At 74.0% G+C, this 55,502-nt stretch carries 53 protein-coding genes (1 of these 53 running past the window's edge); 22 read left to right on the top strand and 31 right to left on the bottom strand.

Translation table 11 applies throughout. The features are described from left to right. Positions 1-424, top strand: the 3' portion of a protein-coding gene (locus DT057_RS07345) for a HesA/MoeB/ThiF family protein (protein WP_128561424.1). 362 nt of this gene lie to the left of the window's left edge; only the last 424 of its 786 coding nucleotides appear in the window; its start codon lies beyond the left edge, outside the window; its stop codon occupies positions 422-424. 52 nt (positions 425-476) lie between these two features. Here DT057_RS07345 and DT057_RS36060 read toward each other — a convergent pair whose 3' ends face one another. The 5 genes from DT057_RS36060 to rpmI form a co-directional block, all read right to left on the bottom strand. Beyond that, positions 477-1,391 (bottom strand): YecA family protein, encoded by a 915-nt coding sequence (locus tag DT057_RS36060; RefSeq protein ID WP_203236212.1) that lies wholly within the window; start codon positions 1,389-1,391, stop codon positions 477-479. Positions 1,392-1,413: 22 nt separating this feature from the next. Continuing rightward, on the bottom strand, positions 1,414-3,840 hold the full coding sequence (gene pheT / locus DT057_RS07335) for a phenylalanine--tRNA ligase subunit beta (protein ID WP_128561423.1): 2,427 nt from the start codon (positions 3,838-3,840) through the stop codon (positions 1,414-1,416). 85 nt (positions 3,841-3,925) lie between these two features. Then, entirely contained in the window at positions 3,926-5,008 is a 1,083-nt protein-coding gene (gene pheS / locus DT057_RS07330; protein WP_128561422.1) for a phenylalanine--tRNA ligase subunit alpha, read from the bottom strand. Between the two features lie 171 nt (positions 5,009-5,179). Continuing rightward, complete coding sequence (gene rplT / locus DT057_RS07325; protein ID WP_128561421.1) at positions 5,180-5,557, bottom strand: 50S ribosomal protein L20; 378 nt, start codon at positions 5,555-5,557, stop codon at positions 5,180-5,182. Between the two features lie 51 nt (positions 5,558-5,608). Then, positions 5,609-5,809: a 50S ribosomal protein L35 gene (gene rpmI / locus DT057_RS07320; RefSeq protein WP_055879647.1), complete on the bottom strand. Its 201-nt coding sequence runs from the start codon at positions 5,807-5,809 to the stop codon at positions 5,609-5,611. A gap of 368 nt (positions 5,810-6,177) precedes the next feature. Here rpmI and DT057_RS07315 point away from each other — a divergent pair, with 368 nt between their 5' ends. Then, positions 6,178-7,323, top strand: coding sequence for a glycosyltransferase family 4 protein (locus DT057_RS07315; protein ID WP_128561420.1), 1,146 nt, complete (start codon positions 6,178-6,180; stop codon positions 7,321-7,323). A 250-nt stretch (positions 7,324-7,573) separates the two neighbouring features. Further along, a complete protein-coding gene (locus DT057_RS07310) occupies positions 7,574-9,880 on the top strand; it encodes an amylo-alpha-1,6-glucosidase (protein WP_128561419.1) in 2,307 nt (768 codons plus the stop codon). Between the two features lie 135 nt (positions 9,881-10,015). Here the strand turns inward: DT057_RS07310 and infC are convergent, their stop codons facing one another. Together infC and DT057_RS07300 are read right to left on the bottom strand one after the other, a co-directional pair. Next, on the bottom strand, positions 10,016-10,537 hold the full coding sequence (infC, locus tag DT057_RS07305; protein WP_238312865.1) for a translation initiation factor IF-3: 522 nt from the start codon (positions 10,535-10,537) through the stop codon (positions 10,016-10,018). Positions 10,538-10,767: 230 nt separating this feature from the next. Continuing rightward, positions 10,768-12,000, bottom strand: coding sequence for a glycosyltransferase family 4 protein (locus DT057_RS07300; protein ID WP_128561417.1), 1,233 nt, complete (start codon positions 11,998-12,000; stop codon positions 10,768-10,770). Between the two features lie 222 nt (positions 12,001-12,222). On the opposite strand from DT057_RS07300, the gene DT057_RS07295 reads away from it, so the two are divergent. After that, positions 12,223-13,014 (top strand): alpha/beta hydrolase, encoded by a 792-nt coding sequence (locus tag DT057_RS07295; RefSeq protein ID WP_128561416.1) that lies wholly within the window; start codon positions 12,223-12,225, stop codon positions 13,012-13,014. A 10-nt stretch (positions 13,015-13,024) separates the two neighbouring features. On the opposite strand, the gene DT057_RS07290 is transcribed toward DT057_RS07295, so the two are convergent. The 14 genes from DT057_RS07290 to DT057_RS07225 all read right to left on the bottom strand — a co-directional run bounded on the left by DT057_RS07290 (position 13,025) and on the right by DT057_RS07225 (position 25,274). Then, positions 13,025-13,276, bottom strand: coding sequence for a BQ00720 family protein (locus tag DT057_RS07290; RefSeq protein WP_128561415.1), 252 nt, complete (start codon positions 13,274-13,276; stop codon positions 13,025-13,027). A gap of 90 nt (positions 13,277-13,366) precedes the next feature. Then, positions 13,367-13,801 carry an Hsp20 family protein gene (locus tag DT057_RS07285; protein WP_128561414.1) on the bottom strand — a complete coding sequence of 145 codons (435 nt, stop codon included), beginning with the start codon at positions 13,799-13,801 and terminating at the stop codon, positions 13,367-13,369. A 163-nt stretch (positions 13,802-13,964) separates the two neighbouring features. Further along, complete coding sequence (locus DT057_RS07280) at positions 13,965-14,654, bottom strand: DUF2939 domain-containing protein (RefSeq protein ID WP_238312864.1); 690 nt, start codon at positions 14,652-14,654, stop codon at positions 13,965-13,967. Between the two features lie 34 nt (positions 14,655-14,688). Further along, positions 14,689-15,225 (bottom strand): RNA pyrophosphohydrolase, encoded by a 537-nt coding sequence (locus DT057_RS07275; RefSeq protein ID WP_128561413.1) that lies wholly within the window; start codon positions 15,223-15,225, stop codon positions 14,689-14,691. An 88-nt stretch (positions 15,226-15,313) separates the two neighbouring features. Next, positions 15,314-16,513: a divergent polysaccharide deacetylase family protein gene (locus DT057_RS07270; protein ID WP_128561412.1), complete on the bottom strand. Its 1,200-nt coding sequence runs from the start codon at positions 16,511-16,513 to the stop codon at positions 15,314-15,316. A gap of 145 nt (positions 16,514-16,658) precedes the next feature. Next, a complete protein-coding gene (locus tag DT057_RS07265) occupies positions 16,659-17,981 on the bottom strand; it encodes a S41 family peptidase (protein ID WP_128561411.1) in 1,323 nt (440 codons plus the stop codon). Continuing rightward, complete coding sequence (locus DT057_RS07260; RefSeq protein WP_128561410.1) at positions 17,981-19,339, bottom strand: murein hydrolase activator EnvC family protein; 1,359 nt, start codon at positions 19,337-19,339, stop codon at positions 17,981-17,983. The genes DT057_RS07265 and DT057_RS07260 overlap by 1 nt, the downstream gene beginning before the upstream one ends. Beyond that, positions 19,339-19,827 (bottom strand): 23S rRNA (pseudouridine(1915)-N(3))-methyltransferase RlmH, encoded by a 489-nt coding sequence (rlmH, locus tag DT057_RS07255; protein WP_128561409.1) that lies wholly within the window; start codon positions 19,825-19,827, stop codon positions 19,339-19,341. The genes DT057_RS07260 and rlmH overlap by 1 nt, the downstream gene beginning before the upstream one ends. Positions 19,828-19,857: 30 nt before the next feature. Then, on the bottom strand, positions 19,858-20,190 hold the full coding sequence (gene rsfS / locus DT057_RS07250; protein WP_128561408.1) for a ribosome silencing factor: 333 nt from the start codon (positions 20,188-20,190) through the stop codon (positions 19,858-19,860). A 151-nt stretch (positions 20,191-20,341) separates the two neighbouring features. Further along, entirely contained in the window at positions 20,342-20,938 is a 597-nt protein-coding gene (locus tag DT057_RS07245; RefSeq protein ID WP_203236215.1) for a nicotinate-nucleotide adenylyltransferase, read from the bottom strand. A 65-nt stretch (positions 20,939-21,003) separates the two neighbouring features. Beyond that, a complete protein-coding gene (locus DT057_RS07240; RefSeq protein ID WP_128561406.1) occupies positions 21,004-22,293 on the bottom strand; it encodes a glutamate-5-semialdehyde dehydrogenase in 1,290 nt (429 codons plus the stop codon). A 128-nt stretch (positions 22,294-22,421) separates the two neighbouring features. Further along, entirely contained in the window at positions 22,422-23,561 is a 1,140-nt protein-coding gene (locus DT057_RS07235; protein WP_128561405.1) for an acyltransferase family protein, read from the bottom strand. 80 nt (positions 23,562-23,641) lie between these two features. Beyond that, positions 23,642-24,667 (bottom strand): l-ornithine N(alpha)-acyltransferase, encoded by a 1,026-nt coding sequence (olsB, locus tag DT057_RS07230; RefSeq protein WP_128561404.1) that lies wholly within the window; start codon positions 24,665-24,667, stop codon positions 23,642-23,644. A gap of 211 nt (positions 24,668-24,878) precedes the next feature. Further along, positions 24,879-25,274 (bottom strand): DUF2267 domain-containing protein, encoded by a 396-nt coding sequence (locus DT057_RS07225; RefSeq protein ID WP_128561403.1) that lies wholly within the window; start codon positions 25,272-25,274, stop codon positions 24,879-24,881. Positions 25,275-25,541: 267 nt separating this feature from the next. On the opposite strand from DT057_RS07225, the gene rplU reads away from it, so the two are divergent. The 5 genes from rplU to proB all read left to right on the top strand — a co-directional run bounded on the left by rplU (position 25,542) and on the right by proB (position 29,512). After that, entirely contained in the window at positions 25,542-25,859 is a 318-nt protein-coding gene (rplU, locus tag DT057_RS07220) for a 50S ribosomal protein L21 (protein WP_128561402.1), read from the top strand. A gap of 78 nt (positions 25,860-25,937) precedes the next feature. Further along, positions 25,938-26,240 (top strand): 50S ribosomal protein L27, encoded by a 303-nt coding sequence (rpmA, locus tag DT057_RS07215; protein WP_128561401.1) that lies wholly within the window; start codon positions 25,938-25,940, stop codon positions 26,238-26,240. A 192-nt stretch (positions 26,241-26,432) separates the two neighbouring features. After that, positions 26,433-27,065 (top strand): GNAT family N-acetyltransferase, encoded by a 633-nt coding sequence (locus tag DT057_RS07210; protein ID WP_128561400.1) that lies wholly within the window; start codon positions 26,433-26,435, stop codon positions 27,063-27,065. A gap of 141 nt (positions 27,066-27,206) precedes the next feature. Continuing rightward, complete coding sequence (gene obgE, locus DT057_RS07205) at positions 27,207-28,238, top strand: GTPase ObgE (RefSeq protein ID WP_128561399.1); 1,032 nt, start codon at positions 27,207-27,209, stop codon at positions 28,236-28,238. Between the two features lie 119 nt (positions 28,239-28,357). After that, positions 28,358-29,512 carry a glutamate 5-kinase gene (proB, locus tag DT057_RS07200; protein ID WP_238312861.1) on the top strand — a complete coding sequence of 385 codons (1,155 nt, stop codon included), beginning with the start codon at positions 28,358-28,360 and terminating at the stop codon, positions 29,510-29,512. Positions 29,513-29,522: 10 nt separating this feature from the next. Here proB and DT057_RS07195 read toward each other — a convergent pair whose 3' ends face one another. From DT057_RS07195 to DT057_RS07185, 3 genes are read right to left on the bottom strand one after another with little or no spacing between them, the layout of a single operon-like run. After that, a complete protein-coding gene (locus DT057_RS07195) occupies positions 29,523-30,419 on the bottom strand; it encodes an SDR family oxidoreductase (RefSeq protein ID WP_128561397.1) in 897 nt (298 codons plus the stop codon). A 33-nt stretch (positions 30,420-30,452) separates the two neighbouring features. Next, positions 30,453-31,601: a tRNA epoxyqueuosine(34) reductase QueG gene (queG, locus tag DT057_RS07190; RefSeq protein WP_128561396.1), complete on the bottom strand. Its 1,149-nt coding sequence runs from the start codon at positions 31,599-31,601 to the stop codon at positions 30,453-30,455. Positions 31,602-31,639: 38 nt separating this feature from the next. After that, positions 31,640-32,332 carry a glutathione S-transferase family protein gene (locus DT057_RS07185; RefSeq protein ID WP_128561395.1) on the bottom strand — a complete coding sequence of 231 codons (693 nt, stop codon included), beginning with the start codon at positions 32,330-32,332 and terminating at the stop codon, positions 31,640-31,642. Positions 32,333-32,810: 478 nt separating this feature from the next. Between DT057_RS07185 and DT057_RS07180 the strand changes: the two genes are divergently transcribed. The 4 genes from DT057_RS07180 (at position 32,811) to DT057_RS07165 (ending at position 36,575) form a co-directional block, all read left to right on the top strand. Next, positions 32,811-33,614 carry an undecaprenyl-diphosphate phosphatase gene (locus tag DT057_RS07180; RefSeq protein WP_128561394.1) on the top strand — a complete coding sequence of 268 codons (804 nt, stop codon included), beginning with the start codon at positions 32,811-32,813 and terminating at the stop codon, positions 33,612-33,614. A gap of 76 nt (positions 33,615-33,690) precedes the next feature. Then, entirely contained in the window at positions 33,691-35,517 is a 1,827-nt protein-coding gene (locus tag DT057_RS07175; protein WP_128561393.1) for a methylmalonyl-CoA mutase family protein, read from the top strand. A gap of 100 nt (positions 35,518-35,617) precedes the next feature. Continuing rightward, the gene (locus DT057_RS07170; RefSeq protein WP_203236211.1) at positions 35,618-36,004 is read left to right on the top strand and encodes a hypothetical protein; all 387 of its coding nucleotides are present in this window, start codon (positions 35,618-35,620) and stop codon (positions 36,002-36,004) included. A 136-nt stretch (positions 36,005-36,140) separates the two neighbouring features. After that, positions 36,141-36,575 carry a hypothetical protein gene (locus DT057_RS07165; protein ID WP_128561392.1) on the top strand — a complete coding sequence of 145 codons (435 nt, stop codon included), beginning with the start codon at positions 36,141-36,143 and terminating at the stop codon, positions 36,573-36,575. A gap of 197 nt (positions 36,576-36,772) precedes the next feature. Here the strand turns inward: DT057_RS07165 and lepA are convergent, their stop codons facing one another. The 4 genes from lepA to DT057_RS07145 form a co-directional block, all read right to left on the bottom strand. Continuing rightward, a complete protein-coding gene (gene lepA, locus DT057_RS07160) occupies positions 36,773-38,578 on the bottom strand; it encodes a translation elongation factor 4 (RefSeq protein WP_128561391.1) in 1,806 nt (601 codons plus the stop codon). A gap of 148 nt (positions 38,579-38,726) precedes the next feature. Next, complete coding sequence (locus DT057_RS07155) at positions 38,727-39,812, bottom strand: NAD(P)/FAD-dependent oxidoreductase (RefSeq protein ID WP_128561390.1); 1,086 nt, start codon at positions 39,810-39,812, stop codon at positions 38,727-38,729. A 113-nt stretch (positions 39,813-39,925) separates the two neighbouring features. Then, positions 39,926-41,536: a phosphoenolpyruvate carboxykinase gene (locus DT057_RS07150; RefSeq protein ID WP_128561389.1), complete on the bottom strand. Its 1,611-nt coding sequence runs from the start codon at positions 41,534-41,536 to the stop codon at positions 39,926-39,928. Between the two features lie 231 nt (positions 41,537-41,767). Further along, complete coding sequence (locus DT057_RS07145) at positions 41,768-42,544, bottom strand: HugZ family pyridoxamine 5'-phosphate oxidase (protein WP_128561388.1); 777 nt, start codon at positions 42,542-42,544, stop codon at positions 41,768-41,770. A 373-nt stretch (positions 42,545-42,917) separates the two neighbouring features. Between DT057_RS07145 and DT057_RS07140 the strand changes: the two genes are divergently transcribed. The 5 genes from DT057_RS07140 (at position 42,918) to DT057_RS07120 (ending at position 46,902) form a co-directional block, all read left to right on the top strand. After that, on the top strand, positions 42,918-43,634 hold the full coding sequence (locus tag DT057_RS07140; protein ID WP_128561387.1) for a response regulator transcription factor: 717 nt from the start codon (positions 42,918-42,920) through the stop codon (positions 43,632-43,634). Positions 43,635-43,694: 60 nt separating this feature from the next. Then, on the top strand, positions 43,695-45,470 hold the full coding sequence (locus DT057_RS07135) for a sensor histidine kinase (protein WP_128561465.1): 1,776 nt from the start codon (positions 43,695-43,697) through the stop codon (positions 45,468-45,470). Positions 45,471-45,476: 6 nt separating this feature from the next. Continuing rightward, the gene (locus DT057_RS07130) at positions 45,477-45,929 is read left to right on the top strand and encodes an HPr kinase/phosphorylase (RefSeq protein WP_128561386.1); all 453 of its coding nucleotides are present in this window, start codon (positions 45,477-45,479) and stop codon (positions 45,927-45,929) included. Between the two features lie 88 nt (positions 45,930-46,017). Further along, a complete protein-coding gene (locus tag DT057_RS07125) occupies positions 46,018-46,419 on the top strand; it encodes a PTS sugar transporter subunit IIA (protein WP_128561464.1) in 402 nt (133 codons plus the stop codon). 153 nt (positions 46,420-46,572) lie between these two features. Further along, on the top strand, positions 46,573-46,902 hold the full coding sequence (locus tag DT057_RS07120) for an HPr family phosphocarrier protein (protein ID WP_128561385.1): 330 nt from the start codon (positions 46,573-46,575) through the stop codon (positions 46,900-46,902). Between the two features lie 3 nt (positions 46,903-46,905). Here DT057_RS07120 and DT057_RS07115 read toward each other — a convergent pair whose 3' ends face one another. The 3 genes from DT057_RS07115 to DT057_RS07105 form a co-directional block, all read right to left on the bottom strand. Then, positions 46,906-47,898: a GNAT family N-acetyltransferase gene (locus DT057_RS07115; RefSeq protein WP_128561384.1), complete on the bottom strand. Its 993-nt coding sequence runs from the start codon at positions 47,896-47,898 to the stop codon at positions 46,906-46,908. Positions 47,899-48,007: 109 nt separating this feature from the next. After that, the gene (locus tag DT057_RS07110) at positions 48,008-49,132 is read right to left on the bottom strand and encodes a CobW family GTP-binding protein (RefSeq protein WP_128561383.1); all 1,125 of its coding nucleotides are present in this window, start codon (positions 49,130-49,132) and stop codon (positions 48,008-48,010) included. A gap of 148 nt (positions 49,133-49,280) precedes the next feature. Next, complete coding sequence (locus DT057_RS07105) at positions 49,281-50,765, bottom strand: D-alanyl-D-alanine carboxypeptidase family protein (RefSeq protein WP_203236210.1); 1,485 nt, start codon at positions 50,763-50,765, stop codon at positions 49,281-49,283. 337 nt (positions 50,766-51,102) lie between these two features. Between DT057_RS07105 and queE the strand changes: the two genes are divergently transcribed. From queE to zwf, 4 genes are all read left to right on the top strand, one after another. Then, positions 51,103-51,735, top strand: a complete 633-nt coding sequence (gene queE / locus DT057_RS07100) for a 7-carboxy-7-deazaguanine synthase (protein ID WP_128561382.1) — start codon at positions 51,103-51,105, stop codon at positions 51,733-51,735. A 73-nt stretch (positions 51,736-51,808) separates the two neighbouring features. Next, a complete protein-coding gene (gene queD / locus DT057_RS07095) occupies positions 51,809-52,165 on the top strand; it encodes a 6-carboxytetrahydropterin synthase QueD (RefSeq protein WP_128561381.1) in 357 nt (118 codons plus the stop codon). Between the two features lie 77 nt (positions 52,166-52,242). Next, positions 52,243-53,349: a D-alanyl-D-alanine-carboxypeptidase/endopeptidase AmpH gene (gene ampH, locus DT057_RS07090; RefSeq protein ID WP_128561380.1), complete on the top strand. Its 1,107-nt coding sequence runs from the start codon at positions 52,243-52,245 to the stop codon at positions 53,347-53,349. Positions 53,350-53,634: 285 nt separating this feature from the next. Continuing rightward, positions 53,635-55,110 (top strand): glucose-6-phosphate dehydrogenase, encoded by a 1,476-nt coding sequence (zwf, locus tag DT057_RS07085; RefSeq protein ID WP_128561379.1) that lies wholly within the window; start codon positions 53,635-53,637, stop codon positions 55,108-55,110. Positions 55,111-55,502: the final 392 nt, after the last annotated feature.

Here is a 55,502-nt window from a genome sequence, read left to right as displayed (position 1 = left end):
CTACGACCTCGTGGCGGACGGCTCGGACAACTTCGCGACGCGCTACGCCGTCTCGGATGCCTGCTACCGGGCGCGCCGTCCCCTGGTGACGGCAGCGCTCGGCCAGTTCGACGGCTCGCTCACCACCATCCGGGCCCACGAGACGGGGCCGGACGGGCGGCCGAACCCGACCTATCGCTGCCTGTTCCCGAACCCGCCTCCGCCCGGCGCAGTGCCGACCTGCGCCGAGGCCGGCGTGCTCGGGGCGCTCGCCGGCCTGATGGGCTCGCTCATGGCGCTCGAGGTGATCCGGGCCGTCGCGGGCTTTGGCGAGCCCCTGGTCGGCCGCCTCCTGATGGTGGATGCCCGCTCCCTGCGCTTCGAGACGCTGGCCTACGCCTGGGATCCCGAGAACCCCCTGAGCGGCACCGACCGGGCGGCCTGAGGCGCGGCCTTCCCGGGTGCCGCCCGCGGCCCTCCCGGGTGCCGCCCCGGGGTCAGCGCGGCGGCGGAAGCGGCGGGAGGGCGGCCATCCCGCGCCCGACCTTGTCGAGGCAGCACTTCTTGAACTTCCTGCCGCTGCCGCACGGGCACGGATCGTTGCGGCCGACCGCGCGGTAGGGGTTGCGCTCGGGCTCCGGCGCCTCGCCGTCCTCGCCGCCGGGTCCCGCGAAGGCGGCGGTCTCGCTGGTGTGGGCGAGGTCCTCCCGCAGGTCGCCGAGGTAGTGCACCCCGATCTCCTCGAAGCGGCGCCGGTCGCCGGGCCGGGCGCGGGCCACCGCCAGGATCGCGGCCGACGATTCCCACCGGGTGATGTGGCCGGGGTTCCGCCCGTCCGCCCGCGCGGCCCTGGCCCGGTCGGCAAGGTCGGCGTGACCGAGGAGCACGACCGCGTCCTCCCATCCCTGCCAGGCCTCGCTGCCGGGCCCCGCCAGGCGCGCGTCGTCGAACCGCAGCAGGAACGCCGCCGTGGCGGCGGCGTCGATCCGGCCGTCGGCCGTCAGGAGCGCGAGGGCGTGGAACAGGTCCATGCGCAGGAGGCCCTGCGTGTCCGCGCGGGCGATCGCGGCGAGGAGCGACTCGGCGTCGCCGTCGAAGGTGCTCGCCGCGAGCGCCGCGGCCGTGGTGGTGTAATCCTCGCCGAGGGCCCCGGCGATGCAGGCGTCGTCGCGGGCGAACAGGCGCAGCAGCGGCGCGAAGGCCCGGGTGTCGCGGGCGGCCCCGAGCACGTGGACGCCCCAGTACAGGAGGTTCGCCTCGGCGTCGCTCAGGGTCGCGCCCGCGGCGGCGGCCTCGAGGAGGGACAGTACCGGCCCGGCGATCCGCTCCGGGTGGCCGACGGCACGGGCGAGCGCGTCCGCGGGCAGGAAGAGCGCCCCCGACAGCTCGCGGATCAGGTCGTCCTCGGTCATGTCGCCCCCTCGTCCCGCCTCGTCAGCCGCGCAGGGTCGCGCCGGTCCGGCGCGCGACCTCGGCGACGATCTTGCGGCTCACCGCCTCGATCTCGGCATCGGTGAGGGTCCGGTCCGTCGGCTGGAGCCGGACCGCGACCGCGACCGACTTCTGGTCGGCCCCGATCCCGGGTCCCTCGTAGATGTCGAACACCTCGACGCCGGCGATCAGCGCGCGCTCGGCCCCCTGCGCGGCCTTCAGGATGTCCCCGGCCGCGACGTCGCGGCCGACCACGAAGGCGAAGTCGCGGGTGAGGGGCTGGAACTCGGGCAGGCTCGCGGGCGGCTTCATCTTCGTGGGCCGGTGCTTGGGCAGCGGCAGCGCCTCGAGGGTGATCTCGCAGGCGACGACCGGCCCGCGGGCGTCGAGGGCCCTCAGCACGCGCGGGTGTACCTCGCCGAAGTACCCGACCGGGTTGCGCGGCCCGAACTGGAGCGTGCCCGAGCGGCCCGGGTGCAGCCAGTCGGGCCCGCCCGGGACCACCTGGAGCCCGCCCGTCGGCACCCCGAGGGCGGTGAGGAGCGCCAGGGCGTCGGCCTTGGCCTCGTAGGCGTCGACCGGGCGGGCGGCCCCGTCCCAGTGCCGGCCGGCGCCGCCGTGGCGGGCCGTGCCGCGGCGCAGGGCGGCCGCCTTGGTGGTCTGGCCCTCGGGCTGGTCGGAGGCGAAGCACTGCCCGACCTCGAACAGCGCGACGTCGCCGGAGCCCCGGTCGGCGTTGCGCTGGCCGGCCCGGAGCAGGCCGGGCACGAGGCTCGGGCGCAGGTCCGAGAGGTCGGCCGCGATCGGGTTGGCGAGGGCGAGTTCGGGCGCGCCGCCGCCGAACAGCAAAGCGTCGGCCCGGGCGATGAACGACCACGTCACGGCCTCGACGAGGCCGCGGGCGGCGAACTCGCGCTTGGCGAGGCGGGTGCGCCGCTGGATCACCGTGAGGACCGGGCGGATCACGGTCGCGTCGATCCGGGGCAGGGGCTTGGCCTCGATCCGGTCGAGGCCGGCGATGCGGACGATCTCCTCCACGAGGTCGGCCTTGCCCTCGACGTCCGGACGCCAGGACGGGGGCAGCACCTTCACCCGGTCGCCGCTGCCGGCGACGTGGAAGCCGAGGGCTTCCAGCGTGACCTTCATCTCGGGCCGGCTCACGTCGAGGCCCGAGAGGCGGCGCACCTCGGTCCAGGGGAAGTCGATGAGGTGGTCGGTGTCCGGCGCCTCGCCCGAGATCGCGGCCTCGGTCGGCACGCCGCCGCAGAGGTCGACGACCATCCGGGTCGCGAGGTCGAGGCCCGGCACCGCGAAGGCCGGGTCGACGCCGCGCTCGAAGCGGTAGCGCGCGTCGGTGACGATGCCGAGGCGCCGGCCGGTGCGCGCGATGGTGCGCGGGTCCCAGAGCGCCGACTCGATCAGCACGTCGGTGGTGCCCTCGTCGCAGCCGGAATGCTCGCCTCCCATGATGCCGGCGATCGACTCGACGCCGGCCTCGTCGGCGATCACGACGGCGCCGTCGTCGAGCCGGTAGGTGCGCCCGTCGAGGGCGAGCACCTCCTCGCCGTCCCGGGCCCGGCGCACCGTGAGGTCCCCCGTCACCTTGGCGGCGTCGAAGACGTGCAGCGGCCGGCCGCGGTCGAAGGTGATGTAGTTGGTGATGTCGACGAGGGCGTTGATGGGGCGCAGGCCGATCGCGGCGAGGCGCCGCCGCAGCCATTCCGGCGAGGGCCCGTTGCGCACGCCCCGCACCAGCCGGAGCGCGAAGAGCGGGCAGAGGGCGTCGTCCCCGGGGGCGAGGGCCCGGGTCACGGCGACCGGGCAGGGTCCCTCCCCGCGCACCGGCGGCAGGACCCCGCGCCGCAGGGTGCCGATCCCGGCCGCCGCGAGGTCGCGGGCGATGCCCAGGACCCCGGTGCAATCGGGCCGGTTCGGCGTCAGGTTGATCTCGATCACCGGGTCGTCGAGGCCCGCGTAGGCCGCGTAGGGCTGCCCCACCGGCGCGTCGGCCGGCAGGTCGAGGATGCCGTCGTGATCGTCCGACAGGCCGAGCTCGGCCCCGGAGCACAGCATGCCGCGGCTCTCGACGCCCCGGATGACCCCGACCGCGAGGGTGATGTCCTTGCCCGGCACGTAGGTCCCCGGGGGAGCGAACACGCTGCGCATGCCGGCCCGGGCGTTCGGCGCGCCGCACACCACCTGCACGGGCGGACCGCCCTCGCCCGTGTCCACCGTGCAGACGCGCAGGCGGTCGGCGTTCGGGTGCTGCTCGGCCGTGAGCACCGCCGCGATGCGGTAGGACGCGAGCGCGGCGGCCTTGTCCTCGACGCGCTCCACCTCGAGCCCGATGCGGGTCAGCGTCTCGACGATCACCGCGAGGCCGGCATCGGTGTCGAGGTGGTCCTTGAGCCAGGAGAGGGTGAATTTCATGGGCGTCGCAAGCTCTACGGATCTCTGGAAATCGGCCCGCGGGCCGCAGGGTGGTCCCGGGGCGGCCAGGCGGCCGGGCTCCGCCCTACCCCGTGAGCCCGCCCACCAGGCTCGGCATGTCGAGCGGCCGAAAGCCGTAATGGTCGAGCCAGCGCAGGTCGGCCTCGAAGAAGGGGCGCAGGTCCGGCATGCCGTACTTGAGCATCGCGATCCGGTCGATGCCCATGCCCCAGGCGAAGCCCTGCACGGCGTCCGGATCGAGGCCGCAATTGCGCAGCACGTTCGGGTGGACCATCCCGCAGCCGAGGATCTCGAGCCAGTCGTCCCCTTCCCCGAAGCGGATCTCGCCGCCCTTGCGCGAGCACTGGATGTCGACCTCGGCCGAGGGCTCGGTGAACGGGAAGTAGGACGGACGGAAGCGCATCTTCACGCTCTCGACCTCGAAGAACGCCTTGCAGAACTCCTCGAGGATCCACTTGAGGTGCGCGATGTTCGCCGTGCGGTCGATCACCAGGCCCTCGACCTGGTGGAACATCGGGGTGTGGGTCTGGTCGGAATCGTGCCGGTAGGTGCGGCCCGGGCAGATCACCCGGATCGGCGGCTCCTGGGAGCGCATGGTGCGGACCTGCACCGGCGAGGTGTGGGTGCGCAGGAGCTTGCGCCGCCCGTCCCGGTCGGGCTGGAGGAAGAACGTGTCGTGCATCTCCCGGGCCGGATGGCCCTCGGGGAAGTTCAGCGCGGTGAAGTTCAGCTCGTCCGTCTCGACGTCCGGCCCCTCGGCCACCGCGAAGCCCATGTCGCCGAAGATCGCCGTGATCTCGTCCATGACCTGGGTGATCGGGTGGATGCGCCCGCGGGTCTCCGGGCCCTCGCGCACCGGCAGCGTGACGTCGATGCGCTCGGCGGCGAGGCGGGCCGCGAGCGCCGCCTCGGCCAGCGTCTCGCGGCGGGCCTGGATGGCGCCCTGCACGCGGTCGCGCAGGCCGTTGATCAGGGGTCCCTGCTCCTTGCGCGCCTCGGGCGTCATGGCGCCGAGGGTCTTCAGCAGGTCGGAGACGGCGCCCTTCTTGCCCAGGGCGGACACGCGCACGCCCTCGAGCGTGCCCTCGTCGGCGGCGCCCGCGACCTGGGCCAGGAGTTCGGTTTCGAGGCTGTGGAGATCGGTCATCGGGTGCCTTCCGGGCTGCGGATGCCCTGCAACGCGGGGGCCCGGGCCGTCAACCGGCCCGGGGCGGGGCGAGCGCAACGAAAAACGGCCCGCTTGCGAGGCGAGCCGCCGGGCCGTGGCGTGGGGTCGCCGGATCGCGGGCTCGGCCGCGACCCGGGGGCGCGATCGTGCCTACGCCGCCTTGACCCGCTCCGCCGGCAGGGCCGCCTTGGCCTTCTCGACCACGGCCCCGAAGGCCGCCGGCTCGTGGATGGCGAGGTCCGACAGCGCCTTGCGGTCGACCGTGACGCCCGCCTTGGCGAGGCCGTCGATGAAGCGCGAGTAGGTCAGGCCGTGCAGGCGCACCGCCGCGTTGAGGCGCTGGATCCACAGCGCCCGGAACGTGCGCTTGCGGTTCTTGCGGTCGCGGTAGGCGTATTGCAGCCCCTTCTCGACCGCCTGCTTGGCGATGCGGATCGTGTTCTTGCGCCGGCCGTAATAGCCCTTGGCGGCCTTGAACACCTTCTTGTGCCGGGCGTGACTCGTCACGCCGCGCTTGACGCGGGCCATGATGATCTCCTGGAAGTTCGACGAAACAGATTGAACGCGCGGGGAAGGACCTCAGCCGTTCGGCAGGAAGTACTTCTTGACGTTGGCGGCATCGCCCTCGAACAGGGTGGTGGTGCCGCGCAAGTTGCGGATCTGCTTCGTGGTCCGCTTGATCATGCCGTGGCGCTTGCCGGCCTGGGCGTACATGACCTTGCCGGTTCCGGTGATCTTGAAGCGCTTCTTGGCGCCCGACTTCGTCTTCAGCTTGGGCATTTGGCTCTCCTGACGCGAACTCCACCAGGCCCCGTCAGGGGCCCGCGGGACCATCGGTCCCGACGACCGCGCGCGATCGATGGCGTGGAGCAACACGAACCGCCACGGCAGCCCTCACGGCCGGGCGGTTCGGTGAGGGGCGCGCTATAGCAGAGGCACGCGTGCACCGCAATCGCCCCGGGGGCCGTCCGGACGCCGCCCCGCCGCGCCGGTGGATTCCTGTGAGTCATGGGAGTTGTGACGCCGTCGGATCTGGCTTTGTGCAATGCACCGGAACCATAAGCCGAGGTTCGCGGTTTCGTTCATGTCCCGCTCAGGCCCAATCGTGCTTGGTCTCGCCAACGATTGGCGTCTCAGGAGAAAACGTCGTGCGCATTGCCCAGATTGCCCCTCTCGCGGAGGCCGTCCCGCCGAAGTTCTACGGCGGCACCGAGCGCGTCGTCTCATGGCTGACCGAGGAGCTCGTCCGGCAGGGTCACGACGTCACCCTCTTCGCGAGCGGCGACTCGGAGACCAGCGCCAAGCTCGTCGCCTGCTGCCCTGAAGGGCTGCGCCTGGCCGGGATCCGCGACCACGTGGCGAGCCACCTCGCCATGCTGTACCACCTGCGCCGGCGGGCGGACGAGTTCGACGTCATCCACTTCCACATCGACCTCCTCCAGTACCCGCTGTTCGAGGAGTTCAACCACAAGTGCGTCACCACCCTGCACGGGCGGCTCGACGTGCCGGACTTCATGCCGGTCTACCGCACCTTCACGGGCATGCCGCTGGTCTCGATCTCCGACCACCAGCGCGGGCCGATGCCGTCGAACGCCAACTGGCTCTCGACCATCCACCACGGCCTGCCGACCGAGAATTGCCGCTTCTCGCCCAAGCCCAAGGACGGCGGCTACCTCGCGTTCCTCGGCCGCATCTCCCCCGAGAAGCGCCCGGACCGCGCCATCGAGATGGCCAAGCGCTCCGGCGTGAAGCTCAAGATCGCCGCCAAGGTCGACAAGGCCGACCAGGATTACTGGGACGAGGTCATCGAGCCGATGATCCACCACCCGCTCATCGAGTACATCGGTGAGATCAATGAGGACCAGAAGCACGAGTTCCTGGGCAACGCCCTGGCGCTGGCGTTCCCGATCGACTGGCCGGAGCCCTTCGGCCTGGTGATGATCGAGGCGATGTCCGCCGGCACGCCGGTGATCGCGTGGCGCAACGGCTCGGTGCCGGAAGTCATCGAGGACGGCGTCTCGGGCGTCGTGGTCGACTCGATGGACGCGGCGGTGGCGGCGGTCGACACCGTCAAGTCCATGAGCCGCGAGGGCGTGCGCCGCTACTTCGAGACCCGCTTCACCGCCGGCGTGATGGCCCGGTCGTACGTCGCCGCCTACGAGTCGCTCCTCGCCCGCGAGGCCGACGTGATCAAGCTGCCGGGCCTGAGCTTCGCGGCGCCCGGGATCGAGATCAACGGCGCGACGAACGGCGCCTCGCACATCCTGCGGCCCGCGCAGCTGCGCGCCGTCTGAGAGACCCGCCCGCGCGGACGGCGCCGGCCCCGGAGCGGGGCCGCCGCATCCCCGGCCTCGCGAAGGGCCCGGCATCCCAGGATGCCGGGCCCTTCGCGTTTCCGCCGCGGCGGCACTGCCTGAAATCCGTGCGCGGATGCCCACCAACTCCCCCTGGTTGCGGCCGCACGATGGCCCACATTGGCGGGCGTATGGTGGGGCCGGCCGCGAATCGCGCCGGCGCCTCAACACTCCCTGGAGATCCGTGCCGATGGTCGAGACCGTCCGGGCGCCCGCTCACCCCACCGCCTCCGCCGCGCCGTCGGACGACGAGCACCTGCCGCAGTACCACATCGAGGCCCAGACCTCGCTGGTGGAGCGGCCCCTGCGCTCGCTCAAGCACGGCGACGCGTTCGCGGTGCTGGACAGCTACGGCGACATCGGCGTGTTTCCCGGGCCCGAGGGCCTGTACTTCCAGGACACCCGCTTCCTCTCGCGCCTTGAGCTGACGGTGGAGGGCCAGCGGCCCCTCCTGCTCGGCTCGGTGATCCAGGACGACAACGGGGCGCTCTCGGTCGACCTCACGACGCCCGACATCCGGCTCGACGCCGGCGACGAGACCAGCATCCCGCGGGAGATCATCGCGCTCGAGCGCACCAAATTCCTGTTCCGCGGCACCTGCTACGACCGCATCGGCCTGCGCAACTACGACACCAAGCCCCGCCACCTGCGCGTCGCGGTCACCTTCGACGCGGATTTCCGCGACCTGTTCGAGGTGCGGGGCACGAACCGGACCGAGCGCGGCCGGCGCAGCGTCGAGGTCTCGGGTCCCGCCGAGGTCACGTTCCGCTACGTGGGGCTCGACGCGCGCAGCCGCACGACCCGGATGCATTTCGGGCCGAGGCCCGCGCGCCTGGAGCCGAACCGGGCGGAGTTCGAGGTGCGCCTCGCGGCCGGGGGCCGGGCCTCGGTCTTCGTGCGCGCCGTCTGCGACACGGTGGACCTGAGCCGGGAGGGCGTCGCCGTGGCGGCAGTGGGCAGCGCGCTGCCGCCGACCTCGGCCGCCTACCCCAAGCCGCGCCGGGACGACGGCCACCCGAAGGGCGAGGGCATGGCCTTCGCCCTGGCGTACCGGGACGCGCGCCGGGACCTGCGGGCCGCCACCGACGGCATCACCACCATCGAGAGCTCGAACGACCAGTTCAACGAGGCCGCCTGCCGCGCCACGGCCGACCTCTACATGCTGGCGAGCCGCACGCCGCAGGGCATCTACCCCTACGCCGGGATCCCCTGGTACAGCACCGTGTTCGGGCGCGACGGCATCATCACCGCCATGATGACGCTGTGGATCGACCCCAACATCGCCAAGGGCGTGCTGCGCCACCTCGCGGCGACGCAGGCGACCACGATCGACCCGGCCGCCGACGCCCAGCCCGGCAAGATCCTGCACGAGACCCGCAACGGCGAGATGGCGATCCTCGGCGAGGTGCCGTTCCGCCTCTACTACGGGACGATCGACGCCACCCCGCTCTTCGTGATGCTGGCGGGCCAGTACTACGAGCAGACCGGGGACCGCGCGACGATCGCGGAGATCTGGCCCAACGTGCTGGCGGCGCTGGCCTGGATCGACCGGTACGGCGACCGGGACGGCGACGGCTTCGTCGAGTACGCCCGCGAGACCGACAAGGGCCTGGCGAACCAGGGCTGGAAGGACAGCCACGACTCGATCTTCCACGCCGACGGCCGCATGGCCCACGGGCCGATCGCGCTCTGCGAGGTGCAGGGCTACGTCTACGCGGCCAAGCGCGGCGCCGCCAAGCTCGCCCTGGCGCTCGGCGACGCGGCCTTGAGCGAGCGGCTGAAGGCGGAATCCGAGCGCCTGCGGCAGGCCTTCGACGCGGCGTTCTTCCTGCCCGAGATCGGCACCTACGCCCTCGCCCTCGACGGCGAGAAGCGCCCCTGCGCGGTGCGCTCGTCCAATGCCGGCCACGCGCTCTTCACCGGCATCGCCTTCCCGGAGCGGGCCGAGAGCGTCGCCGCGGTGCTGATGTCGCGGGACGGCTTCAACGGCTGGGGCGTGCGCACCATCGCGGTGGGCGAGGCGCGCTACAACCCGATGTCGTACCACAACGGCTCGATCTGGCCGCACGACAACGCCCTCGTGGCGCTCGGCCTCGCCCGCTACGGGCTGAAGGCCGAGGCCGCACGGGTGTTCGAGGGCCAGCACGGCGCTTCCCTGTACCAGGAGGGGCGGCGCCTGCCGGAGCTGTTCTGCGGCTTCATCCAGCGCAAGCAGCGCGGGCCGACGAACTACCCGGTCGCGTGCAGCCCGCAGGCCTGGGCCGCCGCGGCGCCGTTCGCGTTCCTGGCGGCCTGCCTCGGGCTGGAGCTGCGCCACGACCGCAACCGGATCCGCTTCCGCGACCCGATCCTGCCGGCCTTCCTCGACGACGTGCTGATCCGCAACCTCAGGCTCGGAGGCTCGCGGGTCGACCTGCTGCTGCACCGGCACGGCCCCGACGTCACCGTCAACGTGCTGCGCCGGAGCGGCGACGCCCAGGTCGTGCTGCTCAAATGACGACGGGCCGGGACGCGCCCGGCCCTTCGATCCCGCGAGCCGGGGGCTCGGGCCCGCGAGCCGGAGGCTCGGGTCGCGAGCCGCGGGCTCGGGTCGTGCGAGCCGGAGGCTCTCGGGCCTTGCGCGTCCGGGGGCTCAGCGCGGCGCCAGGATCATGATCATCTGGCGGCCCTCGAGCTGCGGCTCGCTCTCGACCTTGGCGATCTCCTGCGTCTCGGCCTTCACGCGCTCGAGCAGACGAAGTCCGAGATCCTGGTGCGCCATCTCGCGACCGCGGAAGCGGAGCGTCACCTTGACCTTGTCGCCCTCCTCGAAGAAGCGCTGCACGGCCTTCATCTTGACTTCGTAGTCGTGCTTGTCGATGCCGGGCCGGAGCTTGATCTCCTTGACCTCGACGGTCTTCTGCCGCTTGCGCGCCTCGGCCTGCTTCTTCTGCTCGTTGAAGCGGAAGCGGCCGTAGTCGAGAAGCTTGCAAACCGGTGGCGCCGAGTTGGGCGCGATCTCGACGAGGTCGAGGCCGGCCTCTTCGGCGAGCTGCAGCGCGTCGAAGAACGCCATGACGCCGCGGTTCTGGCCGCTGTCGTCGATGAGCTGAACTTCACGGACGCCGCGGATATCCCGGTTGGCGCGCGGCCCGTCCTTCTGCGGGGCCGGCATGGCTCTCATAGGTCTGCGAATGGCTGTAATCTCCTCAATGACGTCGGCCGGCGGCAGGCCGGGAACCGTTCGCCCCGAAGGCCGGTCCCGAACCACCGCGCGGTCAAACTCAGGTGAACGCGGTCACCTTGGCTAAACCGCACGCGTTGTCAACTCGCGGATGCGGAACTTGGTTGCGGGAAGGCGAATCTCGCGTGAGATCTTGGCCGTCCGCTGTCTTCGCGCGCGCCTCAGGGCCCCTGCCCCGGTATCGGGGCGTCCAGGAGCGCGCTATAGACCTCCAGAGTATCTGCGAGCATGCGCTCGAGGGAGAAATGCTGCTCGACGTGGGCGCGCGCCCGGCGCACCAGGGCGTCCCGGGCGCTGGCCCCGAGCTGGAGCACCTCCGCGAGCGCCGCCGCGAGGGCTGCGGCGTCGCCGGCCGGCACGCGCCAGCCCGTCCGCTCGGAGGCGGGCACCTCCGGGGGGGCCAGCACCGTCTCGGGCACCGCGCCGAGGTCGGACACGACCACCGGGGTGCCGAGGGCCTGGGCCTCCACGGCCGAGCGGCCGAACGCCTCCGGCTCGGTCGAGGGCACCGCCACCACGGAGGCGGCCCGGAAGGCCGCCGGCATGTCGGCGCAGTGCCCGACCCGGCGCACGATCCCGGCCAGGCGATGGGCGGCGATGAGGGCGTCGAGCTCCCGGACGTAGGCCGTGCGTCCCTGCGGGTCGCCGGCGAGCACCACCGTGAAGTCGGCCATGCCGCGGTCGCGCAGGGCGGCGGCGGCCTCGATCAGGACCCGGTGGCCCTTCCAGGGCGTGAGGCGCGCGGCGAGCAGCACGACGCGCTCATGCGGCGCCACACCCCAGGACCGGCGCAGGGCCTCGACCCGGGCCGGTGCGACCTGGGACGGCGCGAAGGCCGCGAGGTCGGTGCCGCGATGGATCACCCGCAGGCGCTCTCCCACGACGTGGGGATGGAGGGCCAGGATCGCGTCGGCCGTGAAGTGGGAGTTGGCGATCACCACGTCGCCCCGCGCCATGACCGAGTTGTACAGGAGCTTCACCGGGGTGCGGCCGGAATAGCTGCCGTGGTACGTCGTCACGAACGGGATCCGCAGGCGGCGATGCACCCCGAGGGCGACCCAGGCCGGCGCCCGCGAGCGGGCGTGGATGAGCGCGACCCCCTCGGCCCGGCAGATCCGGGCGAGGCGCCCGACGTTCAGCGCCATGGCGAGGGGATTCTTGCTGCGGGCCGGGAACGGCACCCAGACCCCGCCCTTGGCCTGGAGCTCGCCGACGAGGCGGCCGCCCTCCGTGGCGACGAGCGCCCGGGCACCCACCGCCGCCAGCGCCGCCGCGACGTCCACTGCCGTGCGCTCGGCGCCCCCGGCGTCCAGATCGGGGATGATCTGGAGCACCGTTCGCCCCGCGAGGGGGTGGCTCGCGGCCGGAAAGGGCGTGGCCTGGCTCGACGGCATGAGGTTCCGGGTCAGTGCTGTGATGGTCGCTCTCGCGGCAATGCGGTGCCCGCTCCGTGCAGGGTTGGCGTGGCGGGCGGACTTCGTCGTAGAAGCCGCCCTCGGCTCGGTGCGCGACAATCGCGTGATCGCGTTGCGGATCGGTAAACCCTGGCGGTCGCCCGGTCCCGGCCGGCGGCCGCGCCGAAGAGCTGACATAGGGCCGTCACCGGGAACAGCGACATGAACGACGAGAGCGCACGCAGCCCCGCCACCCTGATGCCGGTCGGCACTGGCCCCGGGGCGCGCCGGCTCGCCACCCTGGTGCGCCCGGGCGCGGGGCCGCCGGTGGTCTGGCTCGGCGGCTTCCGGTCCGACATGCGCGCCACCAAGGCCGAGGCCCTGGACGCGTGGGCTGCGGCGCGAGGCCGCAGCCTCGTGCGCTTCGATTACGCCGGACACGGCGAGTCGGAGGGGCGCTTCGCGGATTTCACGATCTCGGACTGGCTCGCGGACGCGGAGGCGGTGATCGGCCGCCACGCCGCCGAGCGGCCGGTCCTCGTCGGCTCGTCGATGGGCGGCTGGATCGCCCTCCTGGCCGCGCGCCGGGTGCGCCCGGCCGGCCTCGTGCTGATCGCGCCCGCGGTGGACTTCACCGAGGAGCTGATGTGGGCGCGCTTCCCCGAGGAGGTGCGCGCGCAGGTGATGCGGGACGGGGTCTGGCAGCGCGGCTCCGCCTACTCCCCGGAGCCGACCCCGGTGACGCGGGCCCTGATCGAGGACGGGCGCCGGCACTGCCTGCTCGGTGCCCCGATCGATCCGGGCTGCCCGGTGCACATCCTGCAGGGCATGGCCGACCCGGACGTGCCGTGGCGGCACGCCCTGAGGATCGTCGAGCGCCTGCCCGGGCACGGCGTGATCCTCACCCTGATCAAGGACGGGGATCACCGCCTGTCGGGCCCGGCCGACCTCGACCGCCTCGTCGCGGCGGTCGAGGGCGTGGCGCCACCGGCTATGGCGCCACCGGCGCCGTGAGCCTTGCGGCTCAGTGCACGCTGACGGCCTGGAGGTCGTTCGCCCAGGCGTTGGCGATCGCCGCGTCGCGGCTGTCGGTGAGCAGGATCGGGGCCCCGCTCGCCGAGAGCAGGGCGAACACGTCGAGGCCCGGGGTCAGGTCCGGCGCCTGCGGGAAGAGCCGCATGACGTCCTCGGAGCGCATGGCCCGGACGTAGGCGACGTGGCCCTCGCCGAGGGCCGCGAGCGCGTCGGAATCCATGGTGTGGGTAGCGTCGGTCATGATGCGCCCTCCTCTATCAGGCGGCAGAGCGAAGGCCGGCGATACCCCGAAGCGGCATCGGTCCGGCCGGTGAACAGGATATGGGGAGCCTCACTCGGCGTCGCGCGACCCGATGTCGATCCGTCGCACGATCCGCTCCGGCTCCGGCCGCGCGAGGTCGATGGACAGGAGGCCGTTCGAGAGATCGGCGCCCAGGACCTCCATGCCGTCGGCGAGCAGGAAGGCGCGCTGGAACTGGCGGGCCGCGATGCCGCGATGCAGGTAGGTCCGGCTCTTGTCGTCGGCCTGGCGGCCGCGGACGATGAGCTGGCTCTCCTCCAGAGTCACGTCGAGCTGGTCGCGCGTGAAGCCCGCCACCGCCAGCGTGATGCGGAGCCGCTCGGGCTCGCGGTCGGTGCGCACGAGGCGCTCGATGTTGTAGGGCGGGTAGCCGTCGTTCGCCGCCTTGGCGACGCGGTCGAGCGCCTGCTCGATCTCGTCGAACCCCAGCAGGAACGGATGCCCGAAGGGCGAGGGACGCGTCATGTCGTGTTCGAAGCCCTGTTGCGACGAGGCACTTCGGTGGGTGCGAGCCCGCGGATGCAGCGCTCGTGCGGCCGACCGCAACCCTGCCGGCCTCGGCAGATATGAGGGCCGGCCGACGGCTCATCAAGGGGCCGCGGGGCGCCGTGCCGGGCTCGTCCCCCGCTCACCGCTTGGGGGCGCGGGTGAGCTTCTGGCTGATGCGCTCGCGCAGGTCGGCGGGGAGCTCGAGGTCCACCACCCGCCAGGTCCAGCCGCGCAGGCGCAGGCGCAGGCGGAACTGGCCCTCGTGGGGGCGGTTCGGCGGGTAGCTCACCACGATGCCCCGGAATCCCCGCGGCTCCGCCGAGCGGAAGAGCGCGAAGAGCTGCCACAGGCTCGTGGCCGGGAGGCCGACGCGCTCAGGGTGGGGCGCCTCGCGGGTCCCGGCGGGCGGGCTCTCCTGCAGGGCAGGGCTTTCGCGGGAGGCAGGGCTCTCGCGGGGGGCCGGGCCGTCCAGCGGGCGGGCGTCGAGGACGAGGCGCTGCGGCCAGCCGTCGTCGAGGAGGTCGATCAGGGTCTCGGGGGTGACCAGGGTCTCCACCACCGGCTCGGCGAGGGTTCCGGCGGCCTCGTTGAGGATCTGGCGCTCGCGGGGGGAGAGGTCGCGCCGGGCCGCGATCCCGTCGACGGCCGCCGCCATCGCCTGCTTGGTCAGGGAGAGGCGCAGGGTGCGGAAGTTGACCCGGTCGGCCACCGCCTGGGCGTCGTGGGCCTGCACCGCACGGGCGAGGCGGTAGAGCGCGACGTAGGGCGAGAGCCCGTAGGCGAGCCAGAACAGCAGGATCGCCAGGAACGCGCACCCCCCGCGGATCATGCCCGGGCCGCGCCGGTGGGAACGGGGGCGGCCGTCACGCCGGGCGGGCGAAGGGCGCGAACGCGGCGATCACCTGCTCGTAGACCGGGCGCTTGAACGGGATGATGAGGTCCGCGAGGTTGGCGAGGGGCTCCCAGCGCCAGGCGTCGAACTCCGCCTTGTGGGCACCGCCGGCCGGATGGTGGATGTCGATCTCGCTGTCGGCGCCCTGGAAGGCGAAGGCGAACCATTTCTGCGTCTGGCCCCGGTAGCGCCCCTTCCAGGGCTTGCCCGCCGCGAAGGTCGGCAGGTCGTAGCTGTACCAGCCCGGAGCCTCGGCGAGGAAGCGCACGGAGCCCGGCGCCACGTTGGTCTCCTCGTAGAGCTCGCGCAGGGCGGCGTCCCGGGGCGCCTCGCCCGCGTCGATGCCGCCCTGGGGCATCTGCCAGGACCGCCCGCCGAGGCTCGCCCCCGCCTCGCCCCGGCGGTGCCCGGCGAAGACGAGGCCGTCGCGGTTGAAGAGCGCGATGCCGACGCAGGGGCGGTAGGGCAGGTCGGCGAGGGCGTCGGGGGAGCGGGTCGGGGGCGACATCGGGGCGACCTTACGGGCATTTCGCGCCGGAGGGGAGGCCGGCCGGCGCCAGGGGCTGCGGGGGCGTTGCGGTCGCGGGGCGCCGGGCTCACGGGGCGGTGCGCAGCGCCCGGCTGACCGGGACGAGCAGGATCCCCCGCGCCTCCAGGTCCCGGGACCAGCGCGCGACGCGGTCGATGGAGAGCGGCAGGGCGCTGGCGCTGCCGAGGGCGAAGCCGGTCCTGCGGGCGGCGTCCTCCAGGCGGGCGAGCTCGCGGTCGATGGCGTCCGGGCGCGGCACGGCGTCGACCACGATCTCGGCCCGGGCCGCCGGGACCTTGGCCTTGCGGGCGGCCTCGCGGGCGACCGAGCGCGGCGAGGAGCCGTCGTCGAGGAAGCCGAGGCCGCGGGCGCCGATCTCCCGCAGCACCGGGTCGAGGGCGGCGGGCTCCCCGGTGAAGCGCGCGCCCATGAAGTTCACGACCCCGACCGCGCCCGGAACCCGGCCGAGGACGAAGCCGAGGCGGTCGATGTTGTCGGCCGCCCTCGCGCCCGCGAGGAGCGTCTGGGGGCCCGGATCGTTGTCGGGATAGTCGAAGGGCTCCATCGGGGCCTGGACCATGACCTCGTGGCCCGCCTCCCGGGCCCGGGCGACCGCCCGCAGCACGTCGGCGCCGTAGGGCGCGAACGCCAGGGTGACGGCGGGGGGCAGCTTCTGCACGGCGTCCTGGGTCGCCGCCTGCCCGATGCCGAGGCCGGCGACGAGGAGCGCGACCCGCCCGGCCGGGGCTCCGCCCCGCTCCAGGCCCGGCGCCTCGGGGCGGGCGTAGACGTCGAGGGCGCGGCTGCCGTCGGGCCCGATCCGCGGCAGGGTGCCGTAGCGCCCGCGCTCGACGAGGCGCGGGTCGGGCGCGGGCGCGAGCTGGACCGGGCCGGCGCCCGGCACCCGGATCACCACGGAATCCGGCGCGGCGGTGCCGTCCGGCCGCGTGACCGCGACGCCGGAGGCGCGCTCGACCTCGCCGGCGCTGCGGCTCGCCCCCTCGCCGGCGCCCCGCGCCGGGGCGCCCGCCTCGGGCCGGTCCGGGGCGGGCTGGCGGATCTCGATCGGCACGAGGACGTGGGGCTCGCCCCCGAGCGGGTCGTCGCTCAGGCCGAGGTAGCCCGCGAGGGCCAGGACGGCGGCGCCCGCGGCGCCGGCGAGGATCGGCCCCGGCCGGAGCGCGGCGCGCCGGCGGGCCGCGCGGGAGGGCGCGCCGTCCCGGAGCCCGAGCGGACGGGTCAGGATGTTGTCGGACGCGAGGGTCACAGGCTGGAGGTCCCGCGACCGTGTCATTGCACGCGAAAGGCCCGCAGCGCCGGTCGTTGAACCGGCATTGCGGGCCTTCATGGTTAACGCGAGCCTAAGATCCCGCGCCGGGCGCGCCGGCGCGGCTCATTTCGGCACGCCGGGCTCAGTTCGGGACGTTGGTCTTCGCGGTGTTGGCCGCCCCCTTCTGCACCCCGTGCAGCACGTCGACCGCGGCGCTCAGCTGCTTGTCCTTGGCCGGGTCCGGCGGGACGTAGGCCGACGAGCCGCCGCGCTCCTCGGTGTCCTTCTGCTTGAGGTGCCCCTTGAGGCCGGCCTCGCCCTTGGTCTCGTCCTTGCCCTTCAGCTCGTCGGGCACGTCCTGCAGCACCTCCTGGTCCGGCTCGATGCCCTTGGCCTGGATCGAGCGGCCCGACGGCGTGTAGTAGCGGGCCGTGGTCAGCCGCAGGGCGCCGTTGCCGCCGAGCGGGATGATCGACTGCACCGAGCCCTTCCCGAAGGAGCGCGTGCCGAGCACCGTGGCGCGCTTGTGGTCCTGGAGGGCGCCGGCGACGATCTCGGAGGCCGAGGCGGAGCCGCCGTTGACCAGCACGACGACGGGCTTGCCCTTCGTCAGGTCGCCGGACTTGGCCGAGAAGCGCTGCGTCTCGTCCGGGTTGCGGCCGCGGGTCGAGACGATCTCGCCCCGGTCGAGGAAGGCGTCCGACACCATCACGGCCTGGTCGAGGAGGCCGCCCGGGTTGTTGCGCAGGTCGAGGATGTAGCCCTTCAGCTTGTCGCCCGGCAGGTCGTTCGAGAGCTTCTCGATGGCGGCCTTCAGGCCGTCGAAGGTCTGCTCGTTGAACTGGGTCAGCCGGATGTAGCCGACGTCCCCGCCCTCGGTGCGCGAGCGCACGGGCTTGATGCGGATCAGGTCGCGGTTGAGCGTGACCTCGATCGGGTCCTTGGCTTCCTTGCGGGTGATCTTCAGCTTGACCGGGGAGTTGACCGGGCCGCGCATCTTGTCGACGGCCTGGTTGAGGCTGAGGCCCTGCACCTGGTCGTTGTCGATCTGCGTGATCACGTCGTTGGCGAGCAGGCCGGCGCGGGCGGCGGGCGTGTCGTCTATCGGGGTCACGACCTTGATCAGGCCGTCCTCCATCGTGACCTCGATCCCGAGGCCCCCGAACTCGCCGCGGGTCTGCACCTGCATGTCGCGGAAGCTCTTCGCGTCCATGTAGCTCGAGTGCGGGTCGAGCGACGTCAGCATGCCGTTGACGGCCGCCTCGATCAGCTTCGCCTCGTCCGGCTTCTCGACGTAGTCGGTGCGAATCTTCTCGAAGACGTCACCGAACAGGCTGAGCTGGCGGTAGGTCTCCGCCGAGGCCGCGACGGCGCTCGTGCTCGACAGCAGGTGGGTCTGAGTCGCCACCGTGGCCGTCCCGGCGCCCAGGATGGCTCCGAACAGGACGAGGGAAACTTTGCGCATTATCCGCGAACCTTCTCGCTTGACCCTTTGGCCCACCAAGGATCCGGGTCGATGGAGCCACCGTCTTTTCGAAACTCGACGTACAGGACGGGATCGTTCCGTCCGCCGGCTCCTGCCGAAGGTGCGGAGCCCGTGTCCCCCATGACGGCGACCGGCTCCCCCGCGAGCACGAACTGACCTACCTCGACGTTGATCTGATCCATGCCCGCCAGGAGCAGATAGTAGCCGTCGCCGGCATTGATGATCAAGAGACGACCGTAGGACCGGAACGACCCCGCGTAGGCGACCCAGCCGTCCGCCGGGGAGGACACGACGCCGCGCGGCCGGGTGCCGAGCGAAATGCCGCGGGTGGTGCCGCCGTTTCCGTCGGGGCTCGCGAACCCCCTGACCACCTCGCCGCTCACCGGGCGGGGCACGAGCCCGCGGGCCTGCCCGAAAGGCATCTTCGGTGCCAGCCGGGCCGGGTCGCGCAGGGCCGCGGCGGCGAAGCGCTCGCGGGTCTCGCGGGTCTCGGCCTCCGCGGCCTGCCGGGCGGCGGCGTCGGCGCGCCGGGCCGCCGAGACCTCGCCGTCGAGGCGGTCGACGAGGTCCTTGACGGTGCGGGCCTGCCCGGCGAGGCCGGCGGCGCGCTCCCGCTCGGCCGAGAGGCCGCTCTCGGTCTCGCTGATGCGGGATTGCCGGGCCGCCACGAGGGCGCCGAGGCGCTGCTGCTCGGCGCCCCAGCCCGCGAGGTCGCCCCGCAGGGTGGCGCGGTCGGCCGCGATGAGCCCGCGCAGGCGCACGAGTTCGGCGAGGTCGCCCGCCAGGGTCTCGGCCTCGCCCTGCAGCTCGGGCACCACGGCGCCGAGCAGCATCGAGGTGCGGATGGCCGCCAGCATGTCCTCGGGCTGCACCAGCACCGCGGGCGGCGGGCGCCGCCCCATGCGCTGGAGCGCCGCCAGCACCTCCGCGATGACGGTGCGGCGGCCCTCGAGGGAGCGGCGGATCCCGGTCTCGTTCTCGGTCATGGCCTGGAGGCGGGCCTCGAGCTCGGAGATGCGCGTCTCCGCCTCCTGGGCCTTGCGGGCGGCGTCGATCAGGGCCTGGTTCAGCCGGGCGCGGTCGCCCTTCATCTCCGCCACCTCGCGCTCGAGGCGCGCCCGGGTCTCGGCGCTGGCCTGGAGCGCCGCTTCGAGGGCCCGCAGGCTCTCCGCCCGCCGCTCCTTCTCGGCCTGGGCCCGCGCCACCGCGTCCGCCTTCTCGATCCCGGGCCTGTCGCCGCCGGGCCTGTCGGCGGGCGCGGCGTTCTGGGCAAGGGCCTTCTGGGCGGCGGCCGCCGGCGCGAGCAGGAGCGCGGCGAGCAGGAGCCAGGCGCGCATCACGGAGCGCCGCGGTGGTAGGGATGCCCGGACAGGATCGTCATGGTCCGGTAGAGCTGCTCCAGGGCGAGGACGCGCACGAGGCCGTGCGGCAGGGTCGCGGCGCCGAAGGCGAAGAGCAGGTCGGCCCGCGCCTTCACCGTAGGGTCGAGCCCGTCGGCGCCGCCAATCACGATGGCGAGACCGGGGCGCCCGCCGTCCCGCCAGGCCCCGACCTGCGCGGCGAGGGCCTCGCTCGTGATCGCCCGGCCCCCCTCGTCGAGCACGAGGGCAGCCGCCCCGGCCGGGATCGCCGCCAGGATCAGGGCGGCCTCCTCGGCGCAGCGGTCGGGGGCGCGCCGCGCCCGGCTCTCCGGAATTTCCACAGGCTGCACCGCCGAGAAGCCGAGGCCGCGCCCGAGGGCGTCGGCCCGGGCGAGGTAGCCCTGCGCGAGCTCGCGCTCGGGCCCGCGCTTCAGCCGACCCACCGCGACGAGAGCGAGCCGCACGCCGTCACCCGATCCCGTCCGTGGGCGCGTCTAGCCGGCGAGGCGGTCGCCCGGCCGGTCGGCGCCCCAAATCTTCTCGAGGTTGTAGAAATGGCGCACCTCGGGCCGGAAGATGTGGACCAGGAGGTCGCCGGCGTCGATCAGCACCCAGTCGCAGGCGGGCATGCCCTCGACCCGGAGGTTGCCGAAGCCCCGCGCCTTGAGCTCCTGGAGCACCTTGTCGGCGATGGAGCCGACGTGGCGCTGGGAGCGGCCGGAGGTGATGATCATGGCGTCGGCGATCGAGGTCCGGCCGAGGAGGTCGATCTCGACCGTGTCCTCCGCCTTCATGTCCTGGAGGCAGCCGAGGGCGACCGACCGCATGTCCTCGGCCGCCGGCGCGGGCGCCTCGGTGGGAGCGGGACGCTCGGGCAGGCGAGCCTCGCGAGAAGACGATTCGTTCAGTGCCGACCCCTGTCGATGCGGCGCCGGCTGGCGCGCGTCGCCCGAACATAAGGTCTCGGGGGCCGGAGTTTCAAGTTGACTCGCGCGAATCGCCGCGGAGGGGCGCCCGCGCCCGGTTGCGCAGGGCCGTGGAGGAGAGGTCCGAGCGCGGGCCGTGCAGGAAGACCCAGGCCGGGGGATCGAGGTCGGCGAGCTCCGGCGCGTCGGCCTCGTCGATCCGGTAGCGCGCCAGGGCCTGGGCGGCCCGGGCCGCCGTGGCGGTGAGGGTGAAGCCCGGCCGGTCGATGACCGCGATGGGCATCGCGGCGGCGATCTGGCGGAAGCCCTGCCAGCGGTGGAAGCTCGCGAGGCTGTCGGCGCCCATGATCCAGACGAAGCGGATGTCCGGGCGCCGGCGGCGCAGCCAGGCGAGGGTCTGGCGGGTGTAGCGGGCGCCGATCCGCGCCTCGAAGTCGGTCACGGCGATGCGCGGATCGTCCGCGATGGCCCGGGCGCCCGCGACCCGGGCCGCCGAGGTGGCGAGCTCGCGCCGGTCCTTGAGCGGGTTCCCCGGGCTCACGAGCCACCAGACCCGGTCGAGGGCGAGGCGCCGCAGGGCGAGCTGGCTGACGTGGAGGTGGCCGGCGTGAGCCGGGTTGAACGAGCCGCCGTAGAGGCCGACCCGCAGACCCGGCGCCAGGGGTGGCAGGCGGACCGTCACGGCGGCGCGCCCCTAACGCCGCGGCGCCCGGGTCACGGCCTCACTTGCCCGGTGCCGTGCACCCGGTACTTGAAGGTGGTGAGCTGCTCGACGCCGACGGGCCCGCGGGCGTGCATGCGGCCGGTGGCGATGCCGATCTCGGCGCCGAACCCGAACTCCCCGCCGTCGGCGAACTGCGTCGAGGCGTTGTGGACGACGATCGCCGAATCGACCTCGGCGAGGAAGCGCTCCGCCGCCGCCGCGTCCTGCGTCAGGATCGACTCGGTGTGGTGGGAGCCGAAGGTCTCGATGTGGTCGATGGCGGCGTCGAGCCCGTCCACCACCCGCACGGCGATGATCGCGTCGAGGTACTCGGTGCGCCAGTCGTCCTCGGTGGCGGGCGTGACGCGGGGGTCGACGGCGCGGGTCGCCGCGTCGCCGCGCACGGCGCAGCCGGCGTCCAGGAGGTCGGTCACCAGGGGCGCGAGGTGGCTGCCCGCGCAGGCGCGGTCGACCAGGAGGGTCTCGGCGGCGCCGCACACGCCGGTGCGGCGCAGCTTGCTGTTGCGCAGGACGCCGCGCGCCATGGCGAGGTCGGCCGCGGCGTGGACGAAGACGTGGCAGATGCCCTCGAGATGCGCGAAGACCGGGACCCGGGCCTCGGCCTGCACCCGCTCCACCAGGCTCCTGCCCCCCCGGGGCACGATTACGTCGACCGTGCCGTCGAGCCCGGTGAGCAGGGCGCCGACGGCGGCGCGGTCGCGGGTCGGCACCAGCTGGACCGCGTCCGCCGGCAGGCCGTGCGCCTCCAGCCCCGCCGTGACGGCCGCCGCGATGGCGGTGGCGCTGCGGTGGCTGTCCGAGCCGGCGCGCAGCACCGCGGCGTTGCCGGCCTTGAGGCAGAGGGCGGCCGCGTCCGCCGTCACGTTGGGCCGGCTCTCGAAGATCACCCCGACGACCCCGAGCGGCGTCGCCACGCGCTCGATGAGGAGGCCGTTCGGCCGCTCGTAGGCGGCGAGCCGGCGCCCGACCGGGTCGGGCAGGCCCGCGATGCTCTCGAGCGCGGCCGCCATGGCCTCGATGCGGCCCGGGCTCAGCGCCAGGCGGTCGAGCGTGGCGGCGGACGCGTCCCTGGCGCGGGCCTCCGCCACGTCGGCCTGGTTCGCCGCGAGAATGTCCGGCGCGGTGGCGCGCAGGCGCGCGGCGGCCTCCCGCAGGGCCGCATCCTTCCGCGCCGCCGGGGCGAGCGCCACGCGGCGGGCGGCGATCCGGGCCCTGCGGCCGATCTCGCGCATCAGCGCATCGACGTCCTCGGAGCGGGGCTTCAGGTTCAGCACGGACACGAGAGTCTTCCCTGCCGCCCCTTCGGGCGGCGCGTCGTCACGGGGGAGCCGTCATGCCACGCCGGGGCGCGGGGCCACAAGCCGCGCGGGGAGCGGGGCCGGGATGCCCGGGGCGAGCGGCGCGGCGCTCAGGAGGCCCTGGCGCCGGCCCGCGCGGGCGCGGGAGCGCCCGGCAGGCCGCTCGCCGCGAGGGCGCGGAAGATCAGGGCGCGGTAGGCGCCCGGCCGCTCGACCACCCGGGCGGCCGCGTAGGCGATCACCTCGGCGAGCAGGATCGCGGCGGCGACGCTCGCCGCCGCGCCGGCCGGGCCCGGCAGCAGGCCGAGATGCTCCCGGAGCGAGAAGACCAGCACCAGCACGGGGTTGTGCGCGACGTAGAGCGTGTAGGAGAACGAGGCCGTGCCCCTGAGCCGCGCCACCGCGGCGGCGGCGGCGCCGGTCCCGAGCGCGAGGCCGAGGAGCGCGAGCGCGAGCGGCAGCCCGAGGAGGGCCTGGTAGGCCAGGAACGCCGGCGCGTTGCTCATCTGGTCGAGGAAGCCGCGGCCGCCGACGAAGCCGAGCGGCAGGAGCGCGAGGCCGAGCGCGACGGGGCCGGTCGCGGGTGCGCCCGCCAGCGCCCGCAGGCGCGGATGGGCCCCCAGCAGCGCCGCCAGGGCCCCGCAGCCGAACAGCGCCAGGGATTGCAGGTAGAAGAAGCGGTCCGCGGTGAGCCAGGTCAGGGCCAGGACGGCGAGGCCGGCGCCGGCGCGCCAGGGGCCGCGGCGCACGAACGCCAGGGCGGCGAGGGCCGCGATGCCGTAGAGGTAGACCTCCTGGCGCAGGCTCCAGAGCGCCCGGTCGATCACGAACGTGACGTCGAGGTTGCCGAAGGTCAGGGTCACCCCGCGCAGGAACGCCGCGGCCCCCATCGCGTAGCCGGTCTCGGGCACCTGGTGCAGGGGCAGCCCGGCCCGGCCCGCCGCCCCGACCGCGAAGGTCAGGAGCACGGCGAAGACCAGGGGCGGCCAGATCCGGGCGACGCGGTGGACCGCGTAGGCCAGCGCGAAGGCCTCGCCCTCGCGGGCGACGAGGCGCCTCAGGCTCGTCGCGATGACGAAGCCGCTGAGGCAGAAGAACACCATGACGGAGAGCCGCGCGAGCCAGCCCATGGCGCCGGCGAGGGGCGTCGGCTCGGTCAGGAGCACCGCGCCGAGGGCGTGCGAGAGCAGCACCGTCTGGGCCGCGAGGCCGCGCACGCCGTCGAGGGCGTCGTAGCGATAGTCGCGCATGGTCTCCCCCAGAGCCCGGCGCGGCGCACGATGGGCCGAGCACGAATGGGCCGAGCACTAGGCGGAGGATTCGGCCCGCATTAAGGCGGCCCGGCCGGGGGCGCCGGGGCGTGGCATTCCGGCGACACAGCGCCCCGGGCGGCGTGCCGGTCCGCGCCGGCGCCGAAATGCCCGACGTAGCGCGGCGCGATGGCCTCGACGGGGAGCACCACGAAGACGTCGGTGGTGCCGAACTGGCGGTCGACCACGGCGCCGTCCCCGAAGGTGGCCCCGACGCGCAGGTAGCCCTTGATCAGGGGCGGCAGCGCGTGGAGCGCGGCCTTGGGGTCGATGGCCTCGCGGCTGAGCCGGTCCATCGGGACGTGGCGACCCGGCAGGGCCCGGGCGCGCCAGGCCTCCGGGGCGCGGGCGAAGTGGTGCAGGAAGCTCAGCGGCAGGGCGAGCCGGTCCGGATCGGTCCCCTCCAGGCTCGCGCAGCCGAGCATCGCGTCGACGCGGTGGTGCAGCACGTAGGTCCAGATGCCGTGCCAGAGCAGCTCGACGGTCCGCTTGGTGCGGTAGGGCTTGAGCACGCAGGAGCGGCCGAGCTCCAGCACGCGCCTGCCCGGGTTCGCGTCGAGGATCGGCCCGAGCTCGTACTCGCCGGCGCTGTAGAAGCCGAAAGCCCGGTCGGCCTGGTCCTGGCGCAGGAGGCGGTAGGTGCCGACGACGAGCGGCCGCGGCTTGCGGAACGGCCGCACCTCGCGCGCCGCGTGGTCGATCACCAGGAGGTGGTCGCAGACCGCGTCGTACTCGTCGACGTCGCGGCGCTTGCGCAGGGCGGCGATGCTCGGGACCGCCGCCATCTCCTCGTAGAAGACCCGGTAGCGCAGGCGCTGGGCCCGCTTGACCTCCCGCGGCGCGGTGGCGAGGCGCACCTCCAGGGACCCGATGCGGCCGAGCACCGGGCCGAGGCCGAGGGCCGGCCGCGGCGCGAGGCGCGGGAAGAGCCGGGCGGGCGGGGCGCCGTCCCGCAGCTGGATGCCGCCCTCGGCGGCGCGGCCGAGCAGGCGCCCCGGGAGCGTCACGGGCTCCGGGGGCGAACCGCGGGAGAGGAACGGAAGCATGGGGTGGCATCCCGTGCGGCGCGGGGGGAGCGTCCCCCCGCGCCTCGTCGGCGGTCGCTGCGCCGCCGCCGGGACAACATCACGAAGGTCGTACGATTGTGTGACACGGGTTCGCGAGGCGCCGCAACGGCTTGGCGGGGCCGCGGCGGCCCCCTGGGCGGGGCCGCGGCGGCCCTCCTCTGCGGGGCCGGGGCAGGCCCCGCCCCGGCCCTCAGACGAACTGGCTCAGGCCCGGGACCGAGCCGACGATCGGCCCCATCGTATCCTCGCCGGCCTTCTCCCGGCCGTAGGCGAAGAGCTCGCGGCCGAGGGGCTGCATCTGGCCCATGGGCACGCCGGCGGACATGAGCTTCTGGCCGAGCGCCATCACGCCCCCGCCCATCATGCCGCCGAGCATCCCCATCAGGCCGCCGCCGCCCTCGCCCGGGCCGCCGTCGCCGGCCTGCGCGACCGCCGCCTCGGCGCCCGGCATCGCGGCCAGGAGCCGGCCCACCTCCTCGGGCGGTCCCTCCTTCTGGAGGAAGGCCAGGATGAGCCCGATCGCCGTCTGGGCCGTGGTCGCGTCCAGTCCCGTGGCCTGCGTCACCCGGGCAACAAGCTCGTCCATCCTGATCTCCTGCGCGTACGAGGTGGAGCGGTCTTCGGCGAAGCCCCTCGCGAAATCAAGGCGGGGTCCGAAATCCCCTCCGGACGGGCGTTGACAGCGCCGGGGTCTTGCCCGTATCGGTGCTCTCCTGGCGCGCGGACCGGTTCGGCCCGCGCGCCGTCGCGTTCGCGGGGTCCCGGACGGGTTCGCGCGGCGTCAACTGTCAAGAAGACGGTCCCGGTGGGCGTCGCGCCCGCGCGGAGACCGGATGGAACACGGACGAGAACGATGTTCGCAGTGATCAAGACCGGCGGCAAGCAGTACCGCGTCGCCGCCAACGACGTCATCACGATCGGCAAGCTCGAGGGCGAGGCCGGCTCCGCCGTGACCTTCGGCGAGGTGCTGCTCTACGCCGACGAGGCCGGCGCGACCCAGGTCGGCGCGCCCCTGGTGTCCGGCATCAGCGTCGCCGGCGAGATCGTCGAGCAGACGCGCGGCCCGAAGGTGATCGCCTTCAAGAAGCGCCGCCGCCAGAACTCGCGCCGCAAGCGCGGCCATCGCCAGGACCTCACCGTGGTCCGCGTCACGGGCATCGGCGCCGCTTGAGCAGCCGGCCGCGCGCCCGGCCGCCGGGCGCCTGCCCGCCCCGGCGCGCCCACACCGTAGGATTCAGGAGTTAGCCCCATGGCTCACAAGAAAGCAGGCGGTTCGTCCCGCAACGGCCGCGATTCCGCAGGCCGCCGCCTCGGCGTCAAGAAGTTCGGCAGCGAGGCCGTGATCGCCGGCAACATCATCGTGCGCCAGCGCGGCACGCGCTGGCATCCCGGCAGCAATGTCGGCATCGGCAAGGACCACACGCTCTTTGCCCTCACGGACGGCCGCGTGCAGTTCGTGACCAAGCGAGGCCGGGCCTTCGTGACGGTGGTGCCCGCCAACCAGGACATTCCGGCCGCCAAGGCCGAGCCGGCCCTGGAGGCCGCAGAGTAGACCGACGGAGCCAGTGACGAAGGAGCTCCGCCGGTGTCCCCACACCGACCCGGCGGAACTGCGGTCCTGGCCCCGAGAAGGCCACGCTCCGATCAGGAACCCGGGGGGAAGGTGGGGCGCCACCTTCCCCTTCGTCGTTCTCGTGGCCGTGCGCGGGGGTTTGACCCGTTCCGGCCGGACCGGAGTCAGGCGATGTTCCCCGACCTCACCCGCGACGACGTCTTCCGGCTCGAGACCCGGAGGCTGTGGCTGCGCTGGGCCCGCCAGGCCGACGCGCACGCCATCGTACGCCTCGCCGGGGAGAAAGCGGTCGCCGGGATGACCGCCCGCATTCCGCACCCGCTCGATCCGCCGAGCGTCGAGACGTTCATCATCGAGGCGCGCCGGGCCAACGCGGAGGGCCGGTCGCTGACCATGGCGATCACGCCCCGGCGCCAGCCCGGCACGGTCATCGGCGTCGTCGGCATCACGCCCGACCCGGAGCGGGGCGTGCCGCATCTCGGCTACTGGCTCGGCGTCCCGCACTGGGGCCAGGGCCTCGCCACGGAGGCGGCCCGGGCGATGATCGACGCCTTCTTCGCCTACACGGACGGGCGGGAGCTCACCGCCTCGGCCCGGGTGGTGAACCCGGCCTCCCGGCGGGTGTTGGAGAAGTGCGGCTTCGCGGCCCTCGGCTCCGGGCTCCAGGCCTTTCCGGCGCGGGGCGGCGTGTTCCCGGTCGACCATTTCCGGCTCGACCGCCGCGCCTGGGACAGCCTGAAGACCTGGCGGGCGGCCGGCCTCGTCTTCGACCGGCCCGATTCCAGGCCGTGCCTCGGGGCGTGAGGCCCCGTCGCTGAGCATCGGCCGGGGGCGCGCTCCCCGGCCCCCCGCGTCGCCGCAACCCGGCGACGCGCCCGCGCGGCGGGTCCGCCGCGAGGACGCACGGGCGGGATCCACCGTCCAAGAGGCCAGGAGAGCGGTGTCGTGAAGTTCCTCGACGAGGCCAAGGTCTACGTCCGCTCCGGCGACGGCGGCGCCGGCTGCGTCTCGTTCCGGCGGGAGAAGTTCATCGAGTTCGGCGGGCCGGACGGCGGCGACGGCGGCCGGGGCGGCGACGTCTGGGCCGAGTGCGTCGAGGGGCTCAACACCCTGATCGACTACCGCTACCAGCAGCACTTCAAGGCCCGCAAGGGCGAGCACGGCTCGGGCCGCAACCGCGCCGGCGCCAAGGGGCCCGACGTGGTCCTGAAGGTGCCCGCCGGCACCGAGATCCTGGCCGAGGACCGCGAGACCCTGGTGGCGGACCTGACCCGGGTCGGGCAGCGGGTGCGCCTCGCCAAGGGCGGCAACGGCGGCTTCGGCAACGCCTACTTCACGACCTCGACCAACCGCGCGCCGCGCCACGCCAACCCGGGCCTCGAGGGCGAGGAGCACTGGCTCTGGCTGCGGCTCAAGCTCATCGCGGATGCCGGCCTCGTCGGGCTGCCGAACGCCGGCAAGTCGACCTTCCTGGCGACCGTGACGGCGGCCAAGCCCAAGATCGCGGACTACCCCTTCACCACCCTGCATCCCGGCCTCGGCGTCGTGCGGGCCGACACGCGGGAGTTCGTCCTCGCCGACATCCCGGGCCTGATCGAGGGCGCCCACGAGGGCGTCGGTCTCGGCGACCGCTTCCTCGCCCACGTCGAGCGCTGCCGGGTGCTCCTGCACCTCGTCGAGGGCACCAGCGAGGACGCGGCCGCCGCCTACCGGCTGGTGCGGGCGGAGCTCGAGGCCTACGGCCACGGCCTCGGCGACAAGCCCGAGGTGGTGGCCCTGTCCAAGGCCGACACGCTCGATCCCGAGACGCTGGCGGCCCAGGCCGCCCGCCTGGAGGAGGCCGCCGGCACGGCGCCCCTGATCCTGTCCTCGGCGACCCGCCGGGGCGTCCCCGAGGCCCTGCGCGCGCTCCTGGCCCGGATGGACGCGGCGGCGGCCGAGGCGGCGCCGGCCGCGGACGCCCCCTGGCAGCCCTGAGCGGGTCTCACCCGGCGCTCACGATCCCCGCGGGCGCGGCGGCCCTCCGCGCCCACCGACCTCTCCGGCACCGTGCCATGATCCCTTCCCCGACCGCCCCCGCCCCGACGGCCCCTGCCTTGACGACCCCCGTCCCGACGACCCTTGCCTCGACCACCCCTGCCCTCGACCAGTTCCGCCGGGTCGTCCTGAAGGTCGGCTCCGCGCTCCTCGTCGATCGGGCGCGGGGGCGGCTGCGCCACGCCTGGCTCGCGGCCCTCGCCGAGGACATCGCCGACCTGCACGCCCGCGGCGTCGACGTGCTGGTGGTGTCCTCGGGCTCCATCGCCCTCGGCCGCACGGTCCTGGGCCTCGGCCCCGGGGCGCTGCGCCTCGAGGAGAGCCAGGCCGCGGCGGCGGTCGGGCAGATCGCGCTCGCCCGCCACTGGTCGGAGGCGCTCGCCCATCACGGCATCGTGGCGGGCCAGATCCTGGTGACGCCGCAGGACACCGAGGAGCGCCGCCGCTACCTCAACGGCCGGGCCACCATCCTGAAGCTCCTCGAGGAGCGCGCCGTGCCGGTCGTCAACGAGAACGACACCGTGGCCACCTCCGAGATCCGCTACGGCGACAACGACCGCCTCGCCGCCCGGGTCGCCACCATGATCGGCGCCGACCTGCTGGTGCTGTTCTCCGACATCGACGGCCTCTACACCGCGCCCCCGGCGAGCGACCCGGGCGCCCGGCACCTGCCGGTGATCGCCCGCATCACCCCGGAGATCGACGCGATGGCGGGCGGGCCCGCCTCCGAGCTCTCGCGCGGGGGCATGCGCACGAAGGTCGAGGCCGCCAAGATCGCGGTCCAGGGCGGCACCCACATGATGATCGCGGACGGGCGGGGGAAGAACCCGCTCAAGGCCGTGACGGAGGGCGCGCGCTGCTCCTGGTTCCTGTCGGGCTCGACGCCCGGCGCCGCGCGCAAGACCTGGATCGCCGGCTCCCTCGAGCCGCGCGGAGCCCTGAGCATCGACGCCGGGGCCGAGCGGGCGCTCCGGGGCGGCGCCAGCCTGCTGCCGGTCGGGGTGGTGCGGGTCGAGGGCGCCTTCGCCCGCGGCGACGCCGTGACGATCCGCTCGCGCTCCGGGCAGGTCCTCGGCCGCGGCCTCGTCGCCTACGACAGCGACGACGCGGCCCGGATCATCGGCCGCTCCAGCCGGGAGGTCGAGGCGGTCCTGGGCTATCCCGGCCGGGCCGCCATGGTGCACCGGGACGACCTCGCCCTCCTGGGAGAGTAGGCGCGCCCCGTCAGGCCGCGGGCGGCTCCGCCTCCCCGGCCAGGCCGCGCAGGCCCTCCCGGTAGGTCGGGTAGCGCAGGCGCACGCCCAGCTCCTCAAGGATCAGCCGATTGCGCACCCGCTTGTTCTCGCCGTAGAAGCTGCGCGCCATCGGGCTGAGGGCGGCCGTGGCGAAATCCACCGCCGGCGGCACCGTCAGGCCCGCCAGCGCCGCCGCGAACGCGGTCACGTCCTGGGGCGGCGCCGGCTCGTCGTCCGTGACGTTGTAGATCGCCCCGGGCCGCGGCCGGTCGAGGGACGCCGCCAGGGTCGCGGCGATGTCGTCGACGTGGATGCGGTTGAAGACCTGGCCCGGCTTGACGATGCGCTGCGCCTTGCCCTCCCGCAGCTTCACGAAGGCGTTGCGGCCCGGGCCGTAGATGCCCGAGAGGCGGAACACCTGCACGGCCTTGCCGGTGCGCGCACCGAGGTCGCGCCAGGCCTCCTCGGCCGCGACGCGGGCACGGGTGCGGTCGTGGGTCGGGGCGGGCGGCGTCTCCTCGTCGATCCAGGCCCCGCCCTGGTCGCCGTAGACCCCGATGGTCGACAGGTAGCCGATCCACCGCGCGGGCCCCGCCGCCACCGCCTCCGCGAAGGCCCGCAGCGCCGGGTCGCCGGCGTCGTCGGGCGGGATCGAGACCAGGAGCGCGTCGCTGCGCGCGAGGTCCCCGGCGATGCGCGGATCCGCCTCCGCCGGCGAGAAGACCCGCAGCGCGACGCCCGCCGGCGCGCCGGGCGCCTCGCCCGGCCCCTGGCGGGTCGCCGCGACCGGCCCCTGGCGGGTCGCCGCGACGGCACCGAAGCGGGCCCGCTCGCGCGCCACGAACTGCCCGGCGGTGTAGCCGAGCCCAAAGACGAACAGGTTCATGCCGGCAGCCTATCCCCGGTTGGCACCGCGCCCTTATGCAGGGCGCCGGCCCCGTTCCGCCAGGGGAACGGGCGCCCGGGCGCCCGGGCTTTTCGCCGCCGCCCACTCGGCCAGCACGTCGGGATCCGCCTCGCCGGCCGGCGCGCCCGCCGGCAGGCGCTCCGGCGCCAGGCGCGCCAGGGCCCAGACCGCCATGCCCCGCACCAGGGGCGCGGGGTCGCCGAGCAGGCGGGCGGCCTCCTCGGCGAGCGCGGGCTCGCCCGAGTTGCCGATGGCGATCAGGACGTTGCGCAGGAAGCGCTCCCGCCCCGCGCGCTTGACCGGCGTGCCCGCGAAGCGCGCCCGGAACGCGGCCTCGTCGAGCCGCGCCAGCGCCGCCAGGGGCGGCGCCGCGAGGTCGTCGCGGGTCGCGAGCCGCGCCTCGCGGGTCTCAGCCGCGAACTTGTTCCACGGGCAGACCGCCAGGCAATCGTCGCAGCCGAAGATCCGGTTGCCCAGGGGCTCCCGGAACTCGGGCGCGATCGGGCCGGGATGCTCGATCGTCAGGTAGGCGAGGCAGCGGGCGGCGTCGAGCTGGTAGGGGGCCGGGAAGGCGGCGGTCGGGCAGGCGTCGAGGCAGCGCCGGCAGCTCCCGCACCGGTCGGCGGCGGGCGTGTCCGCCGGCAGCTCGGCGCTGGTGTAGATCGCCCCGAGCAGGAGCCAGTTGCCGAAATCCCGCGACACCAGCACCGTGTGCTTGCCCTGCCAGCCGAGGCCCGCGGCGGCGGCGAGCGGCTTCTCCATCACGGGCGCGGTGTCCACGAACACCTTGACCTCGGCGCCGGCCCGGGCCGCGAAGGCCCCCCCGAGCTCCTTCAGCTTGCCCTTGATCACGTCGTGGTAGTCGCGCCGGCGGGCGTAGAGCGCGATGGCGCCCCGGGCGGGCTCCCGCAGGGCCGCGAGGGGATCGCCCGCCGGGCCGCAGCTGACGCCGAGCATCACGATGCTGCGCACCGCCGGCCAGAGCGCCGCCGGCGCCGCCCGCTCGGCGGCGCGCTCGCCCATCCACGCCATGCCGGCGTGCCGGCCCTGCGCCAGCCAGGCGGCGAGCCGCCCGGGCAGGTCCGGCACCGCGTCCGGGCGCGTCACCGCGAGGGCGTCGAAGCCCTGGCTGCGCGCCCGGGTCTCGAGGAAGCGCCGCAATCCGGCGCCGGCCTCCGGCGCCGGCGGCCCCTGCCCGCTCAGAAATCGAGATCCGCGTAGTGGTCCGCCGGCGCCATGCCGGCCACCCGGTCGGCGAGCAGGCCGCGGAAGGACGGGCGGGACTTCACCCGCGCGTACCAGTTCCTCGCCGTCTCGTCCTCGTCCCATGGCACGTCGCCCAGGTAATCCGCGCAGGAGAGATGGGCCGCCGCCGCCAGATCCGCATAGGTCATATGGCCGCCCGCGAGCCAGTTCCGCCGGGCGATCAGGTAGCCGATGTACTTCAGGTGGTAGCGCACGTTGCTGCGCGCCGCCCGGATCGCGTTCATGTCCGGCGGACCGCCGCCGAGCGTCGAGGTCATGAAGCGCTTGTGGATCTTCTCGGTGACGAGGTAGCCGGTGACCTCCTGGTCGAACTTGTTCAGGAACCAGTCGAGCAGGCGCCGCACCTCGACCCGGGCGGCCGGCGCCTCCGGCAGCAGCCGGAGCCCGCTGGCGCCGAGGCCCCGCGTCTCGTCGAGGTACTCGGCGATGACGGCGGCGCCCGGCACCGCGAGCCCGCCCTCCTCCACCAGGACCGGCGTGGTGCCGGCCGGGTTGAGGATCAGGAACTCCTCGCGGCGCTCCCAGGGGCGCTCCTCGACGAGCTGCGGCTCCATGCCGATCTCGGCCATGACCAGGCGCACGAAGCGGGAATGCGGGCAGAACGAGGAATGGTGGAGCGTCGCCATGCGGAGCCGTATCGCGCTGTAAAGGTTGGCTGGCCTTGGATCTCGGCTGGCGGGGAGGGAACGCCCGACTTGAACCCGACCGGATTAACGGGCGGTCACCGGCGCGACGATGTCTTGCGGCATCCTTAACACGCTCGGCCGGTGCTGGTAACCGAGACGCGACCACGAGGGCGCGGCCCGGGCGCGGCGCCCGCGCCGGGCCGGGCCGGCGCGGCCCTAGGTCGTTGATTTCGCCACCGTTTCCTCGGCAAACCGTTTCCGTTCCGACACGAAATGCTCTAAGGGCCGGCGGGGCATGCGGGCGCGGCATGGCTTCGCCTCGATTCGGCGCGAGTCCGCCCGCATGGGTCCATCCGCCGCCGGGCGCGGCCAATCCCGCCGCGGGGCGGTCCGAGACGAGAGAGCAGGCCATCATGATCAGTGCGCCGAGGGGGATCGCGGGCCTGCCCGCCGACGGGTCGCGCCGGGGAGCGTGCTGATGGACATCGCCAGCATCGGCAAGGCCGTCGTGCTCGCCCTCGTGGAGGGCGCCACCGAGTTCATCCCGGTCTCCTCGACCGGGCACCAGCTCCTGGTCGGGCACTTCATCGGGTTCCAGTCGCCCAACAACACCTTCGAGGTGCTGATCCAGCTCGGCGCCATCCTGGCGATCGTCGGGGTCTATTTCCGCCAGCTCCTCGACCTGCTGCGCCGGGCCCCCCGCGACCCGGGCGCCCGCCACTTCATCCTGGCGATCCTGATCGCGTTCCTGCCGGCGGCGATCATCGGCGGCATCTTCTCCAAGTACATCAAGTACTACCTGTTCAATCCCTGGATCATCTGCTCGACCCTGGTCGCCGGCGGCCTCGTGCTGCTCGTGATCGACGAGACCGAGATCGAGCAGAAGTACGACGACGTGCACGAGTTCTCGCTGCCGATGGCGCTGAAGATCGGCCTGTTCCAGTGCCTGGCGATGATCCCGGGCGTGTCGCGCTCGGGCGCCACCATCGTGGGGGCGATGCTGATGGGCTCGGGCAAGCGCGCCGCCACGGAGTTCTCGTTCTACCTCGCCATGCCCACGATGGCCGGGGCCTTCGCCAAGGACCTGCTCGACAACTACAAGAACCTCTCGCGGGACGACGCGGGGCTGATCGCGATCGGCTTCGTGGTCGCGTTCCTGTCGGCCCTGTTCGTGGTCCGCAAGCTCCTGGCCTACGTCTCCCGGCACGGCTTCGCGCTGTTTGCCTGGTGGCGGATCCTCGTCGGCGCGGCGGGGTTCGCGGGGCTGATCGTCTTCGGGTAGGGAGCCGCGCCCGGCCATTGACGAGTGGCGCGGCGATCCCGTGTGGTGCAGGAAGACCCGTGCCACGAGGACCGCCATGGACGACACCACGCTCGCCGCCCCGTTCCCGCCCGCCACCCGCGCGCAGTGGCGCGCGCTGGTCGACGGGGTGCTGAAGGGCGCGGATTTCGAGAGGCGGCTCGTCCCGCGCAGCCGCGACGGCATCCGGATCGAGCCGCTCTACGAGGCCGCCCCTCCGGCGGTCCAGCCGGCCCGGGGCGGCGGCGCGCCCGCCCCCTGGCGCGTCAGCCAGCGGCTGGACCACCCCGACCCGTCCGAGGCCAGCGCCCTGGCGCTCGCCGACCTCGAGGGCGGCGCCGACGCGCTCACGATCGTGCTGGCGGGCGCGCCCGCGGCCCGGGGCTTCGGGCTGCCGGGGCCCGACGCCCTGGAGGCGGCGCTCGCCGGCGTGATGCTCCCGCTCATCGCCCTGCGGCTCGATGCCGGCCCGGCGGCGTTCGAGGCCGCGCCCCGCCTCGTCGCCCTGGCCAAGGCCGCCTCCCCAGACCTCGGGGCGCTCGACATCGACCTCGGCGTCGACCCGGTCGGGATGCTGGCGGCGGGCGCCGCGGCCGGGACCGAGGACCGCCTCGCCGCGCTGCTGTCCGACCTCGACGCCGAGGGGTTCGCCGGCCGCGTGGCGCTGGCCGACGCCCGCCCGTTCCACGAGGCCGGCGCCACGGAGGCGGGCGAACTCGCGGCCGTCCTGTCGAGCGCGCTCGCGACCCTGCGGGCGCTGGAGGCCGGGGGGCACACCCTGGAGCGGGCCCGCGACGCGGTCGCGTTCCTGCTGGTGGCCGACGCCGACGAGTTCATGACGGTGGCCAAGTTCAGGGCCCTGCGCCGGCTCTGGGCCCGGGTCGAGGAGGCCTGCGGCCTCGCCCCGAAGCCGGCCCGGATCCACGCCGAGACCGCCTGGCGCAGCACCACCCGGCGCGACCCCTGGGTGAACATGCTGCGGGCGACGAGCGCGACCTTCTCGGCCGGCCTCGGCGGCGCCGACGCCGTCACGGTCCTGCCCTTCACGGCGGCCCTCGGCCTGCCCGACGCCTTCGCGCGCCGCTGCGCCCGCACCATGCAGCACGTGCTGATCGAGGAGGCGAACCTCTGGCGCGTCGCCGACCCGGCGGCGGGGGCGGGCGGCTTCGAGGCCCTGACGGAGGGCCTGTGCGAGCAGGGCTGGGCGCAGTTCCAGGCCATCGAGCGCGAGGGCGGGATCGTCGCGAGCCTGCGGACCGGCGCCCTCCCGGGCCGCCTCGCCGCCCTGCGGCAGGCCCGCGACGCCGACCTCGCGACGCGGCGCCAGCCGATCACCGGGACGAGCGAGTTCCCCGACCTGCACGAGGCGCCCGTGGCCGTGCTGGCCCCCGCCCCCGCCCCCGCGCCGGCGGGCGCCGCCGGGGGCGCCCTTCCCTCCCGGCGCCTCGCCGAGCCCTACGAGCGCCTGCGCGACGCCGCCGACGCGATCCTGGCCCGGACGGGCCGGCGCCCGCGCGTGTTCCTTGCCAATCTCGGGCCGCTCAGCGCCTTCAACACCCGCGCGACCTTCGCCCGCAACGCCTTCGAGGCCGGCGGGATCGAGGCCGTGACGAACGACGGCTTCTCCGACCACGGCGCCATGGCGGAGGCCTTCCGGGCCGCCGGCACGCCCCTCGCCTGCCTGTGCTCGTCCGACGCGATCTACGCCGAGGCGGCGACGGCGGCGGCCGGGGCGCTGCGTGCCGCCGGCGCCCGCAGGCTCTACCTCGCGGGGCGGCCGGGCCCCCTCGAGCCCGCCCTGCGCGCGGCCGGAGTGGCCCACGACCTCTACGCCGGCTGCGACCTGCTCGGCCTCCTCGCGGAGGCCCTGGGCGACCTGGACTGAGTGCGGCGGAGCACCGACGCGGGGCCGCGGCCGCGCCTAGCCTGAAACCAAGCCGGAGCACCTCGTGTTCTTCGCGCGATCGTCAAGGGAATCGAGGTCCATGAAGCTGCTCGTGTCCGCCCTCGCCGCCGGGGCCGTCCTCGCCGGTGCCGTCGCACCGGCCCTCGCCGCCAAGGCGGTCGCCAAGGCGCCCAACCGCTACGACGGCTCGTGGAGCGTCGAGGTCATCACCGAGAACGGGTCCTGCGACCGCGCCTACCGGTACGGCGTCGTCATCGAGAACGGCCAGGCGCGCTACGCCGGCGGCAGCGACTTCACGGTCTCGGGCCGGGTCCAGCCGAACGGCGCCGTGCGGGCCGTCATCAGCCGCGGCGACGCGGCCGCCCGGGTGGTGGGCCGCCTCGCCGACCGGTTCGGCAGCGGCACCTGGACGGCGAGCGGCTCCGCCTCCTGCGCCGGCCGCTGGAACGCCGAGCGCCGGAGCTGAGGCGGGGGCGCCCGCCCGCGCCGACCCCGGACCTGCCTCAAAAACCGCCGCTGCGGGCGGGTTCTGCCGCATATCCGCCCTCGACCCGGGTCAGGATTACGCCGGATACTGGTCCGATGATTCGACCGAGGCGCGGATGATGAAAGCTCTGCTCTACGGCTTGGCCTGCACTCTGGCGGCGACCGCGACCGTCGCGGCGCGGGACACCCCCCGCGGCGCGGAGCAGCGGCGCGTCCTCCTCGCGCCCCTCGAGAGGGCGGCCACCGACTGCTTCGCCGAGACCATCGGCAACAACCCGGCGGCCCTCGCCCACGCCCGGGCCGGGCGCTGGTACGAGGCGGCCGGCGTGATCGGCTTCCTGTGCCGGCCCGAGGTCGACGCCATGGCGCGCGCCCACGACCGGCTCGACGGCCGCGGCGCCGGCGGCCGCTACTTCACGGGCGCCTACGTGCGCCACCTCGGCCAGGAGCTGGCGCAGCGCCTCGAGCCGCAGCTCACGACGAAGACCTGGGCCAACGCGGAGCCCCGCTCCGACGCCGAGGTCGCGCCGATTCCCGCCTCCGCGCCCTGAGGGGCGTGCCGGCCTGAAGGGAATGGGCCGCCGATCAGGCCGGGTACCAGGGCAGGATCCGACGGCGGGGCCAGCTTTTCGTCGCAGACATCGTGACGGGACGACGCCCCGGCGACCGAGTTTCGTCGGAAACGGGCGCGGCGCTCGGCCGAGCGCGCCGTGCCGAGGCGGCGCTCCCGGGCGGGGAGCGGCGCCCCTCAGGAATCCATCTTCAGCGCGGCGATGAAGGCTTCCTGCGGGATCTCGACCTTGCCGAACTGGCGCATGCGCTTCTTGCCCTCCTTCTGCTTGTCGAGGAGCTTGCGCTTGCGGGAGATGTCGCCGCCGTAGCACTTTGCGGTGACGTCCTTCGAGAGGGCCCGGATGGTCTCGCGGGCGATGATCTTGCCGCCGATCGCCGCCTGGACCGGGATCTGGAACAGGTGGCGGGGGATCAGGTCCTTCAGCTTCTCGCACATCGCCCGGCCGCGCGCCTCGGCCCGGCTGCGGTGGACGAGCATCGACAGCGCGTCGACCGGCTCGGCATTGACCAGGATCGACATCTTGACGAGGTCGCCCTCGCGGTAGTCGGAGATGTGGTAGTCGAAGGAGGCGTAGCCCTTCGAGATCGACTTCAGGCGGTCGTAGAAATCGAACACGACCTCGTTCAGCGGCAGGTCGTAGACCACCATGGCGCGCTTGCCGACGTAGTTGAGGTCGACCTGGGTGCCGCGGCGGTCCTGGCACAGCTTGAGGACGCCGCCGAGGTACTCGTCGGGCGTGAGGATGGTGGCGCGGATCCAGGGCTCCTCGATCGTCTCGATCTTCATCACGTCGGGCATGTCGGCGGGGTTGTGCAGCTCCCGCTGCTCGCCGTCCGACATGTTGAGGTGGTAGACCACGCTCGGCGCCGTCGAGATCAGGTCGAGGTTGAACTCGCGCTCCAGCCGCTCCTGGATGATCTCCAGGTGCAGGAGGCCGAGGAAGCCGCAGCGGAAGCCGAAGCCGAGGGCCGCCGAGGTCTCCATCTCGTAGGAGAAGGAGGCATCGTTGAGCCGCAGCTTGCCCATGGCGCCGCGCAGGTTCTCGAACTCGGCCGCGTCGACCGGGAACAGGCCGCAGAACACGACCGGCTGCACCGGCTTGAAGCCCGGCAGCGCGGCCGCGGTCTGGCGCCGGTCCTCCGTGATGGTGTCGCCGACGCGGGTGTCGGCGACCTCCTTGATCGAGCCGGTGAGGAAGCCGACCTCCCCGGGGCCGAGCTCGCTCACGTCCTGCATCTTCGGCCGGAACACGCCGGTGCGGTCGACGCCGTAGGTGGCGTCCGCCCCCATCATCCGGATCGTCATGCCCTTCTTGAGCACGCCGTCGATGATGCGCACGAGGACGACGACGCCGAGATAGACGTCGTACCAGGAATCGACCAGCAGGGCCTTCAGGGGCGCGGCGCGGTCGCCCTTCGGCGGCGGCAGCCGGGTGATGATCGCCTCGAGCACCGCCTCGATGTTGAGCCCGGTCTTGGCCGAGATCGCCACCGCCTGCGAGGCGTCGATGCCGATCACCTCCTCGATCTGCTCCTTGACCCGGTCGGGCTCGGCCGCCGGCAGGTCGATCTTGTTGAGGACCGGGACGATCTCGTGGTTGGCGTCGATGGCCTGGTAGACGTTGGCGAGCGTCTGCGCCTCGACCCCCTGGGAGGCGTCGACGACGAGGAGCGAGCCCTCGCAGGCCGCGAGGGAGCGCGACACCTCGTAGGTGAAGTCGACGTGGCCGGGAGTGTCCATCAGGTTGAGCACGTAGTCGCGCCCGTCCTGCCCCCGGTAGTCGAGGCGCACGGTCTGCGCCTTGATGGTGATGCCGCGCTCGCGCTCGATGTCCATCGAATCGAGGACCTGCTCGGTCATCTCCCGGGCCGTGAGTCCCCCGGTGATCTGGATCAGCCGGTCGGCGAGGGTCGACTTGCCGTGGTCGATATGCGCGACGATCGAGAAATTGCGGATGTTGTCGACGGGGGACGCGGTCATTGCGAAACTATCTCCGGCGCGCAGGCGCGGGTTCTTGCGCGGCGCACGGGGCATCGGGGAATCCTCGCCGAGATAGCAGCGGGCATCCCGGCCGCCAAGGGACCGGGGGCGCGGCTCAAGCGACGGGGCCGGGGCGCGCCCCCGGGGCTCAGGCGCCGAGGCGGTCGGCCACGTCCTCGGCCAGGGACAGGCTGGAGGTCAGGCCCGGGCTCTCGATCCCGAACAGGTGGACGAGGCCCGGCAGCCCGTGCTCGGCCGGTCCCTCGACGCAGAAATCCGCCGCGCCCTCGCCAGGCCCCGACAGCTTCGGCCGGATGCCCGCGTAGTCGGGCACCAGCGCCCCGTCGGGCAGGCCGGGCCAGTAGCGCCGGATGGCGGCGTAGAACAGGGCGCCCCGGGCGGGATCGACCTCGTAGCCGGGCGCCTCGATCCACTCGACGTCGGGCCCGAACCGCATCCGGCCGCCGAGATCGAGGGTGAGGTGGATGCCGAGGCCCCCCTCGACGGGGGCCGGGTAGATCAGCCGGGTGAAGGCCGGCCGGCCGGTGCAGCCGAAGTAGTTGCCCTTGGCGAGCACGAGGCGCGGCACGCGCCCGGGCGGGTAGCCCTCGGTGGCGCGGGCGAGCACCTGCGCGCCGAAGCTCGCGGTGTTGACCACCGCGTCGACCGCGATCGCGTCGTCGCCGAACCGCGCGAGCCAGCCCGCGCCCTGCCGGTCGAGACGGTCGATGCGCGTCCCGAACGCGAGGGCGCCGCCCGCATCCTCGATGTCGCCCTGGAGGGCCAGCATCAGGGCGTGGCTGTCGACGATCCCGGTCTCGGCCGAGAGCAGGGCGGCCGTGCAGGCGAGGTTCGGCTCGAGCGCCCGCGCCTGCGCGCCGTCGATGAGCGTGAGACCCTCCACGCCGTTCTCGACGCCCTGCCGGTGGATGGCCGCGATCTTGGCCCCCTCCGGCTCGGTCGCCGCGACGATGAGCTTGCCGATCCGCGCATGCGGCACGCCGTGGCTCTCGCAGAACGCGTAGAGCCGGCGCCGCCCCTCGACGCAGTGCCGCGCCCGGCTCGAGCCGGTCGGGTAGTACATCCCGGCGTGGATCACCTCGGAGTTGCGCGACGACACGCCCGTGCCGATGCCGCCCTCCGCCTCCGCGACGATGACCTCGTGGCCGCGCAGGCCGAGGGCCCGGCCGACCGCGAGACCGACCACGCCCGCACCGACGACGAGGATCATCATGCCGTCTCAAGCCCCCGCGGCCGCGCGCCCGGGGACGAGGGCGCGGGATCGCGCCCCTCGCGGGCGCCTCTCGCCCCCTCCCGGCCGGGTGAGGGGCGCTGCCTGCCCCGGCCCTACGCGGCGATCGACATCGTCGGCTCGGCGGCGCGCACGTCGGCGTCGACGTGGGCCTCGAAGCGCTTGAAGTTCGCCTGGAACATCTCGACCAGGCGCTTGGCCGTCTCGGCGAAGGCGGCTTTGTCCTGCCAGGTCTTGACCGGGTAGAGGATGTGGGGCTCGACGCCCGGGACCGAGGTCGGCACCGCGAAGCCGAAATAGGGGTCGCGGCGGTAATCGGCCTTGGCGAGGGAGCCGTCGAGGGCCGCCGTCAGGAGCCGGCGCGTGACCCGGATCGGCATCCGCCGCCCGGTGCCGACGCCGCCGCCCGTCCAGCCCGTGTTGACGAGCCAGCAATCGACGTGGTGGCGGGCGATCAGGTCGCGCAGCAGGTTGCCGTAGGTCGAGGGGTGGCGCGGCATGAACGGGGCGCCGAAGCAGGTCGAGAACGTGGCCTCGGGGCCCTTCAGCCCCTTCTCGGTCCCGGCGACCTTGGCGGTGTAGCCCGACAGGAAGTGGTACATCGCCTCGGCGCCGGTCAGCTTGGCGATCGGGGGCAGCACCCCGAAGGCGTCGCAGGTCAGCATGACGATGTTCTTCGGGTGCCCGGCCTGGCCCGTCGCGCTCGCGTTGGCGATGAAGGGCAGCGGGTAGGCGCAGCGGGTGTTCTCGGTGCGCGAGGCGTCGTCGAAGTCCGGCAGGCGGGTGACCGGGTCGATCGCCACGTTCTCCATCACGGTGCCGAAGCGCTCCGTGGTGGCGTAGATCTCGGGCTCGGCCTCCCGCGAGAGGCGGATGGTCTTGGCGTAGCAGCCGCCCTCGAAGTTGAAGATGCCCTTCGGGCTCCAGCCGTGCTCGTCGTCGCCGAGCAGCACCCGGGCCGGGTCGTTCGACAGGGTGGTCTTGCCGGTGCCCGAGAGGCCGAAGAACAGGGCCGAGTCGCCGGCGGCGCCCACGTTCGCCGAGCAGTGCATCGGCATCACGCCCGCCCTGGGCAGCACGTAGTTCAGGTAGGTGAAGACCGACTTCTTCATCTCGCCGGCGTAGGAGGTGCCGCCGATGAGCACGATCTTGCGGGTGAAGTCGCAGGCGATGACGGTCTCGGAGCGGACGCCGTGGCGGGCCGGGTCGGCCTTGAAGCTCGGCAGGTCGACGATGGTCAGCTCGGGCACGTAGCCGGGCAGCGCCTCGCCGTCCGGCCGGATCAGCAGGTTGCGGATGAACAGCGAGTGCCAGGCGAACTCGGTGAAGACGCGGGCGCGCACCCGGTGGCCGGCCTCGGCGCCGCCGAACAGGTCCTGGGCGAAGAGCTCCATGCCCTCGGCATGGGCCATGAAGTCGGCGTGGAGGGTGTCGAACTGCTCACGGCTGATGGCGCCGTTGTTGTCCCACCAGACCTCGCTCTCGGTGTCCTGGTCGCGGACCACGAACTTGTCCTTGGGCGAGCGTCCGGTGTGGATCCCCGTCTCGGCCACGAGGGCGCCGCCGCTGGCGAGCTGCGCCTCGCCGCGCCGCAGCGCGTGCTCGTAGAGGCTCGCGGCCTCGAGGTTCCAGTTGACGCGCTTGAGGTTGCGGAAACCGACCTTGTCGGCGCCGAACGCCCCGTTGAATACGCCGATGTCGTTCACGCGTGCTCCTCCTGGCGCCGTCCGGCGGGCGGGCGGCGTGTCGGCCCCTCCGCGCCCCGGCAGGGCCGGCACCCTCGTTCCTGCGGAGCGGCGTCCGTCCTGTTCTAGCAGGTCGAGGCGCGCCGCGCCCAGATCACCCATCGTGATCCCGATGGGAAGCTTTAGTAGGTGGCGGACCTTCGCGGTTCAATCGAATTCGCCGGCGGGCGCCGTGACAGGCGCGGGATTGTGTCAGTCCGCCCCGGCGGCCGGCGCGGCCCGGGCCTGCGCCGCCAGGGCGACCAGGACCGGCCGCAGGGCCCCCGGGCCGGAGAGCCGCTCCGGGAACGCCACCCGGGCGGTGCGGTCGCCGGCGAGGAGGTCGATCCCCTCCGGGTCGAGGCCGGTGAGCCGCCAGGGGCCGGGCGCCTCCCCGGCGAGCCGCGTGGCGAAGAGCGCGACGGCGTCGGCGTGGTCCTGGTTCATGTGCGCGACGGCGCCGGCCTCGCTCCCGGCGAGGGCATCGAGGCCCGCGAGGTCCGTGAGCAGCTCCGCCGCCGTCAGGGTCGCGGCCCTGGCGAAGCCGCCGTTCAGGTGCCCGGCCTCCGGGGCGAGGCGGAAGAAGCCGAAATCCGGAAAGTCGGCGTAGAGCGCGGCCTTCGGGTGGCGGGCGAGGAAGCGGGCCCGGATGCCCGGCGCGGCGCTGCGGCCGGCCACGCCCGTCACGGTGAGCCGGGGATGGGCCAGCGGGTCGCCCTTGCCGCCGGGGCTCAGGAGAAGCGAGCAGCGCGGGTCGGCCTCGAGGTTGAGGGTGTGGGCGGAGAGCCGCGACAGCAGCAGGAGGGGCGCCCCGTCGAGGTCCGTCGCCACCGTGACCAGCGACGCGAAGGGCGCGCCCCCATCCCGCTCGAGCGTCGCGAGCGCGCCCGCGCGCGTCCCGCGCAGCACCGCCTTGGCGAGGCCGACCGCGTCGAACGGCGCCTGCGCGGCCGGCAGCGGCGCGGCCGGCCCCCTGTCGAGCTCCGCCATGGTCGCGACACCTCCCTGAAGGGGCCGCGGGGTGGTCGGCCGGGACCACCCTGGCGCCGGCGCCGCGCGCCGTCCACCCGGCCCGACGTCGCGGGCGGACGGCCCGACGCCGCGGGCGCGGAGCGCAAGGGCGCGCGCATGGCGGAAAGCCCGACTGTGACCTCCTCGCCACGGGTGCTCGCTTTTTCGGCGCGTTCGTCATAAGGGTGACGAAACCGTGGCGCCGCCGCCACTGTCCAGCCCTTCTTGCCAGCCTGTCCTGGCGGCGGCGCAGCACCACACCAACCGGGTCCGCAGCCGGTTCCAGTCGGGTGACGTTCAGCAGGGATGAGGCTCCCTCGCCCGCGACGCCGCCCCCGCCCAGGGAATGCCCATGCCGACCATCGCCCTCGTCGATGACGACCGCAACATCCTCACCTCGGTGTCGATCGCGCTGGAGACCGAAGGCTACCGGATCCAGACCTACACCGACGGGGCCTCGGCCCTCGACGGCCTCAAGCACTCGCCGCCCGACCTCGCGATCTTCGACATCAAGATGCCCCGCATGGACGGCATGGAGCTGCTGCGGCGCCTGCGCCAGAAATCCGACCTGCCGGTGATCTTCCTGACCTCGAAGGACGAGGAGATCGACGAGCTGTTCGGCCTGAAGATGGGGGCGGACGACTTCATCCGGAAACCCTTCTCGCAGCGCCTGCTGGTGGAGCGGGTGAAGGCGGTGCTGCGCCGCTTCGCCGCCAAGGAGACCGGTCCCGGCGCCTCGGCCCGCGAGGCGGAGGCGGCGGCGGCGCGCTCCCTCGAGCGCGGCCAGCTGATGATGGACCCCGAGCGCCACACCTGCACCTGGAAGGGCGAGCCGGTCACCCTGACGGTGACGGAGTTCCTGATCCTCCAGGCCCTGGCCCAGCGGCCGGGCGTCGTGAAGAGCCGCAACGCCCTCATGGACGCGGCCTACGACGACCAGGTCTACGTCGACGACCGCACCATCGACAGCCACATCAAGCGGCTGCGCAAGAAGTTCAAGGTCACCGACACCAGCTTCGACATGATCGAGACGCTCTACGGCGTCGGCTACCGATTCAAGGAATCTTAAGAGATCCTCGGCGTGACAAGCGGTTCGGCCCTCGGCGCGGTGCGGCGCCTGCTCGGCGGCATGCCCCTCAGGGCCAGCAGCGAGATCGACCCCGAGGCCGAGACCGCGCGGGAGCCGTTCGGCCCGCGCACGGTCCGGCGCTGGATCGCCCTGCGGGCGGCCTCCAGCCTGACGCGGCGCATCGTCGTCCTCAACCTCGCGGGGCTGATCGCCCTGCTGGTCGGCTTCCTCTACCTCAACCAGTTCCGGCAGGGGCTGATCGAGGCCCGGGTGCAGAGCCTGCTGACGCAGGGCGACATCATCGCGGGCGCCATCGCGTCCTCGGCCTCGGTCGACACCGACACGATCACGATCGATCCCGACCGGCTGCTCCAGCTCCAGGCCGGCGAGGGCGCCGCCGGGGGCGACGAGGCGCCCTCGGGCCTCGAATTCTCTCTCAACCCGGAGCGGGTCGCGCCGCTCCTGCGCCGGCTCATCACGCCCACCGGCACCCGGGCGCGGGTCTACGACCGCGACGGCACGATCCTGATCGATTCGCGCAGCCTCTACATCCGGGGCGACCTCGCGCGTGCCGAGCCGCCGCCGGTCCGCAAGGAGAAGCCGAGCCTGATGGAGCAGGCCTGGAACGCCGTGCGGGCCCACGTGCCGGGCCTGCGCGGCGCGCCCGCCTCCGAGGAGGCCGGGCCGGCCGACGGGCGCAGCCTGCCGGAGGTGCAGCGGGCCCTCGCGGGCGCCCGCGGCACCCTGGTGCGCCGCAGCAGCCCGGGGGAGACCATCGTGTCGGTGGCCGTCCCGATCCAGCGCGCCCGCACGGTGCGGGGCGCCCTGGTGCTCTCGACCCAGGAAGGCGACATCGACAAGATCATCGCCTCCGAGCGCTTCTCCCTGATCCAGGTCTTCCTCATCGCCGCGATGGTGATGGTGGTGCTGTCGATGCTGGTCGCCGGCCAGATCGTCGGCCCGGTCGGCCGCCTCGCCGAGGCCGCCGAGCGGGTGCGCCTCGGCATCAAGTCGCGCCAGGAGATCCCGGACTTCACCCGGCGCACCGACGAGATCGGACACCTGTCGGGGGCCCTGCGCGACATGACCCAGGCGCTCTACCGCCGCCTCGACGCCATCGAGAACTTCGCCGCGGACGTGTCGCACGAGCTGAAGAACCCCCTCACCTCGCTGCGCAGCGCCGTCGAGACCCTGCCGCTCGCCAAGACCGACGAGTCCCGCGGCCGGCTGATGCAGATCATCCAGCACGACGTGAAGCGCCTCGACCGGCTGATCAGCGACATCGCGGACGCCTCGCGGCTCGACGCCGAGCTGGCCCGGGCCGAGGCCGCCCGGGTCGACCTGAGGAAGCTCATCACCACGGTGGTCTCCGTCGCCAACGAGCGCCGGCGGCCCCGCGACGCCACCATCGCGCTGACGATCGACCCGGCCCCGCCGGGCCTCGAGGACCCGTTCGCGATCCTCGGCCACGACAGCCGCCTCGGGCAGGTGGTCAACAACCTCCTCGACAACGCGCGCTCGTTCTCGCCCAAGGGCGCCAGCGTGCGGGTCGCCCTCCGGCGCCGGCGCAACACCGTGGAGCTCGTCGTGGAGGATGACGGGCCCGGCATCCCGGCCCATGCCCTCGAGCGGATCTTCGAGCGCTTCTACACCGACCGGCCCGAGCAGGGCTTCGGGCAGAACTCGGGCCTCGGCCTGTCGATTTCGCGCCAGATCGTCCAGGCCCACCGCGGCACGATCCGGGCCGAGAACCGCCTGGGGGCGCCGGGCGAGGACGGGGAGCCGGCGGTGCTCGGCGCCCGCTTCATCGTGCGGGTGCCGGGCCAGAGCCGCTGAGCCCCGATGGGCGCCGCCGTGCACGCCGGCTGCGTGGTCCTCGGCGAGGACGGAATCCTGATCCGCGGCGAGCCGGGCAGCGGCAAATCGACCCTGGCCCGCGACCTTCTGGAGCGTGGCCCTATCTTGGCGGTCTTCGCCGGCCTCGTGGGCGACGACCGGATCGTCCTGACGCAACGGAACGGGCGCCTCGTCGCGGCCCCGCACCCGGCCGTCGCGGGCCTGATCGAGGTGCGCGGCCTCGGGCTGCAAGCCGTTGGCGCCACGGTGCCTTCCGCCGTGGTGCGCCTCGTCGTCGATCTCGCGGAGGCGGTGCCCCGGATGCCGGAGGACGGCGCCGAGACGGTTCTTCTCCGGGGCGTGGCGCTGCCCCGCATCATCCTCCCCCGGGACCCGGCCCGGGCCAGCACGGTGTTGTGGCGCTGGCGGCGCCTCCATGTCATGATGATGACCGAATGATGCGGATTTCGCCGCATTGCTCTTGCGCTCGCCTTCGCGCTGCACAAAATGGCGGCTCGGCTCCAAAGGGGCGTCGGAACTCGTGTCGATGATAGGAATGGTGCTCGTCACCCACGGTCTGCTGGCAACGGAATTCAAGGCCGCGCTCGAGCACGTCGTGGGTCCGCAGGATCAGCTCGAGACGATCACGATCGGTCCCGAAGACGACATGGAGGTTCGGCGCAAGGACATCATGTCGGCCGTCTGCCGGGTGAACAGCGGCGACGGCGTGGTGGTCCTGACCGACATGTTCGGCGGCACGCCCTCGAACCTCGCCCTGTCCTGCATGAACGGCGGCTCGGTCGAGGTGGTGGCGGGCATCAACCTGCCGATGCTGATCAAGCTCGCCAGCGTGCGCGACGAGGAGAGCCTGGGCGACGCGGTCCTGCACGCCCAGGAAGCCGGCCGCAAGTACATCAACGTGGCCTCCCGGGTGCTGGCCGGCAAGTAGGCCTTGGCCGGACCGGCGCGCCGCCCTAGCTTGGGGATGGCCGCCGCGCGGCACGGTCGCGCCCTCGATCCTCCCTCCCCGCCCCGCAGCACTCCCCATGACGACGAGAACCGGACGACGGGCAGCCGCCGGTGACGAGCAGGTGCCCCGCCGATGACCGCCTTCAACGATCCCGACGACTCGGACGGGGAGCTTCCGCCGGTGCCCGACGGCGCGGTGGCGCGGGACCTGCCGATCATCAACCGGCGCGGCCTGCACGCCCGGGCCTCGGCGAAGTTCGTGCAGACGGTGGAGCGCTTCGCCTCGGAGGTCACGGTGAGCCGGGGCGGCGAGACCGTGGGCGGCCGCTCGATCATGGGCCTGCTCACCCTCGGCGCCGCGCAGGGCACCAGCATCCGGGTCACGGCGCTGGGTGCCGACCAGGATTCCTGCATGGACACCATCGCGGCCCTCCTCGCCAACCGCTTCGGCGAGGACGAGTAGGGCTCAGGCGCGCCGCCCCGTCCGCGCCAGCCGGCGCAGCAGCGTGCCGGCCCGGTGCTTAAGCGCCGAGCCGCCCGGCCCGCGGCGGGCCGCGGGAGACCGGGCTTCCACGGCGACGATGGCCTCGACCCGGCCGGCCTCGTGCGGGGGGGCGCCGGTCTCGGACAGGCACAGGCCGGCCTGGCGCCAGACCGCGTCGCAGGGGCCCGAGGCGAGGTGGATTGCCGCCGCAACCACGGTCCCGTCCCGCCGCACCAGGTCGACGCAGGCCTGCCGCCGCCGGGCGAAGCGCCGGACCGCCACCCGGAAGGCCGTGGCGCGGGCGGGATCGGCGATGAGGCTGTCGCGGCCCTGCCGGGCGTCGAGGACGAGGAACTGCTCGATCGCGTCGCGCACCTGGCGCGGCTCGCGCACCCGCTCCAGGGAGGTGCGGCCCTCCGCGCGGGCGAGCGGCGGCCGGGCGTCGGGCCGGGGCGCCGGCTGCGCCGCCACCGTCAGGCGTCGCCCTGTGGCGCCCGCCACCGCCCCGAGGGCGATGGCCAGGGGGCCGTCCGGGCGAAGGTCCGGCAGGCGCAGGTCGGTGACCCGCAGGCGCGAGCCCGCCAGGTGCTCGAGGGCGGCCCGCAGGACGGCCGGCGCGTGGTCCCGGTCGATCACCGCCTCGGCCCGGCCCGACAGGGGCAGCCGCCAGAGGCAGGCCTGCCCGGGCAGGCCGAGGCCGGAGGGCAGGCGCAGCGGCAGCACCCCGCGCAGGGTGGCCTCGCCCTGCCAGACGAGCAGCAGCGCGAGCGTGCGGCCGTCGGCGAGGTGCTGCGCCATGGTGAGCACGAAATCAGGCTCGGCGTAGACGCTCGGCTCGAGGGTCCGGCCCATCAGGCCCCGCCAGGCGGCGGTCTCGGCGTCGCTCAGCGAGAGGGGGTGGCGCAGCTCGGCCCGCCACGCACCGGGTCCCGCCGCGCCCAGGCCGCCCTGGATCACCGAGAAGGGTTTCGTCATCGCGTCTCGTTCCGATCCGGCGCGTCCCGATCCGGGACAGGGACGCGTCCCTCTCGGCCGCGCGCCGTTGACGGTTCAAGAACCATACCGGGCGGCGCCCGGGCCGGCCTCAGCCGCCCGGGATCGCCAGAGGATTCGCGGTCAGGGCCGCGGCGTCGGGCGCGTCGACGGCGGGCCGGCCCAGGAACGCGTTCCAGAGCCTCGCCACGAAGGCGGGGTCGAGGTCGCGCACGATCAGCACCAGGCGCGAGCGCCGGTCCCCGTCCGGCCACGCCTCCAGGGTCGCGGGCGTGTGGACGACGTGCTGCACCCCGTGCACCACCACCGGCCGGCCCGGATCGTCCGCGAGGGCGACCAGGCCCTTGAGGCGCAGGAGCTTCGGGCCGTGGGCCGAGCGCAGGAGGTCGAGGAACATCTCGAACGCCGCCCGCGGCACCGGCTCCTCGCTCGCGAGGTGGAAGGCCCGGATCGCCGCGTCGTGGCGGTTCACGTCGTGGTGGTGGCCGTGACCGTGGCCATGACCGTGCTCGTGCCCGTCGTCCTCCGCCGCCGCCACCGCCTCGGCCCCGAGCCAGCCGCGCACGTCGTCGACCTTGCCGTCGAAGCCGAACAGGCCGCCGAGCATCGCCCCGGCCGGCGCGTCCGCGGGCAGCAGGGGCGCCGCGGGGTTGAGGGCACGGAGGCGCTCCCGCAGGGGGCCGCCGTCCCCCCGCTCCGGCGCGGCAAGATCGGTCTTCGTCAGCACGAGCCGGTCGGCCACCGCCACCTGCCGCACCGCCTCCGGATGCGCGTCGAGGGTGCCGGCGCCGTTGACCGCGTCCACGACCGTGACCACGCCCTGGAGCGCGTAGCGCATGGACACGTAGGGGTGGTAGAGCAGCGCGTGCAGGATCGGCGCCGGGTCGGCGAGGCCCGTGGTCTCGATCACCACCCGGCGGAACGGCGCGATGCGGCCGTTGTCGCGCTTGCGCAGCAGGTCCTCCAGGGTGGCGATCAGGTCGCCCCGCACGGTGCAGCACAGGCAGCCGGCGCCGAGCAGGATCATGCCCTCGTCCACCGTCTCGATCAGCAGGTGATCGAGCCCGATCTCGCCGAACTCGTTGACGATCACCACGGTGTCGCGGAGCGCCGGGTCGCGCAGCAGCCGGTTGAGCAGGGTGGTCTTGCCGGCGCCGAGGAACCCCGTGAGGACGGTGAGCGGGATCGGGGCGGGCCGGCCGGAGGGTCGGGTCATGGCGGGGTCGGGCTCCTGTCCGGCGCCGGGGGATGGCGGCGAACTGCGCATCCCCGCGGCGAAGGTCAATCCCCCGGGCTGAACGCCCCCGCGGGCGTTCAGCCCGGGCGGGGAGCGTCCGGCGCGGGCCGCGCCCGTCACCCGCGCGTCAATCGTCCTTGCTCTTGCGGGCCGCCTTCGCGGCGACCGACTTCGCGGCCACCGCCTTCGGCTTCGGGGCGGGCCTCGCCTCGGCCTTCGGAGCGTGCTTCGCGCCGGGCTTCGCCGCGTGCTTGGCGCCGGCCCGGTCCTTGTGGTCGGCGATCACCGCGGTTGCCGGCGCGGCGGAGGCGTAGGCCGCGGCCGCGGCGGGCGCCGCGGCCTTCTGGCGGGCGAGGAGCCTGGGCTGCGGCACGGTGGCGCCGGTCGCCGCGATGGTGCGGCTCGGGGCGGGCTTCGTCCGGGCGGCCTTGACGCGCGGCGCCTTCGCGGGCTTCGCCGCGACGGCCTCGTCCGTCGCCGCGATGGCGCTCTCGGCCGGGTCGCGCCCGGTCCAGACCAGCACCGGCTGGAGCGGCGCCCGGGGCGGCAGGGCGCGGTTGCGCAGGGCCGCGCTGTTCATGGTGGCGAAGGCGAGGGCCGAGGACGGCGGCGCGGCCGCGGCCATCAGCTGCGCGTTGGCGTTGTCGGCGTTGGCGCCCGCGGCGGCCGCGCTCGCGGTCGCGGCGGCGGAATCCGCGTCCGTCGGCATCGGGCGGCGCCGGTCGCAGATGTAGGGCCGCATGTCGGGCGGCACGGCGGCGGCCGAGACCGGCAGGTCGGCGAGGGTCTGGCCGCCCCAGCCCACGGACTGGCCGAAGCCGTAATCGAACAGGTCGGCGGCCTTCAGGTCGCGCTCGCGGGCGCTCGGCTGCCCCATCACCACGGTGATGATGCGCCGGCCGTTGCGGTTGGCGCTCGCCACCACGTTGAAGCCGCCCGCGCAGATGAAGCCGGTCTTCATGCCGTCGACGCCGGCGTAGCGCCCGAGCAGGCCGTTGTGGTTCGGCATCACGGCCCGGCCGAACTGGATCGCCGAGATCGAGAACAGGTCGCGGTTCTCGGGGAAGTCGCGGATCAGGGCGCGGGCCAGGACCGCCATGTCCCGCGCCGAGGTCCATTGCCGCGCGTCCGGCAGGCCGTTCGGGTTGAACCAGTGGCTGTCGCGCATGCCGAGGCGCTGCGCGGCCTCGTTCATCAGGTTGGCGAATCCCTCGACCGAGCCGCCCAGGTTCTCGCCGATCGCCCAGGCCACGTCGTTGGCCGACTTGACCATGATGATCTTGAGGGCGTTGTCGAGGGTGATCTGCGTGCCGGGCTTGAAGCCCATCTTGGAGGGCGGCTCGGCGGCGGCGTCGGCGGAGATCGCGAGCAGCTGGTCCATCGAGGCGCGGCCCTGGCGCACCATGTCGAGGGCCACGTAGGTGGTCATCAGCTTGGTGATCGAGGCCGGGTACCACGGGTCGGTGGCACCCTGGCTGTACAGCACCTTGCCGGAATCCACGTCGACCACCAGCATCGGGGCGGTGACCGCCCCGGCGGTCCCGGCCGCCAGGAGGGCACCGAGCCCGAGGAAGCGCCCGAGGAGGCGGGGCAGCAGGGCACGTGTCAGCATCGGTAGGGTTCCCGTCGGGCCGATGTCGTCATGCGGCGCCTCTCGCGGCCCTGGCCCCGCGGGCCCCGGGGGCCGCGCCGCCCCGGGCACCGCACGGCGGACCGGCCGTGATTGTACGTCAGCGGCGAAGCTTTTGACAGCATCGCACGAGAGGCCCATCAACGCACACTCCGTGGCGGGAGGATGGCGGACGCCCCCCGGCCGCCGCGCCTCCACGAGGTCGTCCACAGGCGCGGGGCGGGTGCGCGCCCGGTGCGCTTGCGGGCCGGGCCTCCCATCTGTCAGGGCACCCGGGCCACCGCCACCACCGCTGAGGGCCGCGAAGCGACCGCGACAGATGAGCTACGCCGTCAAGGAGATCTTCCACACCCTCCAGGGCGAGGGCGCCCAGGCGGGACGCGCCGCCGTGTTCTGCCGCTTCGCCGGCTGCAACCTGTGGAGCGGGCGCGAGGCCGACCGGGCGGACGCGGCCTGCCGCTTCTGCGACACCGACTTCGTCGGCACCGACGGCGTGGGCGGCGGCCGCTTCCCCGACGCGGAGTCCCTGGCGCGGGCGATCGAGGCGGCGTGGGGCGGGGGACCGGCGGGCCGCTACGTGGTGTTCACGGGCGGCGAGCCGCTGCTCCAGCTCGACGCCGCCCTGCTGGCGGGCGTGCGGGCGCGGGGCTTCACGGCGGCGGTCGAGACCAACGGCACCCAGGCGCCCCCCGAGGGGCTCGACTGGATCTGCGTCAGCCCCAAGGCCGGCGCGCCCCTGCGGCTGACCCGCGGCGACGAGCTGAAGCTCGTCTATCCCCAGGCCGGGCTCGCCCCGGACGACCTCGCGGGCCTGGACTTCCGGCACTTCTGGCTCCAGCCGATGGACGGCCCCGACCGGGTCGCCAACACCGATGCGGCGGTCGCGCACTGCCTGCGCGACGCCCGCTGGCGCCTCAGCCTCCAGACCCACAAGCTGATCGGCATCCCCTGACCGACGCGCCATTCGCCCCGGAGCGCCGTCGGTGCTATGGGGCGCCGGACACGAGCCCGCGACCGACACCCTCATGAAGATCACCCAGGCCTTCACGTTCGAGGCGGCCCACCGGCTGCCGAACGTGCCCGCGACCCACCGCTGCCACCGCATGCACGGCCACTCATACCGGGTGGAGCTGCAGCTCGACGGCCCCGTCGACCCCGGTACGGGCTGGGTGGTCGACTTCTTCGACGTCGAGCACGCCTTCGCGCCGGTCCTGGCGCGCCTCGACCACCATTGCCTCAACGAGGTGCCGGGACTCGAGAACCCCACGGCCGAGCACATCGCGGTCTGGATCTGGGAGCAGGTCCGCCCGGCGCTCCCCCTCCTCTCCTGCGTCAAGGTGTTCGAGACGCCCATGTCCTGGGCCGAGCACGCGGGCGACTGACGCGGGGCCCGGTCGCGCCGCGTGCTCGCGCCGGAGCGCCGCGGGTGTAAGCTGCGCCGCGAACCGGAGCCGGCACCATGCGATCCCTGTACCTCGCGCTCGTCCTCGCGCTGGCAGCCGTCACGGCCGCCCGCGGGGCCGACGACCCGGTTCTCGCGGCGGCGACCGGGCTGACCGGCACCGCCATGTTCCTCGGCTCCGGCGCTCCCGGCCTGGTCCTGGTGGTCGTGCGCGGGGACCAAACCCTGGTGCGGGGCTACGGCGAGACCCGGAAGGGCAACGGCGTCGCGCCGGACGGCACGAGCCTCTTGCGGCTCAACTCCGTCACCAAGGTGCTCACCACCGAGGTGCTGGCGGCCCTCGCCGCCGAGCGCAAGCTCGCCCTCACCGATCCGCTCCAGCGCTTCGCCGCCGCGGCGGTGCCGGCCTTCGAGGGGCGCCCGATCACGCTCCTCGACCTCGCGACCCACTCGGCCGCGCTGCCGCGCGAGATGGCCGACCTGCCCGAGGGCGCGAACCCCCGCGCCTGGCCGACGCGCGCGGACCGCTGGGCGTGGCTGCCCGGCACCGCGCTCCCCTGGGCGCCCGGGACCATCGCGTCGTACTCCAACGTCGGGTTCGACCTCCTCTCCGACGCCATCGAGGCCGCCGGGGGCCGCCCCTATCCGGACCTCCTGCGCAGCCACGTCACGGGGCCGCTCGGCATGACGGATACCGGCGTCGCGCCGACGCCCGAGCAATGCGCGCGCCTCATGGTCGGCTCCGGCCTCGGCGGCGCCGCGACCTGCGTCGACACGCGGGCGACGGAGGGGAGCGGCGGCCTCTACAGCACCGGGAACGACATGGCGCTCTGGCTGCGCCACGTCGTCGCCGACCCGACGGGGGTGGCGGGCGTGAGCCAGGCGGTCTACCGCCTGCGCCAGGCGATGCCCGCCGCGATCGGCTTCGACGAGGCCGGGCCGATGGCGGGCCTCGGGCTCGGCTGGGTGATGGTGGCGCCCCGCGGGATCGAGCCGGCGCTCCTGGCCAAGAGCGGCGGCGGCGCGGGCTTCATGAGCTACGTCGCCGTCGCGCCGGGCCGGGGCGCGGGCGTGTTCGTGGCGGTGAACCGGGTCGATCTCGCGATGTTCGCCGCGCTCACCGAGACCGCCAACACGCTGATCGCCAACCTCGTGACGCGCTGAGCGCCGGCCGCGGCGTCCTCCGGACGGCACCGCCCGGCAGCAGCCGGTTCGATGCGGCACGGCGGCTGCATCACCGGGCCGCGCAGCACCTGCGCCGCGCAGGTGCTGCGCCGCTCAGACGCGGCCGCGGGGCGAGGGGATCCCGGGCGCGGGGGCCGGCCGGACCCGGCCCGGCCTCGGGCCGCCGGGGACGCGGGCTCGAGGAGGGGGCCGCCGAAGGCCCCTTTGCGCATCGGCCGCGCGCCTGCCATCCCTTGGATCCGAGAGCCGGAGACACACCGACCGATGCCCAAGATCATACCCGTCGCGTCCTTCGATGCCGTCGTGTTCGGCGCGACCGGCGACCTCACGATGCGCAAGCTGCTCCCCGCGCTCTACTACCGCTTCCGCGACCGCCAGATCCCCGACGACAGCCGCATCATCGCGGCGGCGCGCAGCCCGTACGACGACGCCGAGTACCGCGCCCTCGCGGCGGCCGCGCTGGAGCGGCACGTCCCGGCCGCCGACCGCGACCCCGAGACCGTGGCGGGCTTCCTCGGCCACGTCAGCTACGTGGCGGTGGACGGCGCCGGCCGGGGCGGCTGGGACGACCTCGCCCGCCTGCTCGGCGAGCGCCCGGACCAGGTGCGGCCCTACTACCTCGCGACCTCGCCGGGCCTCTACGGCGCGATCTGCCGCAACCTCAGCGCCCACGGGCTCATCGGCGAGCGCTCGCGGGTGGTGCTCGAGAAGCCCATCGGCCACGACCTCGCCTCGGCGCGGGCGATCAACGACCAGGTCGGCCAGGTCTTCCCCGAGAACCAGATCTTCCGCATCGACCACTACCTCGGCAAGGAGACGGTGCAGAACCTGCTGGCGCTGCGCTTCGCCAACACGATCTTCGAGCGGCTCTGGAACGCCGACGTGATCGATCACGTCCAGATCACCGTGGCGGAGACGGTCGGGGTCGAGGGGCGCGGCGGCTACTACGACACGTCCGGCGCGCTGCGCGACATGCTGCAGAACCACATGCTGCAGCTCCTCTGCCTCCTGACCATGGAGAGCCCGCTCAACCTCGACGCCGACGCCGTGCGGGACGAGAAGCTGAAGGTGCTGCGGGCCCTCAAGCCCATCCCGCCCCACGACGTGCCGGCCCGCACCGTGCGCGGGCAGTACGTCGCCGGCGCGGTCGGCGGCCAGCCCGTGAGCGGGTACCTCGCCGACCTCGGCAACGAGCGCCCGAGCCTGACCGAGACCTTCGTGGCCCTGAAGCTCGAGCTCATGACGCCCCGCTGGGCCGGGGTGCCGTTCTACCTGCGCACCGGCAAGCGCCTGCCGCAGAAGATGTCGGAGATCGTGGTGCAGTTCCGCTCCTCGCCGTTCAGCATCTTCCCGGACGACTTCGCCCGCGAGCCGAACCGCCTGGTGATCCGGCTCCAGCCGCAGGAGGGGATCAAGCTCGAGGTGATGACGAAGGAGCCCGGTCCCGGCGGGATGCGGCTGCGCGCCACCGGCCTCGACATCAGCTTCGAGGAGACCTTCAACCAGCGCTACCCGGACGCCTACGAGCGCCTGCTGATGGACGTGGTGCGCGGCAACGCCACCCTGTTCATGCGCCGCGACGAGGTCGAGGCCGCCTGGGCCTGGGCCGACACCCTGCTCCAGGCCTGGACCGAGCGCCCGGAGCCGCCCCGCCCCTACCCGGCCGGCACCTGGGGGCCCACCGCCGCCATCGCGCTGATCGAGCGCGACGGCCGGACCTGGCACGAGGAGGTGGGCTGAGCCCGGCCGGCCCCGGGCGGGGCGCTGCGGGCCGCGGGTCCCCCGTGGGGAGCGTTGCCCGGCTCGGCAGTCCTCAGCCGCCGCGTCCGGCCGGCGGGGTGGCGCGGGGCGCCCGCTGTTCAGAATAATCCTAAGGAGTCTCAAGGGCATGACGCGGGTTTTTGGGAGGCCTCACGGCTTCCCTTGACCGGACGACGGCTCTAGAGGAGCGCATCGACTGAGGCCCCTCCGCCCGCCGGACGGGGCACCGAGGACATCCGCATGCGTTCCAGCCGCTCACCGCTCGCCGCCCCGATGGTCGCCCTGGCGCTCGCCCTCGCGCCCCCGGCGGCGGCCCAGGAGGAGCCCGCCGGCGAAGCGGCCCCGGCGCCGGCCCCGGCGCGCCCGGCGCC

It is taken from the genome of Methylobacterium crusticola, assembly GCF_003574465.1.
In the GTDB taxonomy this organism is placed as follows: Bacteria; Pseudomonadota; Alphaproteobacteria; order Rhizobiales; family Beijerinckiaceae; genus Methylobacterium; species Methylobacterium crusticola.
This window is presented reverse-complemented; position numbering and strand designations above follow the sequence as displayed.

Bases quoted from the DNA above. Each gene is read 5' to 3' on its own strand.
- DT057_RS36060 (WP_203236212.1), bottom strand. From the start codon at position 1,391: ATGACCGAGGACGACCTGATCCGCGAGCTGTCGGGGGCGCTCTTCCTG.
- pheT (WP_128561423.1), bottom strand. From the start codon at position 3,840: ATGAAATTCACCCTCTCCTGGCTCAAGGACCACCTCGACACCGATGCC.
- pheS (WP_128561422.1), bottom strand. From the start codon at position 5,008: ATGACCGATCTCCACAGCCTCGAAACCGAACTCCTGGCCCAGGTCGCG.
- rplT (WP_128561421.1), bottom strand. From the start codon at position 5,557: ATGGCCCGCGTCAAGCGCGGCGTGACGAGTCACGCCCGGCACAAGAAG.
- rpmI (WP_055879647.1), bottom strand. From the start codon at position 5,809: ATGCCCAAGCTGAAGACGAAGTCGGGCGCCAAGAAGCGCTTCAAGATC.
- DT057_RS07310 (WP_128561419.1), top strand. From the start codon at position 7,574: ATGGTCGAGACCGTCCGGGCGCCCGCTCACCCCACCGCCTCCGCCGCG.
- infC (WP_238312865.1), bottom strand. From the start codon at position 10,537: ATGCCGGCCCCGCAGAAGGACGGGCCGCGCGCCAACCGGGATATCCGC.
- DT057_RS07300 (WP_128561417.1), bottom strand. From the start codon at position 12,000: ATGCCGTCGAGCCAGGCCACGCCCTTTCCGGCCGCGAGCCACCCCCTC.
- DT057_RS07295 (WP_128561416.1), top strand. From the start codon at position 12,223: ATGAACGACGAGAGCGCACGCAGCCCCGCCACCCTGATGCCGGTCGGC.
- DT057_RS07290 (WP_128561415.1), bottom strand. From the start codon at position 13,276: ATGACCGACGCTACCCACACCATGGATTCCGACGCGCTCGCGGCCCTC.
- DT057_RS07285 (WP_128561414.1), bottom strand. From the start codon at position 13,801: ATGACGCGTCCCTCGCCCTTCGGGCATCCGTTCCTGCTGGGGTTCGAC.
- DT057_RS07280 (WP_238312864.1), bottom strand. From the start codon at position 14,654: ATGATCCGCGGGGGGTGCGCGTTCCTGGCGATCCTGCTGTTCTGGCTC.
- DT057_RS07275 (WP_128561413.1), bottom strand. From the start codon at position 15,225: ATGTCGCCCCCGACCCGCTCCCCCGACGCCCTCGCCGACCTGCCCTAC.
- DT057_RS07265 (WP_128561411.1), bottom strand. From the start codon at position 17,981: ATGCGCAAAGTTTCCCTCGTCCTGTTCGGAGCCATCCTGGGCGCCGGG.
- DT057_RS07260 (WP_128561410.1), bottom strand. From the start codon at position 19,339: ATGCGCGCCTGGCTCCTGCTCGCCGCGCTCCTGCTCGCGCCGGCGGCC.
- rsfS (WP_128561408.1), bottom strand. From the start codon at position 20,190: ATGCGGTCGGTCGCCCTCGGCTGCCTCCAGGACATGAAGGCGGAGGAC.
- DT057_RS07235 (WP_128561405.1), bottom strand. From the start codon at position 23,561: ATGCGCGACTATCGCTACGACGCCCTCGACGGCGTGCGCGGCCTCGCG.
- olsB (WP_128561404.1), bottom strand. From the start codon at position 24,667: ATGCTTCCGTTCCTCTCCCGCGGTTCGCCCCCGGAGCCCGTGACGCTC.
- DT057_RS07225 (WP_128561403.1), bottom strand. From the start codon at position 25,274: ATGGACGAGCTTGTTGCCCGGGTGACGCAGGCCACGGGACTGGACGCG.
- rplU (WP_128561402.1), top strand. From the start codon at position 25,542: ATGTTCGCAGTGATCAAGACCGGCGGCAAGCAGTACCGCGTCGCCGCC.
- rpmA (WP_128561401.1), top strand. From the start codon at position 25,938: ATGGCTCACAAGAAAGCAGGCGGTTCGTCCCGCAACGGCCGCGATTCC.
- DT057_RS07210 (WP_128561400.1), top strand. From the start codon at position 26,433: ATGTTCCCCGACCTCACCCGCGACGACGTCTTCCGGCTCGAGACCCGG.
- DT057_RS07195 (WP_128561397.1), bottom strand. From the start codon at position 30,419: ATGAACCTGTTCGTCTTTGGGCTCGGCTACACCGCCGGGCAGTTCGTG.
- DT057_RS07185 (WP_128561395.1), bottom strand. From the start codon at position 32,332: ATGGCGACGCTCCACCATTCCTCGTTCTGCCCGCATTCCCGCTTCGTG.
- DT057_RS07180 (WP_128561394.1), top strand. From the start codon at position 32,811: ATGGACATCGCCAGCATCGGCAAGGCCGTCGTGCTCGCCCTCGTGGAG.
- DT057_RS07175 (WP_128561393.1), top strand. From the start codon at position 33,691: ATGGACGACACCACGCTCGCCGCCCCGTTCCCGCCCGCCACCCGCGCG.
- DT057_RS07170 (WP_203236211.1), top strand. From the start codon at position 35,618: ATGAAGCTGCTCGTGTCCGCCCTCGCCGCCGGGGCCGTCCTCGCCGGT.
- DT057_RS07165 (WP_128561392.1), top strand. From the start codon at position 36,141: ATGATGAAAGCTCTGCTCTACGGCTTGGCCTGCACTCTGGCGGCGACC.
- lepA (WP_128561391.1), bottom strand. From the start codon at position 38,578: ATGACCGCGTCCCCCGTCGACAACATCCGCAATTTCTCGATCGTCGCG.
- DT057_RS07155 (WP_128561390.1), bottom strand. From the start codon at position 39,812: ATGATGATCCTCGTCGTCGGTGCGGGCGTGGTCGGTCTCGCGGTCGGC.
- DT057_RS07145 (WP_128561388.1), bottom strand. From the start codon at position 42,544: ATGGCGGAGCTCGACAGGGGGCCGGCCGCGCCGCTGCCGGCCGCGCAG.
- DT057_RS07140 (WP_128561387.1), top strand. From the start codon at position 42,918: ATGCCGACCATCGCCCTCGTCGATGACGACCGCAACATCCTCACCTCG.
- DT057_RS07135 (WP_128561465.1), top strand. From the start codon at position 43,695: ATGCCCCTCAGGGCCAGCAGCGAGATCGACCCCGAGGCCGAGACCGCG.
- DT057_RS07130 (WP_128561386.1), top strand. From the start codon at position 45,477: ATGGGCGCCGCCGTGCACGCCGGCTGCGTGGTCCTCGGCGAGGACGGA.
- DT057_RS07125 (WP_128561464.1), top strand. From the start codon at position 46,018: ATGATAGGAATGGTGCTCGTCACCCACGGTCTGCTGGCAACGGAATTC.
- DT057_RS07120 (WP_128561385.1), top strand. From the start codon at position 46,573: ATGACCGCCTTCAACGATCCCGACGACTCGGACGGGGAGCTTCCGCCG.
- DT057_RS07115 (WP_128561384.1), bottom strand. From the start codon at position 47,898: ATGACGAAACCCTTCTCGGTGATCCAGGGCGGCCTGGGCGCGGCGGGA.
- DT057_RS07110 (WP_128561383.1), bottom strand. From the start codon at position 49,132: ATGACCCGACCCTCCGGCCGGCCCGCCCCGATCCCGCTCACCGTCCTC.
- DT057_RS07105 (WP_203236210.1), bottom strand. From the start codon at position 50,765: ATGCTGACACGTGCCCTGCTGCCCCGCCTCCTCGGGCGCTTCCTCGGG.
- queE (WP_128561382.1), top strand. From the start codon at position 51,103: ATGAGCTACGCCGTCAAGGAGATCTTCCACACCCTCCAGGGCGAGGGC.
- queD (WP_128561381.1), top strand. From the start codon at position 51,809: ATGAAGATCACCCAGGCCTTCACGTTCGAGGCGGCCCACCGGCTGCCG.
- ampH (WP_128561380.1), top strand. From the start codon at position 52,243: ATGCGATCCCTGTACCTCGCGCTCGTCCTCGCGCTGGCAGCCGTCACG.
- zwf (WP_128561379.1), top strand. From the start codon at position 53,635: ATGCCCAAGATCATACCCGTCGCGTCCTTCGATGCCGTCGTGTTCGGC.